The sequence below is a fragment of the Paenibacillus sp. tmac-D7 genome, from assembly GCF_006519665.1.
In the GTDB taxonomy this organism is placed as follows: Bacteria; Bacillota; Bacilli; order Paenibacillales; family NBRC-103111; genus Paenibacillus_G; species Paenibacillus_G validus.
Map to the genome: position 1 here is coordinate 1 of NZ_VIDW01000033.1, position 55,723 is coordinate 55,723.

General features: G+C 57.5%; 49 protein-coding genes. 39 read left to right on the top strand and 10 right to left on the bottom strand.

The genetic code is table 11. From position 1 onward, the window contains the following. From FKP33_RS19575 to FKP33_RS19590, 4 genes are all read left to right on the top strand, one after another. A partial coding sequence (locus FKP33_RS19575; RefSeq protein WP_306439371.1) for a polysaccharide deacetylase family protein occupies positions 1-818 on the top strand: 818 nt, incomplete at its 5' end. Positions 819-1,037: 219 nt separating this feature from the next. Then, entirely contained in the window at positions 1,038-2,735 is a 1,698-nt protein-coding gene (locus tag FKP33_RS19580) for a glycerol-3-phosphate dehydrogenase/oxidase (RefSeq protein ID WP_141336125.1), read from the top strand. Between the two features lie 130 nt (positions 2,736-2,865). Beyond that, positions 2,866-4,368, top strand: coding sequence for a glycerol kinase GlpK (glpK, locus tag FKP33_RS19585; RefSeq protein WP_141336126.1), 1,503 nt, complete (start codon positions 2,866-2,868; stop codon positions 4,366-4,368). 46 nt (positions 4,369-4,414) lie between these two features. Then, positions 4,415-4,951, top strand: a complete 537-nt coding sequence (locus FKP33_RS19590; protein WP_054798448.1) for a glycerol-3-phosphate responsive antiterminator — start codon at positions 4,415-4,417, stop codon at positions 4,949-4,951. Positions 4,952-5,017: 66 nt separating this feature from the next. Here the strand turns inward: FKP33_RS19590 and FKP33_RS19595 are convergent, their stop codons facing one another. From FKP33_RS19595 to FKP33_RS19605, 3 genes are read right to left on the bottom strand one after another with little or no spacing between them, the layout of a single operon-like run. Then, complete coding sequence (locus FKP33_RS19595; RefSeq protein WP_141336127.1) at positions 5,018-5,995, bottom strand: electron transfer flavoprotein subunit alpha/FixB family protein; 978 nt, start codon at positions 5,993-5,995, stop codon at positions 5,018-5,020. 42 nt (positions 5,996-6,037) lie between these two features. Beyond that, a complete protein-coding gene (locus FKP33_RS19600; protein ID WP_141336128.1) occupies positions 6,038-6,805 on the bottom strand; it encodes an electron transfer flavoprotein subunit beta/FixA family protein in 768 nt (255 codons plus the stop codon). Positions 6,806-6,838: 33 nt separating this feature from the next. Further along, positions 6,839-7,423, bottom strand: a complete 585-nt coding sequence (locus FKP33_RS19605) for a fatty acid metabolism transcriptional regulator FadR (protein WP_054798451.1) — start codon at positions 7,421-7,423, stop codon at positions 6,839-6,841. 163 nt (positions 7,424-7,586) lie between these two features. Here FKP33_RS19605 and FKP33_RS19610 point away from each other — a divergent pair, with 163 nt between their 5' ends. The 7 genes from FKP33_RS19610 to FKP33_RS19640 all read left to right on the top strand — a co-directional run bounded on the left by FKP33_RS19610 (position 7,587) and on the right by FKP33_RS19640 (position 18,143). Continuing rightward, on the top strand, positions 7,587-9,773 hold the full coding sequence (locus FKP33_RS19610) for a (Fe-S)-binding protein (protein WP_181410218.1): 2,187 nt from the start codon (positions 7,587-7,589) through the stop codon (positions 9,771-9,773). Between the two features lie 18 nt (positions 9,774-9,791). Then, positions 9,792-12,188, top strand: a complete 2,397-nt coding sequence (locus FKP33_RS19615; RefSeq protein ID WP_141336154.1) for a 3-hydroxyacyl-CoA dehydrogenase/enoyl-CoA hydratase family protein — start codon at positions 9,792-9,794, stop codon at positions 12,186-12,188. A 25-nt stretch (positions 12,189-12,213) separates the two neighbouring features. Further along, a complete protein-coding gene (locus FKP33_RS19620; protein ID WP_127607426.1) occupies positions 12,214-13,395 on the top strand; it encodes an acetyl-CoA C-acyltransferase in 1,182 nt (393 codons plus the stop codon). A 31-nt stretch (positions 13,396-13,426) separates the two neighbouring features. Beyond that, the gene (locus FKP33_RS19625) at positions 13,427-15,196 is read left to right on the top strand and encodes an acyl-CoA dehydrogenase family protein (protein WP_141336129.1); all 1,770 of its coding nucleotides are present in this window, start codon (positions 13,427-13,429) and stop codon (positions 15,194-15,196) included. Positions 15,197-15,227: 31 nt separating this feature from the next. After that, complete coding sequence (locus FKP33_RS19630; RefSeq protein ID WP_373423925.1) at positions 15,228-16,910, top strand: long-chain-fatty-acid--CoA ligase; 1,683 nt, start codon at positions 15,228-15,230, stop codon at positions 16,908-16,910. Positions 16,911-16,967: 57 nt separating this feature from the next. Then, the gene (locus tag FKP33_RS19635) at positions 16,968-17,381 is read left to right on the top strand and encodes a PaaI family thioesterase (protein WP_141336131.1); all 414 of its coding nucleotides are present in this window, start codon (positions 16,968-16,970) and stop codon (positions 17,379-17,381) included. 144 nt (positions 17,382-17,525) lie between these two features. Then, complete coding sequence (locus tag FKP33_RS19640; RefSeq protein ID WP_141336155.1) at positions 17,526-18,143, top strand: SLOG family protein; 618 nt, start codon at positions 17,526-17,528, stop codon at positions 18,141-18,143. Here FKP33_RS19640 and FKP33_RS27255 read toward each other — a convergent pair. Beyond that, entirely contained in the window at positions 18,138-18,296 is a 159-nt protein-coding gene (locus FKP33_RS27255) for a hypothetical protein (RefSeq protein ID WP_181410219.1), read from the bottom strand. The genes FKP33_RS19640 and FKP33_RS27255 overlap by 6 nt on opposite strands. A gap of 350 nt (positions 18,297-18,646) precedes the next feature. On the opposite strand from FKP33_RS27255, the gene FKP33_RS19645 reads away from it, so the two are divergent. The 5 genes from FKP33_RS19645 to FKP33_RS19665 all read left to right on the top strand — a co-directional run bounded on the left by FKP33_RS19645 (position 18,647) and on the right by FKP33_RS19665 (position 23,652). Then, positions 18,647-19,609 (top strand): ABC transporter permease, encoded by a 963-nt coding sequence (locus tag FKP33_RS19645; protein ID WP_127607035.1) that lies wholly within the window; start codon positions 18,647-18,649, stop codon positions 19,607-19,609. Further along, positions 19,599-20,543: an iron chelate uptake ABC transporter family permease subunit gene (locus FKP33_RS19650; RefSeq protein WP_306439372.1), complete on the top strand. Its 945-nt coding sequence runs from the start codon at positions 19,599-19,601 to the stop codon at positions 20,541-20,543. The genes FKP33_RS19645 and FKP33_RS19650 overlap by 11 nt, the downstream gene beginning before the upstream one ends. Continuing rightward, complete coding sequence (locus tag FKP33_RS19655; RefSeq protein WP_141336133.1) at positions 20,537-21,295, top strand: iron ABC transporter ATP-binding protein; 759 nt, start codon at positions 20,537-20,539, stop codon at positions 21,293-21,295. Before FKP33_RS19650 ends, FKP33_RS19655 begins: the two co-directional genes overlap by 7 nt. 73 nt (positions 21,296-21,368) lie before the next feature. Then, the gene (locus FKP33_RS19660; protein WP_127607029.1) at positions 21,369-22,334 is read left to right on the top strand and encodes a siderophore ABC transporter substrate-binding protein; all 966 of its coding nucleotides are present in this window, start codon (positions 21,369-21,371) and stop codon (positions 22,332-22,334) included. A gap of 334 nt (positions 22,335-22,668) precedes the next feature. Continuing rightward, a complete protein-coding gene (locus FKP33_RS19665; protein WP_127607028.1) occupies positions 22,669-23,652 on the top strand; it encodes an aldo/keto reductase in 984 nt (327 codons plus the stop codon). A gap of 17 nt (positions 23,653-23,669) precedes the next feature. Here FKP33_RS19665 and FKP33_RS27260 read toward each other — a convergent pair whose 3' ends face one another. After that, on the bottom strand, positions 23,670-23,822 hold the full coding sequence (locus tag FKP33_RS27260) for a hypothetical protein (protein ID WP_181410220.1): 153 nt from the start codon (positions 23,820-23,822) through the stop codon (positions 23,670-23,672). A 12-nt stretch (positions 23,823-23,834) separates the two neighbouring features. On the opposite strand from FKP33_RS27260, the gene FKP33_RS27785 reads away from it, so the two are divergent. After that, the gene (locus FKP33_RS27785) at positions 23,835-23,957 is read left to right on the top strand and encodes a hypothetical protein (protein ID WP_258313495.1); all 123 of its coding nucleotides are present in this window, start codon (positions 23,835-23,837) and stop codon (positions 23,955-23,957) included. A 62-nt stretch (positions 23,958-24,019) separates the two neighbouring features. Further along, positions 24,020-25,012 carry an aldo/keto reductase gene (locus FKP33_RS19670; protein ID WP_141336134.1) on the top strand — a complete coding sequence of 331 codons (993 nt, stop codon included), beginning with the start codon at positions 24,020-24,022 and terminating at the stop codon, positions 25,010-25,012. Between the two features lie 52 nt (positions 25,013-25,064). On the opposite strand, the gene FKP33_RS19675 is transcribed toward FKP33_RS19670, so the two are convergent. Then, positions 25,065-25,925: an aldo/keto reductase gene (locus FKP33_RS19675; RefSeq protein WP_127607026.1), complete on the bottom strand. Its 861-nt coding sequence runs from the start codon at positions 25,923-25,925 to the stop codon at positions 25,065-25,067. A gap of 247 nt (positions 25,926-26,172) precedes the next feature. On the opposite strand from FKP33_RS19675, the gene FKP33_RS19680 reads away from it, so the two are divergent. From FKP33_RS19680 to ptsP, 6 genes are read left to right on the top strand one after another with little or no spacing between them, the layout of a single operon-like run. Then, positions 26,173-26,961 carry a DeoR/GlpR family DNA-binding transcription regulator gene (locus FKP33_RS19680; RefSeq protein WP_141336135.1) on the top strand — a complete coding sequence of 263 codons (789 nt, stop codon included), beginning with the start codon at positions 26,173-26,175 and terminating at the stop codon, positions 26,959-26,961. Beyond that, positions 26,954-27,895 carry a 1-phosphofructokinase gene (pfkB, locus tag FKP33_RS19685; protein ID WP_141336136.1) on the top strand — a complete coding sequence of 314 codons (942 nt, stop codon included), beginning with the start codon at positions 26,954-26,956 and terminating at the stop codon, positions 27,893-27,895. The genes FKP33_RS19680 and pfkB overlap by 8 nt, the downstream gene beginning before the upstream one ends. 34 nt (positions 27,896-27,929) lie before the next feature. Then, a complete protein-coding gene (locus tag FKP33_RS19690) occupies positions 27,930-29,318 on the top strand; it encodes a PTS fructose transporter subunit IIC (protein WP_141336137.1) in 1,389 nt (462 codons plus the stop codon). Between the two features lie 33 nt (positions 29,319-29,351). After that, complete coding sequence (locus FKP33_RS19695) at positions 29,352-29,816, top strand: PTS sugar transporter subunit IIA (protein ID WP_141336138.1); 465 nt, start codon at positions 29,352-29,354, stop codon at positions 29,814-29,816. Between the two features lie 55 nt (positions 29,817-29,871). Beyond that, positions 29,872-30,138 (top strand): HPr family phosphocarrier protein, encoded by a 267-nt coding sequence (locus FKP33_RS19700; protein ID WP_054797513.1) that lies wholly within the window; start codon positions 29,872-29,874, stop codon positions 30,136-30,138. A 1-nt stretch (position 30,139) separates the two neighbouring features. Beyond that, positions 30,140-31,906 (top strand): phosphoenolpyruvate--protein phosphotransferase, encoded by a 1,767-nt coding sequence (gene ptsP, locus FKP33_RS19705; RefSeq protein WP_141336139.1) that lies wholly within the window; start codon positions 30,140-30,142, stop codon positions 31,904-31,906. Positions 31,907-32,282: 376 nt separating this feature from the next. Here the strand turns inward: ptsP and FKP33_RS19710 are convergent, their stop codons facing one another. Next, positions 32,283-33,461 (bottom strand): ROK family transcriptional regulator, encoded by a 1,179-nt coding sequence (locus FKP33_RS19710; protein WP_141336140.1) that lies wholly within the window; start codon positions 33,459-33,461, stop codon positions 32,283-32,285. Positions 33,462-33,622: 161 nt separating this feature from the next. On the opposite strand from FKP33_RS19710, the gene xylA reads away from it, so the two are divergent. From xylA to FKP33_RS19785, 15 genes are all read left to right on the top strand, one after another. Then, on the top strand, positions 33,623-34,936 hold the full coding sequence (gene xylA / locus FKP33_RS19715; RefSeq protein ID WP_141336141.1) for a xylose isomerase: 1,314 nt from the start codon (positions 33,623-33,625) through the stop codon (positions 34,934-34,936). Positions 34,937-35,020: 84 nt separating this feature from the next. Continuing rightward, positions 35,021-36,511 carry a xylulokinase gene (gene xylB, locus FKP33_RS19720; protein WP_127607010.1) on the top strand — a complete coding sequence of 497 codons (1,491 nt, stop codon included), beginning with the start codon at positions 35,021-35,023 and terminating at the stop codon, positions 36,509-36,511. Positions 36,512-36,583: 72 nt separating this feature from the next. Next, positions 36,584-36,940, top strand: a complete 357-nt coding sequence (locus FKP33_RS19725; RefSeq protein WP_127607008.1) for an aminoacyl-tRNA hydrolase — start codon at positions 36,584-36,586, stop codon at positions 36,938-36,940. Positions 36,941-36,979: 39 nt separating this feature from the next. Next, a complete protein-coding gene (locus FKP33_RS19730) occupies positions 36,980-37,681 on the top strand; it encodes a PIG-L deacetylase family protein (protein ID WP_141336156.1) in 702 nt (233 codons plus the stop codon). Positions 37,682-37,824: 143 nt separating this feature from the next. Then, positions 37,825-38,847 (top strand): medium chain dehydrogenase/reductase family protein, encoded by a 1,023-nt coding sequence (locus tag FKP33_RS19735; protein ID WP_141336142.1) that lies wholly within the window; start codon positions 37,825-37,827, stop codon positions 38,845-38,847. 35 nt (positions 38,848-38,882) lie between these two features. Continuing rightward, positions 38,883-39,317 (top strand): MerR family transcriptional regulator, encoded by a 435-nt coding sequence (locus tag FKP33_RS19740; protein WP_054797518.1) that lies wholly within the window; start codon positions 38,883-38,885, stop codon positions 39,315-39,317. A gap of 160 nt (positions 39,318-39,477) precedes the next feature. Next, complete coding sequence (locus tag FKP33_RS19745; protein ID WP_141336143.1) at positions 39,478-41,436, top strand: ATP-dependent DNA helicase; 1,959 nt, start codon at positions 39,478-39,480, stop codon at positions 41,434-41,436. Positions 41,437-41,548: 112 nt separating this feature from the next. Next, the gene (locus FKP33_RS19750; RefSeq protein ID WP_127607001.1) at positions 41,549-42,481 is read left to right on the top strand and encodes a manganese-dependent inorganic pyrophosphatase; all 933 of its coding nucleotides are present in this window, start codon (positions 41,549-41,551) and stop codon (positions 42,479-42,481) included. Between the two features lie 104 nt (positions 42,482-42,585). Beyond that, positions 42,586-43,995 carry a sedoheptulokinase gene (locus FKP33_RS19755; protein WP_141336144.1) on the top strand — a complete coding sequence of 470 codons (1,410 nt, stop codon included), beginning with the start codon at positions 42,586-42,588 and terminating at the stop codon, positions 43,993-43,995. Positions 43,996-44,114: 119 nt separating this feature from the next. Then, a complete protein-coding gene (locus FKP33_RS19760; RefSeq protein WP_141336145.1) occupies positions 44,115-45,602 on the top strand; it encodes an SH3 domain-containing protein in 1,488 nt (495 codons plus the stop codon). Between the two features lie 103 nt (positions 45,603-45,705). Next, positions 45,706-46,902 carry a sn-glycerol-1-phosphate dehydrogenase gene (locus FKP33_RS19765; protein ID WP_141336146.1) on the top strand — a complete coding sequence of 399 codons (1,197 nt, stop codon included), beginning with the start codon at positions 45,706-45,708 and terminating at the stop codon, positions 46,900-46,902. 372 nt (positions 46,903-47,274) lie between these two features. Continuing rightward, on the top strand, positions 47,275-48,105 hold the full coding sequence (locus tag FKP33_RS19770) for a hypothetical protein (protein ID WP_127606994.1): 831 nt from the start codon (positions 47,275-47,277) through the stop codon (positions 48,103-48,105). A 163-nt stretch (positions 48,106-48,268) separates the two neighbouring features. Beyond that, on the top strand, positions 48,269-50,707 hold the full coding sequence (locus tag FKP33_RS19775) for a WG repeat-containing protein (protein ID WP_236595845.1): 2,439 nt from the start codon (positions 48,269-48,271) through the stop codon (positions 50,705-50,707). A 325-nt stretch (positions 50,708-51,032) separates the two neighbouring features. Continuing rightward, positions 51,033-52,130, top strand: coding sequence for a CdaR family transcriptional regulator (locus tag FKP33_RS19780; RefSeq protein ID WP_141336147.1), 1,098 nt, complete (start codon positions 51,033-51,035; stop codon positions 52,128-52,130). 143 nt (positions 52,131-52,273) lie between these two features. Then, the gene (locus tag FKP33_RS19785; protein WP_141336148.1) at positions 52,274-53,461 is read left to right on the top strand and encodes a glycerate kinase family protein; all 1,188 of its coding nucleotides are present in this window, start codon (positions 52,274-52,276) and stop codon (positions 53,459-53,461) included. A gap of 28 nt (positions 53,462-53,489) precedes the next feature. On the opposite strand, the gene FKP33_RS19790 is transcribed toward FKP33_RS19785, so the two are convergent. The 3 genes from FKP33_RS19790 to FKP33_RS19800 form a co-directional block, all read right to left on the bottom strand. Beyond that, a complete protein-coding gene (locus FKP33_RS19790) occupies positions 53,490-54,197 on the bottom strand; it encodes a class I SAM-dependent methyltransferase (RefSeq protein ID WP_141336149.1) in 708 nt (235 codons plus the stop codon). A gap of 263 nt (positions 54,198-54,460) precedes the next feature. Then, positions 54,461-54,715, bottom strand: coding sequence for a MerR family transcriptional regulator (locus FKP33_RS19795; protein ID WP_141336150.1), 255 nt, complete (start codon positions 54,713-54,715; stop codon positions 54,461-54,463). Positions 54,716-54,890: 175 nt separating this feature from the next. Then, positions 54,891-55,723: energy-coupling factor transporter transmembrane component T (locus FKP33_RS19800; protein WP_141336151.1), on the bottom strand; the 833-nt coding region annotated here is incomplete at its 5' end.

Consider the following 55,723-nt stretch of genomic DNA (forward strand, 5'->3'; position numbering starts at 1 on the left):
CATCGCCCGGCGTCAACGAGACGGCTGCGTCCGCGGCGGCCTCCCAAGCCGCGGCGGAAGCGGCTGCGGAAGGCCGTGAGGCTGTAACGGCCGTCGTGTACGCCGGGTCCTCCGCGAACGCGGAGGCGGAAGCCTTCCCCGCTGCGCTAGACAAGAAGACGGTATCCATGCCCGTGCTCAACTACCACAGCATCGGTCACGATCCGGGCAATTCGCTGGTGCTTGCTACGGACAAGTTCGCCGCTCAAATGTCGTATTTGGCCGAGCACGGATTTACGCCGCTCTCCTTAACCGAATTTATCCTGATCCTTGAGAAAAAGAAGCCGGCTCCCCCGAAGCCCGTGCTGCTGACGTTCGATGACGGTTACGAAGACAACTTCGAGCACGCGATGCCTGTGCTGCAGAAGCATCAATTTCCCGCAACGCTGTTCATGTCTCCCGGCGTCGCAGGTCAGGACGGTTACCTGAACTGGGAGCAGGTGAAGCAAATGCACGAGTCGGGCTGGGATATTCAGCCGCACGGCATGACGCACCCGCATCTGCCCAAGCTTTCTCCCGAGAAGCAGAAGGAGGAAATTACGGAAGCGCGCCAGCTCATTGAGGAGAAGCTCGGGACGAAGGCCGACGTCTTCTGTTACCCGTACGGCGAATTCAACAAGACTACGTTGTCCGTGCTGGAGGAAGCCGGGTTCCGTTACGCCTTTACAATCCGGCAAGGCTGGACCACTTCGGCGCAGCCGCCTTTGGAGCTGAAGCGTATTTATGTGAACGGCAAAGAGCGCTTGTCGGAATGGGTCCGCAGGTTGAGCAAGCCGTAGCGCCCGCTTGACGAAAGGCGAATCCAGGCACGCCCCTGATCATTTCCCTTGACAGCGGCTGCATCTAATACTATGATTAGTATCAAGTAAATACAATGTGACGGAGAATGTTGAGATCCACACTTTTTGGTATCCTTAGGCATAATAAGGATACGAATGGGTGTGGATTTTTGTGTTTCCGTCAACCATGTAAATCAAACGGCGAGGGAGTTTTAGCAGATGCCATCCAAATTTTCAGGGCTCGATCGTGACGCCTTATTAGACCAAATAAACGGTATGCATGTGGATTTATTAGTGATAGGCGGCGGAATTACAGGCAGCGGTATTGCCTTAGACGCCGCTAACCGGGGGATGAAGGTCGCATTGGTAGAGATGCAGGATTACGCCGCGGGAACATCCAGCCGCTCCACGAAGCTGGTTCATGGCGGACTGCGTTATTTGAAAAACTTCGAAGTCAAAATGGTGGCGGAAGTGGGCAAGGAACGGGCCGTCGTGTACGAGAACGGCCCGCACGTGACGAAGCCGGAGTGGATGCTGCTGCCGATCTACAAAGGCGGAACGTTCGGCACTTTTTCAACCTCGATCGGTTTAATGGTATATGATTACTTAGCCGCCGTGAAGCCGAACGAGCGGCGCAAGATGCTGAATGTCAGCGAGACGCTCCAAAGGGAGCCCTTGCTCCAGAAGAAAGGCTTGAAAGGCAGCGGCTATTATGTCGAGTATCGGACGGACGATGCCAGACTGACGATCGAAGTCCTTAAACGCGCGGTAGATTTTGGCGCTTTCGCTGTGAACTATGCGAAAGTCGAGCAGTTCTTGTATGAGGACGGCAAGGCAATCGGAGCCCAGGTTGTCGATCGGTTGTCGGGAAGAACGATACAGCTGTTTGCCAAAAAGATTGTAAACGCAACAGGGCCGTGGGTAGATACGGTGCGCGAGAAGGACAATTCCAAAAAAGGGAAGCAGCTGCGCTTGACGAAGGGCGTGCATATCGTCATTGATCAAAGCCGGTTTCCGTTGAAGCAGGCCATATACTTTGACACTCCCGATAAGCGGATGGTCTTTGCCATTCCCCGGAACGGCAAAACCTATGTGGGGACGACGGATACTTTTTATGAAGGGGATATCGCACATCCGAAGATGTCCACGGAAGATCGAAGCTATTTGATCAAGGCCATCAATGACATGTTCCCTGATGTGCGCATTCGTGAGCAAGACATAGAATCGAGCTGGGCCGGCTTAAGGCCTTTAATCTATGAGGAAGGCAAGGACCCTTCTGAAATTTCACGGAAAGATGAAATTTGGGAATCGGACTCCGGGCTGATCACGATCGCCGGCGGCAAGCTGACCGGCTACCGGAAGATGTCCGAGATGGTCGTCGACCTGGTTGCGGAGCACCTTCATCACGAATATCAGCTTACCTTTCAACCCTGCAGGACCAAAACGCTGCCTATCTCCGGCGGCGATGTAGGCGGATCTTCGAATTTTGCGCATTTTGTTGAAGAAAAGGCTACACTTGCGCTTCAATATGGGCTAAGCTTGGAGAGCGGCCGGAAATTGGCGCAGCTATACGGTTCTAATATCGATAAAATTTTGGAGATCGCAAAATCGGGAAATGGCAAGGCCGAGGCGGAGAAGTATGGTTTGCCTCTCGACCTGTATCTCAGCTTGATGTATGCCGTACAGGAGGAAATGTCGGTAAAACCGGTCGATTTCCTGATTCGGCGGTCAGGGGCCGTCCTGTTTCATATGGGTCTGGCCAAGGCATATAAGGACCAGGTCGTTCATTGCATGAAGATGATGTTCGGGTGGGACGAAGAGACCGCCGCAAGGTACGCGAGCGAATTGGAACAAGAGATGCAGGATGCGGTCACGCCTCGCGATGAGACCAAGCGGAACTACTCCAAAGCCATTTAAGCCGGAATGGATAAGGGACGATTGCGCCAGCCGGTGCGGAGAATTTCTTCTGGAGTCAGGTTCCCGGATGCAACGCCGTGCAAATGACGGGTGCTTTGACAGGAGCAAGACATAAGTAGGAGGTTTTTGTGTGGACAAGAAATATGTACTCGCCCTTGACCAAGGTACGACCAGCTCCCGGGCGATTCTCTTCGATAAAGCGGGAACGATCGTAGGCATGGCTCAAAAGGAGTTCACCCAGTTGTATCCGAAAGCCGGCTGGGTCGAGCACGATGCGATGGAAATTTGGGGAACGCAAAGCGGGGTAGCACGGGAAGTTCTGGAAACCGTCGGCATACGCCCGCAGGAGGTCGCATCGATCGGGATTACGAACCAGAGGGAAACGACGGTCGTCTGGGATAAACATAACGGAAAACCCGTATACAACGCAATCGTATGGCAGGACCGGAGAACGGCGGGGATTTGCGACGAGCTGAAGGAAAGAGGTCTGGAGCCTTACATTCGGGACAACACGGGACTTGTCGTCGATGCCTATTTCTCGGGCACCAAGATCAAATGGATCCTGGACAACGTCGAGGGAGCCAAGGAAAAAGCGCAGCGGGGCGATTTGTTATTCGGCACCGTGGATACATGGCTGATCTGGAAATTAACGCGGGGGCAGGTACATGCCACGGACTATTCCAACGCCGCCCGTACGATGCTGTATAATATCAAAGAGCTGTGCTGGGATGAAAAGCTGCTCAAGGAGCTTGGGATTCCATTCTCGATGCTGCCTGAAGTCAAACCGTCCGCGGGCCTCTATGGGGTCACCGATCCGCAAACATTCGGGGGCTCCGAAATTCCGATCGCCGGGGTTGCGGGCGATCAGCAGGCGGCGCTGTTCGGGCAAGCCTGCTTCGAATCGGGCATGGCCAAAAATACGTACGGCACAGGCTGCTTTATGCTGATGAATACGGGAAACCGGGCAGTTGCCTCCAAGTCCGGGCTGTTGACGACGATCGCATGGGGCATGGAAGGCAAAGTCGAGTATGCGCTGGAAGGAAGTATATTTATTGCCGGAGCAGCGCTGCAATGGCTTCGCGACGGGTTGAAAATGATCGATTCGGCGGCGGACTCCGAGTTTTACGCAGGCAAAGTCAAAGATACCGACGGCGTGTACGTTGTACCTGCTTTTGCCGGTTTAGGCGCACCCTACTGGGATATGTACGCGAGAGGCGCCATGTTCGGCTTAACGCGGGGAACCAAAAAGGAGCATATTATAAGAGCTACGCTGAACTCGCTGGCTTACCAGACGAAGGACGTCCTGAGCGCGATGGAAAGCGACTCCGGATTGAAGCTGCAGTCCCTGCGGGTGGACGGCGGAGCTACGGCGAACAATTTGCTGATGCAGTTCCAGGCAGACCTTCTGGGGGTGAACGTACAAAGGCCTCAGGTGACGGAAACGACGGCACTCGGAGCAGCGTATATGGCTGGGATCGCTGTCGGCTTCTGGGACAAAGGAGATATTGCGAAGCGTGCGAGCGGGGATGCGACGTTCGTGCCGAATATGGAGGAAGAAGTCCGCACGAAACTGTACAAAGGCTGGAAGAAAGCCGTGAAACGAACGATGGAATGGGAGAAGGACGAAGAGTGACACCATCCATACGTCAGGAAGATAAGCTGGACGTGGAGGACGCGTTATGATCAAAAATATGGTTATACCGGCCGTAAGAAATTTTAAAGAGCTGGAAATGGCGCTCGCTGCGCCGCAAGATGTGATTTTCCTGCTTGAAGGCGAGCTCATCCAGCTGCAAGGCATCGTCGAAAGCGTCAAAAGAGCGAAAAAGAAAATTTATCTCCATCTGGATATGGTCAAAGGCATCAAGGAAGATGAGGCATCCATTCATTTTCTGTCCAAAGTGATCAAGATCGATGGCGTGATCAGTACGAGAACCTCTTCCTTGATTCATGCGAAGAAATACGGGTTGAGCGCCATTCAGCGGGGCTTTCTGATCGATTCTCATTCCATAAGAACGATTATTCATGCTGCGGCGCAAGTGAAGCCGGACTATATTGAAATCCTCCCCAGCTTCTCTTATCCGAAGCTGGAAACCGTAAAGAAAGAAACGGGTGTGGATATTATTCTTGGCGGGTTCGTTGAGAAGAAAGAGGACGTAGCCACCTTATTCCAGGCCGGCGCGATTGCCGTATCCACCAGCAGGGCGGAGTTGTGGTAACCTCATAAGAGTTGAAAGTTTCGTGGAGCACCCTGACCTCGTATGGTCAGGGTGCTCTTGTTGATGTCAGGCCAAAGCTTTCTTGAACTCCTCGGTCAGGAGCGGCACGACCTCGAACAGGTCACCGACGATACCGTAATCGGCCACTTGGAAGATCGGTGCGTCGGGATCTTTGTTAATGGCAATGATGATGCGCGATTGGCTCATGCCGGCCAAATGCTGGATGGCGCCGCTGATGCCGCAGGCGATGTAAATTTCCGGGGTCACCACTTTGCCGGTTTGGCCGATCTGCAGCGCATAGTCGCAGTATCCCGCGTCGCATGCGCCGCGGGAAGCGCCAACGGCGGCGTTCAGCACTTCAGCCAGCTGCTCGAGCGGCTTGAAGCCGTCCTGGCTTTTGACGCCGCGGCCGCCGGAGACGACGATTTTCGCTTCGGTCAAATCGACCTTGCCCGAAGCTTTATGCACCACGTCCTTCACGACGGAGCGAAGATCGGCGGCAGGGACGTAAGCGGCCTGCACGATTTCGGCCTGCGAGCCGGGCACAGCTGCGGCGGCGGAGATGTTGTTGGGCCGGATCGTGACGACGAACGGTCCTTGCGTGAACCGCTTCTTCTCGAACGCCTTGCCTGCATACAGGGGCCGTGTGAACACCAGCCCGTAGCTGTCCTTCTCCAGGGCGATCACATCTGATATTTGTCCGGCGCCGAGCCGGGCGGCGACTTGCGGAGCCAAATCCCGGCCTGTCGAGGTATGCCCGAAGAAGACGGCGCACGGCTGAACGGCGTCGATCATCTCCGATAAAGCCGCGAAATACGTGTCCGGGTTGTAGTGCGCGAGCCCGGCGTGATCCGCGGTCACGACCTGATCGACGCCGTATCCGGACAGCTCCTGCGCGAATTCGGCTAGCTGATGGCCGATCAGGACGGCTTTGATGCGGTCGCCCTCGCCTTTGGCCAGAGCGGCGGCGTGAAGCGTTTCCAATGAGACTTGACGAAGCTTGCCGCCTCGTACTTCCGCGACGATCATATACGTTTGGCTCATAGGGTGAACCCTCCTTGGTATGCGTAATGTCGGGCGCTTCGATTAAAGCGCCTTCGCCTCCGTACGAAGCAGATGCACGAGTTGGGCGGCTTGCTGCTGCGGATCGCCGGACAGCAGCTGACCCGCCTGGCGCGCCGGCGGCAGCGAGAGCGACTCGCGCACCGTCCGGGGCGCGATGTCCGCCTCGCTCAAACCGAGATCGTCCAGAGTCAGCTGCCGGAACGGCTTCTTCTTTGCCTTCATGATGCCGGGCAGGGACGGATACCGCGGTTCGTTCAAGCCTTGCTGCGCGGTAAACAGGGCGGGGAGGGTCACTTCGAGCGTCTCGGTATCGCCCTCGGCGTCGCGCAGTACGGTGGCGCGCCCGTCTGCGATGTTCAGCTTCGTGATCGAGGACGTATGCGCGAGGTTCAGCAGCCGGGCGACGCGAACCGCGACTTGACCGGCGCCCGTATCGACCGAGAAGTTGCCGCCGAGTACGAGGTCTGCGGGCTGCTGCCCGAGATAAGCGGCCAGCGCCCTGGATACGGCATACTCGTCCCCGGAGAGCCGGTCGTCCGTGATGAGCACGGCTTCGTCCGCTCCCATCGCCAAGGCGGTCCGCAGCGCTTCGGCGGTCCGCTCCGGTCCTGCGGAGACGACCGTAATGACGCCGCCGTGCCGTTCCTTCTGGCGGATCGCTTCCTCCACTGCGTACTCGTCGTAAGGGTTGATGATAAACTTCGCGCCGTCCTCGGATACGGCGCCGTTCGCGATCACGATCTTTTCCTCCGTGTCAAACGTCTGCTTCATCAGCACATAAATGTTCATGTGTACTGCCCCTCCCCATACAATATAGAGAACCTATGCTTTCAAGCCTCTGATGAAAAAATCGACGGTTTTGTCGACCTGCGACGCGAGCGTATATTTGCGGCCGGAGATGAGCCAGGACGTGACGACCTCGTCCATGGCTCCGAACACCAGCAGCCGGGTCAGCTTCACATCCAGATCGGCACGGAACAAGCCGGCGTCGATGCCCTGCCGCAGCACCTTCTCAATGAGCTCGATGTACGTCTTCACGACTTCGCCGATCGCCTTGCGCAGCTCAATCGAACTTTGCCGGAGCTCGATTTGGGTCACGTAGGCCAGGTTGACGTTCGTCTCCAGCTGGGTGAAGTGAATTTCGCATATTTTGCGAAGCGCTTCATCCGCGGAATCGGTTTCCTGAATGCTGTCGTGAAACAGCTGTACGAGGTCTCCGAGCCGGTCCCGGAACAGCGAAATAAGGATGTCCTCCTTATTTTTGAAGTACAAATAAATCGTCCCGTCTGCGACCCCGGCTTCCTTGGCGATCCGCGATACTTGTGCGTTGTGGTACCCGTTCTCGGCAATCACTTTCAAGGCGGCGTCCAAAATAAAATGATATTTTTCTTTTTTCCTACTTGTCATTTCGGGCACCCCGATGTTAAGATTCAAATAACTGAATGAATACTCATTCATTATCCTAATCTTATGAGAAACGGTACTTATTGTCAACGTATTTCACTCATAAGATTTTTATGAAATCTGTTTGTAACCGCTTCCAAATCAGTTGAAAGGAAGGTCGGGCGAGATGATGTGGCAGATCGTGAACGCGCTGTTGTTTGTGGCCGTAACCGGATACGGCGTCCTTTTGTTCGGCAAAGCCGTGTACCGCCGTTATTTGTATATGAAGCTCGGGCAGCCTGCCGATTTCAGAAGGCAGGGCCGCGAGAAGCCCGGGGCGTTCATGGCCGAGATTTTCGGGCAAACCAAGCTGCTGAAAGACAGGAAAAGCGGCGTCATGCATCTCGTCATCTTCTACGGCTTCATCATCCTGCAATTCGGGGCTTTGGAACTGATCTTTAAGGGACTGACCGGGGGAAAGAATCTGCCGATCCCGGGCTACGACGCGTTCAGCCTGCTGCAGGAGGCGACTGTCTTCTCGATCCTGATCGCGATGGGGTATGCGGCGTTCCGCCGGTATGCCGAGAAGCTGCCCCGGTTGAAAAAGGGATGGAAGCCGAGCCTCGTCCTCTTCTTCATCCTCGGCCTGATGCTCTCGGTTCTGCTGTCGCTTGCGTTCGAACGCGTATGGCTCGGGCATCCGGCAAGCGCCTACGCTCCGATTTCGTCCGCGATCGCCGCATCGTTCGTCGGCTTGTCCGCCGGTGCGGCAAAGGCCGCCTTTTACGCCGGCTGGTGGCTTCACCTGCTCATTCTGCTCGCCTTTCTGGTCTATGTGCCGCAATCGAAGCACTTTCATATCATGACGGCCCCGGTCAACATCTGGTTCCGGCGCCAGGAGCAGGTCGGCCGCTTGAAGAAGCTGGATCTCGAGAACGAGGAGGCCGAATCGTTCGGCGTCGGCAGGATCGAAGATTTCACGCAGAAGCAGATGCTTGACTTCTATGCATGCGTCGAATGCGGACGCTGTACGAACGTATGCCCGGCGTCGAACACCGGCAAGACGCTGTCGCCGATGCATCTGATCGTGAAGCTGCGGGACCATCTCGTAGAGAAGGGCGCGGCCGTGACGTCCAAGTCACCCTGGGTGCCGGAATTCGCCTTTACCGGGCCAGCTGGCTCGTCCGCGGGCGCTCATATGATGACTGCGATGGACGATCAAGGCGTCGGCTGGAGAGCGGGTGACGACGTTGTAACCGATATTCGCCCTACACTGCAGTGGCAGCAGGCTTCGTGGAAGACGCAAACCGGGAAATCGGCGACGGAAGTGGAGCTGATCGGCGATGTGATGACGGAGGACGAAATTTGGTCCTGTACGACGTGCCGCAACTGCGAGGACCAATGCCCGGTCGGCAACGAGCATGTCGACAAGATCGTCGACCTGCGCAGGCACCTGGTCCTGATGCAGGGCAGCATGCCGCATGAAGGGCAGCGCGCGATGCAAAACATTGAACGCCAAGGCAATCCGTGGGGTCTCAGCCGCAGCGACCGGAGCAAATGGACCGGCGAAATCGAAGGGCTGGCGGTGCCGACGGTGAAGGAAAACCCGGCCTTCGACTATTTGTTCTTCGTCGGGTCGATGGGTTCGTACGACCTGCGCAGCCGTAAAGTTTCCCGCGCCTTCGTCCGGCTGCTGCATGAGGCTGGCGTCAGCTTCGCGATTCTCGGCAATGAAGAGAAAAACTCCGGCGACACGCCGCGCAGACTCGGCAACGAAATGTTGTTCCAGCAGCTGTGCGCTGAAAATATCGCAGCATTCGAGAAATACGGCGTCAAGAGAATCGTCACCGCCTGTCCGCATACGTTCAACACGCTCAAGCACGAGTATCCGGACTTCGGCCTGGAGGGCGTGGAGGTGCAGCATCATTCGGAGCTGCTCGACGAACTGGTCCGCACCGGCCGGCTGAAGCCGCAGCATGAGCTGAAGGAGCGCGTCACCTACCACGATTCGTGTTACCTTGGGCGCTACAACAACGTGTACGATCAGCCGCGCAGCGTACTGCGGGCGATTCCCGGGGTGGAGCTCGTCGAGATGGAGCGCACCCGCGAGAACGGGATGTGCTGCGGCGCCGGCGGCGGGATGATGTGGATGGAAGAGACGTCCGGCAAGCGTGTCAACGCGGCCCGGACGGAGCAGGCGCTTCGCACGAACCCGACGGTCATCAGCAGCGCGTGTCCGTACTGCTTAACGATGATGGAGGACGGGACGAAGATGAAGGAGATCGAATCCCGAGTGAAAGCCAGAGATATCGCGGAGCTGCTGGAGCAAGCCGTATTCGGCTCCGGAAATGCCCAAATTCCCACTACGCATTGAGACGGAGGTAGGTCCATGATGATGAGATCGATACGTAAAGCGGCGGTAATCGGGTCCGGTGTGATGGGTTCGGGCATTGCCGCCCACTTGGCGAACGCCGGTATTCCCTGCTTGCTGCTGGACATCGTGCCGAAGCAGCCGACGGATGAGGAGACGGCCAAAGGGCTTACGCTGGAGCACGCGGCCGTGCGCAGCCGGCTTGCCGCACAGGCGGTGGAGAAGCTTCGCAAGACGAAGCCTTCGCCGCTGTATGACGACGCGTTCGCAGACCGCATTACGCCGGGCAATCTGGACGATCATCTGGCGTTAATCGCCGATGTCGATTGGGTCATTGAGGTCGTCGTTGAAAATCTGGAGGTCAAGCAGCGGCTGTTGTCCCGGGTCGAAGCCCATTGGAAGCCCGGCACGGTTGTCAGCTCGAACACGTCGGGCATCTCGATCGAGGCCATGTCGGCGGATTGCAGCGAATCTTTCAGGCGGCATTTCCTCGGCACCCACTTTTTCAACCCGCCGCGGTATATGAAGCTGCTTGAACTGATTCCGGGCAAGCTCACGGAACCTGACATCGTCAGCGGGATGCGGGAATTTTGCGAAAAGCGCCTTGGCAAAGGCGTCGTACTGGCGAAGGATACGCCGAATTTCATCGCCAACCGGATCGGCACCTACGGGCTGCTCGTGACGCTGCAGGAAATGCTGGACAAAGGCTTCGCCGTCGAAGAGGTGGATGCCGTCACCGGGCCTGCGATGGGCCGGCCGAAAAGCGCCACCTTCCGCACGCTCGATCTGGTCGGAATCGATACGTTCGTGCATGTCGCGAACAACGTATACGAATCGACGCAGGACGAAGCGGAGAAAGCTGTATTTGCCGTCCCGGCGGCGCTGCGCGGCATGGTGGAGAAGGGATGGATCGGGGAGAAGTCGGGTCAAGGCTTTTATTTGAAGCAGAAGGGTCCGAACGGCAGTGAAATTCTCTCTTTGAACGTAGCTGCGATGGAATACGAGCCGCAGAAGAAGCCGTCCTCCGCTTCGCTCGAAGCGGCGAAGCTCGCTAAAGGCGCGAAGGAGAAGACGAAGGCGCTGATCGGCGCAGGCGATCGCTACTCAGAGCTGGCGTGGAACATTCTCAAGAAGGTGCTCGTGTTTTCGGCCGAGAAGCTCGGCGAAATTGCGGATACCGTCCGGGAAATCGACGAGGCGATGAAGTGGGGCTTCAATTGGGAGCTTGGGCCGTTTGAGACGTGGGATGCCATCGGATTGCCGAAGTCGGTGCAGCGCATGGAAGCGGAAGGAACGGCGGTGCCCGCTTGGGTGAAGGACTGGGTGGCGGCAGGCCACACGTCGTTTTACCGCAAGCAGGAAGGCGCGACGTTCTATGTGAGCCGGGGCGAATATAAGCAGCTGGAAACGCCTGCGGAAGAGATTTCGTTGAAGCGGCTGAAGGAGCATAACAAAGTCGTGAAGTCGAACAGCGGCGCAAGCCTGATCGATCTTGGCGACGGGGTGGCGTGCCTGGAGTTCCATTCGCCGAACAATGCGATCGGCGCGGATATTTTGGTGATGATCCAGCAGAGTTTGGAGGAGGTTCGACGCAATTACGACGGCCTCGTCATCGCCAATCAGGGACGGAACTTTTGCGTAGGCGCGAATATTATGATTCTGCTCATGGAAGCCCAGGACGAGGAATGGGACGAAATCGACGGTATCATCCGCCTGTTCCAGAACACGATGTATAAGGTGAAACGGTTCGAAAAGCCGGTCGTCGCGGCGCCGCACCGGATGACGCTCGGCGGCGGGGTCGAAGCCTGCATGCCGGCGGACCGGATCGTGGCTGCGGCCGAGACGTATTTCGGCCTCGTGGAGGCGGGCGTGGGCCTGATTCCGGCCGGCGGCGGCTGCAAGGAGCTGGCGCTGCGCACGAGCCAGCGTGTTACGCATCCCGATGCGGATATGCAGCCGTATATTAACCAGGCGTTCGAAACGATCGGCATGGCGAAAGTATCGACGAGCGGCCATGACGCGTTGAAGCTCGGCTTGTTCAAGCCGACCGACCGTATCGTCGTGAATCAGGAGCATCTGATTTACGAAGCGAAGCGGTCCGTGCTTGGCCTCGCGCGCGGCGGCTACGAGCCGATCCGGGAGGAGAAAATCCGCGTCGTCGGCGCAGAGGGCAAAGCCGTTCTCCAGCTCGGCGCTTACGGGATGAAGCAGGGAGGCTACATCAGTGATCACGACTTGAAGATTGCGAACAAGCTCGCTCACGTGCTTGCCGGCGGCGATGTGCCGGCCGGTTCGCTCGTCACGGAGCAATACATGCTCGATCTGGAGCGCGAAGCGTTCTTGAGCTTGTGCGGCGAGCCGAAGACGCAAGCCCGGATGCAGCACATGCTGGCCAAGGGCAAAGCGCTGCGGAACTGACTATTCGACAGAGGAGGGAAGGCGAATGAAAGAAGCGGTAATCGTATCGATCGCCCGAACCGCGATCGGCAAGGCGAAGAAAGGCAGCTTCGCCCAGACGCGCGCGGAAGATATGGGCAAGGCGGTGCTGCAAGCCGTCGTGGAGCGGACCCCCGGGCTGAAGAAGGAGGACGTCGAGGACATCATCATCGGCTGCGCCATGCCGGAAGGCGAGCAGGGGCTCAACTTCGCCCGCATCATGTCGCTGTACGCCGGGTTCCCGGCGACGGTGCCGGCGTTGACGGTCAACCGGTTTTGCTCGTCCGGCTTGCAGTCGATCGCGTTCGCGGCGGAGCGCATCATGGTAGGCGCTGCGGATGTGCTGATCGCCGGAGGCGTGGAGAGCATGAGCCACGTGCCGATGACCGGGTTCAAGGTGTCGCCGAACCCTAAGATCGTGGAGCAAATGCCGCAGGTGTACATCGGCATGGGCCATACGGCCGAGCATGTCGCCGACCGCTTCGGCGTGAGCCGCGAGGATCAGGACCGCTTCGCCGCCCGTTCTCATGCGAAGGCCGCGGCTGCGCTGCGCGAAGGCAAGTTTCGCGACGAGATCGTGCCTGTGCAGGTCAAGTTCCAACAGGTCGACGACGGCGGCAGGGTGAGAAGCCGGACGTTCGTCTTCGAGGAAGACGAAGGCGTCCGCGCCGATACGACGCTTGAGACGCTCGGCAAGCTGAAGCCGGCGTTCAAGCTCGGCGGCACGGTGACGGCGGGCAACGCGTCGCAGATGAGCGACGGCGCGGCTGCGGCAGTGCTCATGAGCCGGGAGCGCGCCGAGGCGCTCGGCTTGCAGCCGCTGGCGACGTTCCGCTCGTTCGCTCTCGCCGGCGTGGAGCCGGAGATTATGGGCGTCGGCCCGGTCGAAGCGATCCCGAAGGCGCTGAAGATGGCAGGCCTGACGTTTGCCGACGTCGACTTGTTCGAGATTAACGAGGCTTTCGCTTCGCAGTGCGTGCACATCATTCGCCAGCTGGAGCTTGACGAAGCGAAGGTCAATGTCAACGGCGGCGCGATCGCGCTCGGCCACCCCCTCGGGTGTACGGGCACGAAGCTGTCCGCCACGCTCATTCACGAGCTGCGCCGCCGTGGAGGCGGCATCGGCGTCGTCTCGATGTGTATCGGCGGCGGCATGGGCGCGGCCGGTGTGTTCGAAGTTCATGCGTAATCCAAATCGCGTACAAGGGAGAGAACCCGAGATGAGCAAAACGATCGGCGGCAGCTTTATCATCGACGATATCGACTTTAACCGAGTCGTAACCCCGGAAGATTTTACGGAAGAGCAGCGCATGATCGGTCAGACGACCGAGGACTTCGTCGCCGGCGAAGTGGTCCCGCACGAGGAAGAAGTGGAGAAGCTGAACTATGCGTTGTCCGTCAGCCTGCTGCGCAAAGCGGGCGAGCTCGGACTGCTCGGCGCCGATGTGCCGGAAGCGTACGGCGGGCTCAGTCTCGATAAGATCAGCTCGACGCTGATCAACGAGAAGCTGACGAAGGCGTCTTCCTTTGCGCTGACGCTCGGCGCGCACGTTGGCATCGGCACGCTGCCGATCGTGTATTTCGGCAACGAGGAGCAGAAGCGCCGCTATTTGCCGCCGCTCGCGTCCGGCGAGAAAATCGCCGCCTACTGCTTAACGGAGCCGTCCTCGGGCTCCGACGCGCTTGGCGCCAAAACGACGGCCGTCTTGTCGGAAGACGGAACGCATTACGTGCTGAACGGGACGAAGCAGTTTATTACGAACGCCGGATTTGCGGATGTCTTCATCGTGTACGCCAAGGTGAACGGCATCGATTTCAGCACATTTATCGTCGAGCGCACGATGGAAGGCGTGAGCATCGGTCCGGAAGAGAAGAAGATGGGCATTAAAGGGTCGTCCACATGCCCGCTCATTCTCGAGGACGTGCAGGTGCCGGCGGAAAACCTGCTGTGGGAGGTCGGCAAAGGCCATTTGATCGCCTTCAATATTTTGAACATCGGCCGCTTCAAGCTGGCGGCGGGCTGCCTCGGGGCATCCAAGGATGCGATCGAATACGCTTCCAAGTATGCGAATGGGCGTTCCCAGTTCGGGCGCAAAATTTCATCCTTTCCGTTGATCGGCGCCAAGCTGGCGGATATGAACATCCGCACCTTCGTCTTGGAGAGCATGGTGTACCGGACGGCCGGTTTGTTCGATGAAGGACTCGCCGAAGTCGGTCACGGCAGCGAGAATGCCGGCTATCAATCGGCGAAAGCAATCGCGGAATATGCGCTCGAGTGCTCGATCAACAAAGTGTTCGGCTCGGAAACGCTCGATTTCGTCGCCGATGAGGGCGTGCAAATTCACGGCGGGTACGGCTTTATTCAGGAGTACCGGATTGAACGCATCTATCGGGACTCCCGGATCAACCGGATTTTCGAAGGCACGAACGAGATCAACCGTCTGCTCATCCCGGGCACGCTGATCAAACGCGCGATGAAAGGCGAGCTGCCTTTGATGCAGAAGGCGATGGCGCTGCAATCCGACCTGCTGTTCCTCGTCCCGGGGCAGCTGTTCGAAGGCGCGCTGGAGCAGGAGACGCATCTGCTGGCGATGGCCAAAAAGGTGTTCCTTATGGCCGGCGCCGGAGCTGTTCAGAAGTATCAAATGAAGCTGGAGCAAGAACAGGAAATACTAAGCGGTTTGGCCGACATCATGATCGAAGTCTTCGCCATGGAAAGCGCGCTGCTGCGCGCGAAGAAGCTGATGGCCCGCTCGGGGGAAGCGAAGTCCCGGCTTGCTGTGGAGATGACAACCGTGTTCGTCCACGAATCGTTCGATCGTATCGAAGCGCGGGCGAAACAATCGCTCGCGGCTATGGAGTCCGGCGATATGCTGCGTACCCAGTTGTCCGTGCTGAAGAAGCTGGCGCGCCGAACGGCGGTAGACAGCATCGCACTGAAACGTTCCATCGGTTCTCGCGTGATCGAAGCCGAGAAATATGTGCTCTGATCCCGACATCATGAGTCATGGGGTGGTCGACTTGTCCAGCAAACCATGGTTAAGCCATTATCCTGCCGAAGTGCCAGCGACCTACGAATACCCGAAGCAAAATTTAGCGCATTTTTTGGTGCAAAGCGCATCCGATTATCCGGATCGGGACGCCCTGCATTTTCTAGGAAAAAAGATGACCTACCGTCAGCTTCTGGATGCCGCCTATCGGTTTGCCGGCGCGCTGTCCGGGCTTGGCGTCCGCAAGGGGGATCGGGTGGCTGTGATGCTGCCCAATTGCCCGCAGGCGATGATTGCGTATTACGGAACGCTGATGATCGGCGGTATCGTCGTCATGACGAATCCGCTCTATATGCCGCGTGAGCTGGAACATCAGTTGAACGATGCCGGAGCGGCGATGATCGTCACGCTTGATCTGCTGTTCGAACGCGTCATGAAGGTCGTCCCTCAGACCGGAATTAAACAGGTGATCGTCACCTCGATCAAAGATTACCTGCCTTTTCCGAAAAACTGGCTGTACCCCTTGAAGGCCAAAAAAGACGGCCTGAAACGCGAGGTTGCGTATGGCGGCGGCGTTGTATCGTGGGTGGACCTGCTGCGTCGCGCCACGCCCGAACCCGGCGGCGTTCCGGTCGATTCGGAGAACGATTTGGCGCTGATTCAATATACCGGAGGCACGACCGGAATTGCGAAGGGCGTCATGCTGACCCATTACAATTTGATCGCGAATGCCATTCAGTGTAAGCTCTGGGCGTATCGAACGGAGGTCGCCAAGGAAAAGTATATGACGGCGCTGCCGTTCTTCCACGTGTTCGGCATGACGGTGCTCATGAATCAATCCGCCTATGTCGCGGGTTGTCTCGTGCTGATGCCGCGCTATGACGTGAATCAAGTGCTTGCGGCGATCCACAAGCTGAAGCCGACGATTTTCCCGGGTGCGCCGACGATGTACATTTCGCTGATCCATCATCCGAAAGTGAAGGAGTACGATCTGTCGTCAATCAAATTTTGCATCAGCGGGGCGGCCTCGCTGCCTCATGAGGTGCAGGTGGAGTTCGAGAGGATGACGAACGGCAAGCTGATTGAAGGGTACGGGCTGACCGAGGCGTCGCCCGTCACCCATGCGAACAATATTTGGGAGAAGCGCAAGCTGGGCTCGATCGGAATTCCGTTTCCGGACACAGACAGCCGGGTCGTCGATCTGGAAACCGGGGAAGAGCTGCCGGTCGGGGAAATCGGCGAGCTCGTCGTTCGCGGACCGCAAGTGATGAAGGGCTACTGGAACAAACCGGACGAAACGGAGAAGGTATTGAAGGACGGCTGGCTGTACACCGGTGATTTGGGGCGGATGGACGAGGACGGTTATTTTTATATTTTGGATCGGCGCAAAGATTTGATTATTGCAGGCGGTTACAACATTTATCCGCGTGAAGTGGAGGAAGTGCTGTTCGAGCACCCGGATGTCGAGGAGGCGGTTGTCGCCGGCGTCATCGATCCGTACCGCGGCGAAACGGTCAAGGCGTATATCGTGCTGAAGCCGGATGGGGAGGCGGGGGCGGAAGAGCTGAAAGCGTGGTGCAAGGAAAGGCTTGCGGCTTACAAGGTGCCGAAGCAGTTCGAGTTTCGCGATAGCTTGCCGAAGACGATCGTCGGGAAGGTGCTGCGCCGCAAATTGATCGAGGAGGAAGCGGAAAAGCTGAAACAAGACCTTTAGGAAGGCGGGCGTTCGCGGATTTGCCCGTATTTTGGCTGGAGACGGGAGGAGACGGCCATGGATCCGTCATCTGATATACAGTGGCTGGAAGAGTCGTCCCGGGGCACCTTCTGGGATCACCTCGGAGCGAAGCTGGAATCGTTATCGCCGGAAGGCGTCGTCGTTACGCTGGACATTCAGCCGCATCATCTCAATTTGATCGGGATTCTGCATGGCGGTGTGCACGCGACCTTGATCGACTCCGCGATGGGGCTCGCGGCGATGGCGAGGAAGCCCGGGGAGAGCGTCGTGACGACCAACCTGCATCTCCATTACATGGCGCCGGTGAACCTCGGTACGCTGCGGGTGACTGCCGAAGTCGTGCACAGCTCGCGCAAAATGGTGACGACGCAAGCCCGCGCGTATAACGAAAGCGGTGACCTGTGCGCATTGGGCACGGGCACGTTTCGCATTAGGGGAGGCACGAAGTAGGAGGGGGCAGCAGCCTTCGGCGTTATTTCGTTCAGGCGCGGGTGGGGGAGGGGGCGTTAAAGCCGGTGCTTTATTAACACGTTCGTCTATGCTACCCTAATACCTACGAGGAAGAGAATGAACGGACTAGGGATGTGGGAGCGGATGAAGCGGGTTCTTGTCACCGGTTATAAAGCGTCGGAGCTCGGCATTTTTTCGCTGAAGCATCCGGGCATCGGCATTATCAAGAAGGCGATCCGGAAGCAGCTGGTCGCCCTGCTGGACGATGGGCTGGAATGGGTCATCGTCAGCGGACAATGGGGCGTCGAGCTGTGGGCGGCCGAGGCGGCGGTCGAGCTGAAGTCCGAGTATCCGGGCCTTCGTTTGGCCGTCATTACGCCGTTTCTGGAGCAGGACGAGAAGTGGAGCGAAGAGAAGCGCGGTCTGTACAGCGGCGTACTGCAGCGGGCCGATTACGTCAACAGCGTGACGAAAACGAAATATGAGGGCGGGTGGCAATTTAAAGAGAGCAACAAATTTCTGCTCCGCAATACCGACGGGATGGTCATCCTCTATGACGAGGAGAAGGAGGGCTCGCCGAAATTTATGAAGGAGCTGGCCGCCCGGCAAGCGCTCGTGCGGCCTTATCCGATCGTCAGCATTACGGAATACGATCTGCAAAGCATCGTCGAGGAAGAGCGGTTGGACGATTGGGACGACGGCGCTTTGGCGTATTCCCGGGAGTACGGGGACTCTGGCTCCGATGACGAAGGCATTTCATGAACGCGCCGGTTCAGCCCGAAGCAGCGGGCGTCCGGAGCGCTGAAGGCGGGCGTATGGCCAGAAGCGGGCCAACGTGCCGCCTGCGGCTGCCGAGGCGCAAGCTTGCTGCCGCAAAAGCGTCCCGCTGCAAGCCATGCGAATGGCCCTGTCCATCCACTAGTCCCTCCTGCGAACGCGTTTGCCGCTCCAGGCAGCCCGACCCTTGCGGACGGGCTTTTTTTTTACTCTGCGTACCCAGTGGCACGCATCTTCTAACCGGTGAAAGTCCGGTCACGGGAGGGGCCAAGCCCCCGTGTAGCTTTCTGCCCTTTACTCTAGTGCCGGCAACCGGCAGCCCTTCTACAACCGCTCGGCGGCTTATCGCCTGAGCGGTTTTTGCATCCTCACCACCCCTGCCTCTAAAGAAAAGTCCATGCTGAAAAAAAGAAAAATCCATTTCAGTACCGGTAGATTCATGCAACAATATGGAACGATAATGATTATCATTTTCGAGGGAATGACACATGAGAATAAGATACCTGCTCCCAACGCTTATCGTTTTATCGTTCTGTTCCGTCTTCATCGGGGTCAAAGACATTTCGCCGCTTGATCTGTTCCGCTTAACGGAGGCGCAAGCGCAAGTGCTTGCGATCAGCCGGATTCCGCGGTTGATCAGCCTCATCATCGCCGGGGTAAGCATGAGCATTATCGGTCTCATTATGCAGCAGCTTAGCCGTAATAAATTCGTCTCGCCGACGACGGCCGGCACGGAAGATTCCGCAAGGCTCGGCATTCTGGTCGCCATGCTCCTGTTTGCCTCGGCCAGTCCGATTGTGAAGATGCTCGTCGCGTTCGTGTTCGCGCTGGCCGGCACTTTGATTTTCATGAAAATATTGGACAAAGTGAAATACAAGGATGCGATCTTCATTCCGCTCGTCGGGCTCATGTTCGGCAGCATCGTCGGTTCGCTCACCACCTTCTTCGCCTACAAGTACGATCTGATTCAGAGCATGAACGCTTGGCTGCACGGCGATTTCTCGATGGTGATGAAAGGACGCTATGAGCTGTTGTACATCAGCATCCCGCTTGTCATCGTCGCTTACCTGTTCGCGGACCGGTTCACGGTGGCCGGCATGGGCGAAGAGTTTTCCGTCAATCTGGGGCTGAATTACAAGCAGGTCGTCAATATCGGCTTGGTGCTTGTTGCGCTGGTTACTTCCGTCGTCATTCTAACCGTAGGCATGATTCCATTCCTCGGCCTGATTATCCCGAACATCGTGACGATGTTTCAAGGCGATCATCTGCGCAAAAGCTTGTTCTCGACGGCGCTGCTCGGCGCGGTGTTCGTCATGTTCTGCGACGTGCTCGGCCGCATTCTCATTTATCCGTTCGAAATTCCGATCGGCCTGACAGTCGGCGTTATCGGCAGCGGCATTTTTCTTTATTTACTTCTGAGAAGAAAGGCGCATGAACAACATGAAGGCTAAGCTAGGGATTCTCGCTGCGTTGTCCGTCGCGCTGATCGTGACGTTCATGGTCATCCAGTCCGGCGGCAACTGGGACTACGTGCTGCCCAAACGCGGCGTCAAAATCGCAGCCATCGTACTGACCGGGGGTTCGATCGCTCTCTCGACGATGGTGTTCCAGACGATTACGAACAACCGCATCCTGACGCCGAGCATCCTGGGCCTCGATTCGCTGTACTTGCTGATGCAAACGTTCGTCGTGTTTGCGTTCGGCGCATCCACCTTGACGATGATGAGCAAGCATTCGCATTTTCTGCTGTCGATCGGGCTGATGGTGCTGTTCTCCGGCGTGCTGTATAAGCTGGTGTTGAAGCGGGAAGGGCGAAACATTTACTTTTTGCTGCTGATCGGCATTATTTTCGGCACGCTGTTTACGAGCTTCACCTCCTTCATGCAAGTGCTGATCGACCCGAACGAGTTCATGATCGTGCAGGACCGCATGTTCGCCAGCTTTAACCGGATGAACACGGACTTGCTGTGGCTGGCGATCCTTCTGCTGGCGCTCACGACTGCTTATTTTACGAAATTCGCCAAATATTTGGATGTGCTGTCGCTCGGACGCGACCATGCGGTTAACCTGGGGATCGATTACGATCATGTGGTCAAAAGGCTGCTGATCGTCGTAGCCATTCTCGTCTCCGTCTCGACCGCGCTTGTCGGACCGACTACCTTCCTCGGCCTGCTTGTTGCGAACGTCGCGCATGAGTTTCTCCGCACGTACCGCCATCGGTATTTGATTCTAGGCTCCACGCTGATCAGCATCATCGCTTTGGTAGGCGGCCAGCTGCTGGTGGAGAGAGTATTCACGTTCTCTACCACGATCAGCGTCATGATTAACCTGGTCGGCGGCATTTACTTTATCTATCTTCTATTAAAGGAGAATAAAAAGTGGTAGAAGTCAAGAAGGTTTCGAAACGGTACGGAAACAAAGCCGTCGTTGATAACGTATCCGTCAAGATCGCCAAAGGAAAAATCACTTCGTTCATCGGTCCGAACGGCGCCGGCAAGAGCACCCTGCTCTCCATGGTGAGCCGTCTCCTTACGAAGGACAGCGGCGAGGTCTATATCGACGGCCGGGAAATCGGGCAGTGGCGAACCGGCGATTTGGCGAAAAAAATTTCGATTCTGAAGCAAACAAACCATATCAGCCTCCGTTTAACCGTACGGGAGCTGGTTAGCTTCGGCCGCTTTCCTTACTCGCAGGGCAAGCTGACGAAAGAAGACAATCGTCATGTCGACGAGGCGATCGCTTACATGGATCTAGCGGACATGCAGAACAAATATCTCGATCAATTGAGCGGCGGTCAGCGGCAGCGGGCCCACATCGCGATGGTGCTGGCGCAGAACACCGAGTACATCCTGCTCGACGAGCCTCTGAACAATCTCGATATGAAGCATTCCGTACAAATTATGAAGGTGCTGCGGCGTATGGTGGAGGAGCTGGGCAAGACGATCGTGCTGGTCATTCATGACATCAATTTCGCCTCCTGTTACTCGGACTATATCGTAGCGCTGAAGGACGGCCGCGTCGTGAAGGAAGGGCCGACCGAAGAGATCATCGACACCGCGGTACTGAAGCATGTGTATGAGATGGACATCCCGATCGAGCAGATCGATGGGCAGCGTATATGCGTTTATTTCGCTTAAATAATAAAATGATTCTCATCATTTTATATATAAAAAATTTATTGAGGTGAGCAAATTGAGAAGAAAGTTGTCCATGTTTGTACTTGTTGTGATGATGGCGGTATTTGCCGTCGCGTGCGGAACGAACGGTTCGTCAAACGCCGGCGAAGCGGCCAAAACGACCGGGTCGGAGCCGGCTAAGGCGCCGGCAGTCGAAGAGCTGACGATCAAACATCAGCTCGGCGAAACGAAGCTGAAGAAAAATCCGAAGAAGGTCGTGGTGTTCGACTTCGGCGTTCTGGATTCCCTCGATAAGCTCGGCGTCGAAGTGACGGGCGTGCCGCAAGCGAACATCCCGCCTTACCTGGAGAAGTATAAAGATGCGGCGAAGTATAAGAACGTCGGCAGCTTGACCGAGCCGGATTTCGAGAAAATCAACGCGATCGGCCCCGATCTGATTCTCATCTCCGGACGGCAGCAGGCCGCTTATGCCGAGCTTTCGAAGATCGCGCCAACGGTGTTTGTGGGCGTCGATAACAAGCGTTACATGGATTCGTTCACGGAGAACATGAAGACGCTCGGAAATGTGTTCGACAAGCAGGCAGCTGTGGATCAAGAGCTCGCGAAAGTGAACGAGACGGTGAAGAAAGTGAAAGACGTTGCATCGGCCAGCGGCAAGAATGCGCTGATCGTACTGGCTACCGGCGGTAAATTGAGCGCATATGGCCCAGGCTCCCGTTTCGGACTCATTCATGACGTGCTCGGCTTCAAAGCGGTGGACGACAAGATCGATTCTTCGACGCCGCACGGCCAAAGCATTTCACCGGAATTCATCGCCGAGAAAAATCCGGACTACTTGTTCGTCGTCGACCGCGATGCGGCAATTGCTTCAGGTAACGCGGCCGCCAAGCAGGTGGTTGAGAACGAGCTGGTGAAAAATACGAAAGCGTTCAAGGATGGTAATATCGTGTACCTCGATCCGAACTACTGGTACTTGTCGGGCGGCGGGTTGGTCTCCGTTGCAGGCATGGTGCAAGAGGTGGAGAAAGGCTTGAAGTAATTGGATTGGAAGGCCGAGGCCGGGACTAGCTCCCGGCCTCTTTGGCATGTGCGGAAGTGCCGGAAATGTTCGGTGCGGAGACGATTTTGTTGAACTGCGCTGCGGACGAGCGGGTGGGTGTTCGGACGGATTGTGGAGCCGGCAGGCGCGGATAATAAGAAGGTAATTTTTGGCTGGGAATGGGTGAATCATGGTACAATGAATAAGACTGGCGCTTATCGGCGCGAGCCCGCCAGGAGCAGGTTCAGCAGTACGCGAAGGCGTCGGCCATCAAGCTTTCGGCCGGCGCGTTGGAGCGCATCGAATGCCATTTGAAATAACGGAGGGGAACCGAGTGAATTATCGTCAATTGGGAGATACCGGACTGAGGGTCAGCGAAATCAGCTTTGGCACATGGGCCATCGGCGGAAGCTGGGGTCAGAAGGACGACAAAGAGTCTATACGGGGCTTGGAGCGCGCGATGGAAGCGGGCGTCAACTTCTTCGATACGGCGGATGTGTACGGCGGCGGACACGCGGAGGAACTGCTCGCGCAAGCGACTCGCGGCCGGGAAGACGACATCCACATCGCGACGAAATTTTGCCGCGCCGGCGACATCCACGATCCGGCTACTTACTCGGAGCAATCGGTTCGCGCTTACTGTGAGAACAGCTTAAAACGGCTGCGCCGCGAGCGGATCGATCTGTATCAGATTCACTGTCCGCCGCTGGCCGTGCTGCAGGACGGTCAGGTGTTCGAAGTGCTGCGCCAGCTGCAGCAGGAAGGAAAAATCCGCCATTTCGGCGTCAGCGTCGAAACGGTGGAGGAAGGCTTGTTCTGTCTGAGCGTCCCCGGCGTCAAAGCGCTGCAAGTCATCTTCAACCTGTTCCGCCAGAAGCCGGCCGAAGTGCTGTTCCCGCAAGCGAAGCAAGCGGGCGTAGGCATCCTGGCGCGACTTCCGCTTGCGAGCGGTCTGCTGACCGGCAAATTTACGGAGAGCAGCACATTCGAGGCGGACGATCACCGCAGCTTCAACGCGAACGGCGAGCAGTTCAACGTTGGTGAAACATTCGCCGGCCTGCCGTTCGACAAGGGCGTAGCGCTGTCCCGGAAGCTCGCATGGATCGCGGAAGGACGCGGGAATATGGCGCGGGCTTCCATGCGCTGGATTCTTGAGAATCCGAACGTCACTTGCGTCATTCCGGGCTTTAAGAACGTACGGCAGGTGGAGGACAATCTCGGCGCTTCGGGCGCAAGGCCTTTTTCGAAGGAGGAGCTTGCGCGCCTGCGCGCCTTCTACGAGCAGGAAGTCCATGCGTTTATTCGCGGAGCTTACTAAACCGGATACACCAAGCTTTAGCCATGACTGAAACCGGAAACCGGAGTCTTCTCCGGGTACAGCAAGCAACCGTCCGCGATCCGGGCGGTTGCTTGCTGTAGGGGGGACTGGGCTATGGTGTCCGCCGGCTGCTTGATCGCATGCTGGTCTTCGTCGGTCATGCAGTACATAGGAATGCCGCCATGCGGGATCTCGAAGCCGGGAGACCGTTCGGCATTTCGCCCGCTTGCGGACAGGAACAGTGCCCGTCTATCGCGGGAACGACCTCAGGGCTGCCGGGGGATGCAGCCGTCGTCGCCAAATAGCTTGGCTTGTCCGCGCGCTTTGGCATACAATAGAAGGATTCAATCCGAAGGGGAGTGAGCAGATGCGGTATTTGGAAAATGAACGACGGTACGAGACGATGGTTTACAATCGGAGCGGGGCTAGCGGGTTAAAGCTTCCGGCGATATCCTTGGGCCTGTGGCACAATTTCGGAGGCGGCGACAGCTACGAGAACGGACGCGCGATGGTGCGCCGGGCGTTCGATCTCGGGATTACGCATTTTGATTTGGCCAACAATTACGGGCCGCCGGCCGGTTCGGCGGAGGAAACCTTCGGGCGGATTTTGAAGCAAGATATCGGGCATCTGCGGGATGAAATGGTCATCTCGACCAAAGCCGGTTATTACATGTGGCCGGGGCCTTACGGCGACTGGGGGTCCAAGAAGTATTTGATTTCCAGCCTCGATCAAAGCTTGAAAAGGCTGAACCTGGACTACGTCGATATCTTCTACCATCACCGGCCGGATCCCGAGACACCGTTGGAAGAAACGATGGCCGCGTTGGACCTTGTTGTTCGTCAGGGGAAGGCGTTATACGTGGCGCTTTCCAATTACTCCCCGGAACAGACACGGCAAGCGTCCGCGATCTTGAAGTCGCTGGGTACGCCCTGCTTGATTCATCAAGTGCGGTATTCGATGCTGGAGCGTAAGATCGAGGAAGGTCTGCTGGACGTGCTGGAGGAAGAGCGGATCGGCTGCATCGCGTTCTCGCCGCTTGCCAAGGGGATGCTGACGGACCGCTACTTCCAAGGCATCCCCGCGGATTCCAGAGCCGCCGGGGCTAGTATCTTCTTGAAGCCGGAAGAGCTGACCGAAGCGGTGATGGCGAAGACGCGCCAGCTGAACGAGCTTGCCGGTCGGCGCGGGCAAAAGCTGTCGCAAATGGCGCTCGCTTGGGTGCTTCGCGGTGGAAAGGTAACCTCCGCCTTGATCGGCGCGAGCAGAGTCAGCCAAATCGATGACGCAGTCGGTACGCTTGCCAATATGGCTTTTACGGACGAGGAGCTTCAGCAGATAGACAATATCTTGAAAGGCTAAATTCGAAAACGCCCTCCGAACGTTCACTGAACGGTCGGAGGGCGAAGTCGTGTTATGGCCTGTGATGCCATTCACCGGACATCCACGCGCTTGCTTTCCAGCGAAGCACGTCCGGTGTGGCCAGATGCGCGATTTCCTTCAAAAATTCGAGCTGTTCGATGTCGGACATCGGCTGGAAGCTCCGGGCGACGCTTAAGTTTCGTTCCAGCTGCTCCATCGTTTCCATGCCGACAATTGCGGTCGAGATCGGCAGCGAAAGCGTATAACGAAGCGCTTGTTCGTACCAAGGCGCCAGCTTGCCGAGGGCGAACACCTTCATGCCGATGACCGCGACGCCCTTCTCCTGCGCTTTGGGGAGAAATTCGTGAGCAAAGCTGTAGATGAGATGGTCCGCCGCAGATAGCGCGACAAGCGCGCTATCGAACGGAAACCGCTCAATCGCTTCGAGCTGGACACGCGGATTCGTGTGTCCGCTGATGCTGAGCTTGCCGACGAGCCCTTGTTCTTTCGCTTCCCGAAGCGCTTCGAGTGCGCCGCCCTTGGCGAAGCATTGCTCCAGCTCTTCGAACGTCATGATGTTATGAAGGCGCCATTCGTCGACGCGGTCCGTTTGCAGCCGCTTCAAGCTAGCCTCCAGAAGCTTCCAGGAGCCGTCGCGGGTGCGGTCGTTCGTTTTGGTTGCGACCCACACCTCACTGCGGCGATGCTTCAGTACGAGGCCAAGCCGCTCTTCGGACTGCCCGTTGGAGTAGCGCGGCGCCGTATCGAAGTAGGTGATGCCCTCGTCGATGGCACGGTTAATGATGCGAACCGCTTCTTCTTCCGTGCAGCCGTGTTCGTCCACTATGCGCTGCGCGCCGAAGCTGAGGAGCGGAAACCGTCGTCCGGTCGCTCCGAAATCCCGTTGTTCCAAGCGTACTCACTCCTTCAATTATTTTGAAAAAAATGGGTGTTGTCCGTATGCTATCCTATCTTCTTCGAGAAAGCAACAGGGGAGAGGGGAAATGCTTGGATGCGCGCGCATGTTTACATGATTTCCCAAAATGACCGATTGACAGCGAAAATATGACCGTTTATAATCGTTATATATATAAAACAATCACAAACGATCGATTTTGTGATCGAATCGTCCACAAACAAGCAAATGGAGGGCGAACCCATTGTTCGGAGAAGAACGAAAAAATAATATTTTATCGTTAGTGGAAGAGAAAAAAAGCGTCGATGTGCAGGAATTATGCGAATTGTATCAAGTTTCCGAATCCACGATCCGCCGGGACTTGCGGGAGATGGAGGAGGCCGGGCTGCTGAAGCGTACGCACGGAGGCGCTATATCCGTGAAAAGCGTCATGTTCGAGCCGTCTTTCTCGGAGAAAGAAATTTCCCGCACCGCTGAGAAGAAAGCCATTGCGGCGAAGGCGGCGGCGATGATTCGCAACGGCGACACGATATTGCTTGATGCAGGCACGACGACGTACTACATGTTTCGCGAATTGGAAGCGTTTCAGAAGTTGACGGTTGTGACCAACTCGATCATTTTGCCTCAAGACGTCAACCTGCCTCTCGGCATCGAGCTCATTGTCCTGGGCGGCGCTTACCGCGCTGGCGTCATGTCGCTCGTTGGTCCGTTCGCCGAAAGATGCCTCGACATGATCAAGGTTGACAAAGCGTTCATGGCGACCAACGGCATGGATTTGAAGGAAGGACTGACGACCCCGAACTTGATGGAAGCGGATATTAAGCGCAAAATGATTCGCCGCGCGGACCGCGTCATTCTGCTTAGCGACAGCAGTAAAGCGAATCAGGTCAGCTTCTCGCGTTTCGCCGATTGGAGTGACATCGACGTCTGTATTACCGATGCCGGAATGCCCGGTGAATTCATGGAGGCATTAACGGCGCGGGGGATCGAGGTTTATGCGGTTGAGGCCGGGAAGGAGCTCGGAGATGGGTAGACAACAGGTGGTAACGGTCACATTAAATCCGTCGATGGACAAAACGGTGCTATTACCCTCCCTCCAGGTCGGAGGCTTGAACCGAGCTGAAGAAATTCGGCTTGATCCCGGCGGCAAAGGGATTAACGTGGCGCGCATTTTGCAAAGCTTTCAGGTTCGCGTGACCGCGGTCGGATTTCTGGCAGGTACGCTTGGCTCGCGCATCAGGCGGGAGCTGGAGGGAATCGGCATCCGCACGGAATTCGTTGAGGTGGCTGGGGAAACGCGCACGAACATGAAGCTGGTGGACACCTGGAAGCGGGTCACGACGGAGATTAATGAGCCGGGCTTCGACATCGCTCCTGAAGCGTTGAAAGCGCTGAATCAAAATTTGGAAGCGCTGCTCGCGGAAACGGAAGTGATGGTGCTGGGAGGCAGCCTGCCTAAAGGCGTCGATACGCAGATCTATTACGATTACATCCGGATGGCGCACCGCTTCGGCGTCAAGACGATTCTGGATGCGGACGGCGAGGCGTTGGCTGCGGGGATCGAAGCCATCCCGTATGCGGTGAAGCCCAATCAGTTCGAGCTTGAGCAGCTGGTGGGCGCAAAGCTGGAGACGGATCGCGATATCGTCGAAGCCGGACGTTCCCTGCTGAACCGGGGCATCCGGGTTGTGCTCGTCTCGATGGGCGCGCAGGGCGCGATCGTCATGAATGAAACGGAAACGTACCGCGTCCGTCCGTTCCCGATCGAGGCACTCAGCACGGTCGGAGCCGGAGATTCGATGGTGGCCGTCATGGCGCACGCGCTGCTCGTAGACCGTCCGCTCCCGGAGCTGGCGCGCTGGAGTGCGGCGGCTGGGACGTTAACCGCAAGCAAGCCGGGAACGCAGGTAAGCACCTTCGAAGAAATTGAAAGGCATGTGAATCAGGTACAGCTTCAAGCTCTGTAAGGAAACGAAGTTATATCTTGAAGGGGGATCTCCTATGAAAAAATTGTTGGCGGTTACTTCATGCCCTACCGGAATTGCCCACACGTATATGGCTGCTGAGTCTTTGCTCAAAACGGCCGCAGAGAAAGGCGTGGAGTTGAAGGTTGAGAAACGCGGCGCGCTTGGCGTGGAGGACGAAATCACCGAGCAGGAAATCGCAGCGGCGCATGCGATTATCATCGCGGCGGATACGGACGTGGAGGAATCGCGTTTCGCCGGCAAGCCGGTCGTGAAGGCGGGCGTTGCCGAAGGCATCAAAAATCCGATCGGTCTTATCGAGGAAGCACTTTCGATGCAGGCCGTATCGCCAAGCGCTGTGGCAGGCGGCGCCGACTATGCCGCAAAGGTCGAGCGGGCGAAGCAGGAGCGCAGCGCGAAGCGTACAGGCTTTTACAAGCACCTGATGACGGGCGTATCCAATATGCTGCCGCTCGTCGTTGCAGGCGGGATTATTATCGCGCTGTCGTTCATATTCGGCATCAACGCTTTTAAGGAAGAAGGAACGCTGGCTGCAGCGCTGATGAGCATCGGCGGCGGCGCGGCATTCGCTTTGATGGTACCGGTTCTGTCGGGCTTTATCGCCTTCTCTATTGCCGACCGGGTCGGCCTGGCGCCAGGCCTTGTCGGCGGCATGCTGGCCAGTCAGCTCGGCGCGGGTTTCTTGGGGGGGATTATTTCCGGTTTCCTAGCCGGATACATCGCCCAGTGGATGAAGACGGCTGTTAAACTGCCGAAGACGCTTGAAGGCGTCAAACCGATTCTGATTATTCCGGTCTTATCTACGCTTATCGTTGGCTTGCTTATGATTTACGTAATTGGAACGCCGGTTAAATCGATTATGGACGCTTTAACGCAATGGTTAACCGCGATGAACTCGACCAACGCCGTTTTCCTTGGGCTGCTGCTTGGGGCTATGATGGCCTTCGATATGGGCGGACCGGTTAACAAAGCGGCTTACACGTTTGCCGTAGGTTTGCTGGCGAGCCAAGTATACGGCCCGATGGCGGCGGTCATGGCTGCGGGTATGACACCGCCGCTCGGCTTATGGCTGGCGACGCTGATCGCGAAGAACAAGTTCACGAAGGAAGAGCGCGATGCGGGTAAAGTAGCTTCCGTCATGGGCATTTCCTTCATTACCGAAGGCGCGATCCCGTTCGCGGCAGCCGATCCGCTGCGTGTCATCCCTTCGATTATGCTTGGCTCGGCGGTAACGGGAGCGCTGTCGATGGTGTTCGGCGCGACGCTGCACGCGCCGCACGGCGGAATTTTCGTCCTTGCGATTCCGAACGCCGTAACGCATTTGGCGGCTTATACCGCAGCGATCGCCGTCGGTACGGTGATCACCGCAGTTTCGGTCATGATGTTGAAGAAGAAAGTCGCTTAACTTTAACTTTTAATTACCAGGAGGAACCTAAAAATGAGTGCAAACGCAAACGAGTTGATTCAAACCCAGACGATCGTCCTTGACATGAACGCGACAAGCCGCCAAGACTGCCTGGAACAGCTGGCCGCCCGCATGGAAGCCGGGCAATACGTGACCGACCGGGCGCTGTTTCTTGCCGATGTGGAGGCGCGGGAGCAGCATGCGTCGACGGCAATCGGCTTCGGCGTAGCGATTCCGCACGGCAAATCGGCGGGTGTCGTGAAGCCGGGGCTGGCATTCGCCCGGCTATCCCGGCCGCTCGATTGGAACGCGCTTGACGGGCAGCCGGTGTCACTGATCATCCTGCTGGCGATTCCGCAGGCCGAAGCGGGCAAAGAGCATCTGCGCGTTCTGGCGTCGATCTCACGGAAGCTGATTCACGAAAGCTTCCGCAACGAACTGAGCGAAGCGAAGACCGAGGAAGACGTGCTGCGTACTTTGGAAAGCGCGCTCTCTTAAGAAAGCGATAAAGATCACACCGTAAGAAGAACTAGGTGGAGAGGAGTTTCACCCTATGCAATCAAGAATACTTACGATTATCAATGAAGAGGGCATGCATTTGCGTCCGGCGCAAACGCTGGCCGATGCGGCCATACAATTTGAATCGGATATTTTTCTGGAGACGGAAGGCGGCATGGAAGCGAACTTGAAGAGCGTGCTCGGCATTATTGCGCTCGGGCTGGAGAAAGGCGCTGAAGTCAAGCTGTCGGCCGACGGGCCGGACGAGGAGAAGGCGGCGGACGAAATCGCCCGCTTGTTCGAGTCGGGGTTCGGTGAGTAGGATGGGCGAATTACGCATTCAAGGTATTGGCGTTTCGGAAGGTATCCGCTTCGGCCGTGCATTCGTTTATGCGCTGGCCGGAGAGGGGCGGGCCGCTTACGCGGAGCGGATCGAGCCGGACCAGGTGCCCGCGGAGCTTGAGCGGTTGGAGCAGGCGAAGCGGCAATCGGTTGCCGAGCTGGAAGCGATCATCGCGAAGTCGGAGCTGACGCTGGGCAAAGAGAAGAGCGCGATCATTCAAGGGCAGAAGAGCTTTTTGAACGATCCGGCGTTTTATGGTGAAATCGTCAGTCAGGTTAAGCGCAAGCAGGCATCGCCGGAGAAAGCCGTCGAGACGGTTGTCGCCCAGCTTAGCGCGGTGTTTGAGAAAATGAACAATGCGTACGTGAAAGAACGCATTCACGATATTAAAGACGTGGCGGAACGGCTGATGTCGCATCTTCAGCAAGTGTCGTACCCGGATTTGTCGTTTATTCAAGAACCGGTGATCCTGGTCGCCGAAGATTTGACGCCTTCGGTTACGGTGCAGCTCGACAAACGAACCGTGCTCGGATTTGTCACCCGTATCGGGGGCCAAACGACCCATACGGCAATCTTGTCCCGCTCGCTCGGCATTCCGGCGGTTGTCGGCACAGGAGAGGCGTTCGCCGCCTTGAAGCATGGCGACGAGCTGATCCTGGACGGCACGGAAGGCGTCTGCATCGTGTGTCCCGATGCCGCGACGACCGCAAACTACCGTGAGAAGTTCGAGCAAGAGCAGGCTGCAGCCGAGAAGCTGTCCGCATATCGCGGGCTTCCGGCCCGCACGGCGGACGGCACCACAGTGGAGCTGGCGGTTAATGTAGGCATGCCGGAAGAGATGCGCGAAGGGATCGCGGAAGAAGCGGACGGCGTCGGCTTGTTCCGGACCGAATTTCTGTTCATGCACGCGGACGGCTTTCCGGACGAAGAGGATCAGTTTCGTGTCTACCGGGGGATGGTGGAGCAGTGGAATGGCAAGCCGGTCGTCATTCGGACGCTGGACATCGGCGGAGATAAGGAGCTGTCCTACTGGGACCTGCCGCACGAGGACAATCCGTTCCTCGGTATGCGGGCGATCCGGCTGTGCCTGCACGAACGCGAGCTGTTTAAGACGCAGCTGCGGGCGATTATCCGTGCCAGCGCGTTCGGCTGCGTGAAGATCATGTTCCCGATGGTGTCCTCGATGCAGGAGTTTCGGGAGGCAAAGGCGCTGGCCTTGCAGGCGATGCAGGAGCTGAAGGCGGCTGGAATCGCCTATGACGAGAAGCTTGAGCTTGGCATCATGGCTGAAATTCCTTCCGTCATTCAACTTGCGGACCGGTTCGCCAAGGAAGTCGATTTCTTCAGCATCGGCACGAATGATCTGGTGCAGTATACGTTGGCCGTCGACCGGATGAACGAGAAAGTCGCGCACTTGTACGATTATTTCCATCCGGCGGTGCTGCGCTCCATCCGCAGCTTGATCGACGCTGCGCACCGCGAAGGCAAGCGGGTCGGCATGTGCGGCTCGATGGCCGGGGATCCGCTTGCCGCCCCGCTGCTTCTGGCCATGGGCTTGGACGAGTGGAGCATGGACGCGGCGTCCGTCGCCAAGCAAAAGTTCGCATTGTCCCGGCTTCACGCCGAGGAGTGCCGCGCCCTGCTGGAGCGGGCTATCGACAGCGACACGGCTGCGGAAGTACGCGGGCAGGCGAAGGATTTCTACGAGACGAAGTTCGGGGCCGAGGAGCAGCGCCAGCCGGGTTAGGCGGAGTCGGAAGGGCTGGGCGGCGCATGCAGGGTGGGCGTCGCAAAGCTTGAAGGAGCTGCAGATTGGCCCGCCCGATGCGGTATTTTGCGGTAAAAAACAGCAAACGTCTGCCGGTGAGAATAGGAATGCGTGTACATCATGATTTGTAATTCGATTCCAGAGCGGTGTCCGGCGAGCATGCAGCGTGCGAGCGGCATGCTGTTTGCCGGAAGCGAGGCACCGCTTGCAGGACCTGAACAGCTGGTCCACGTCAAAAACGCCGTTCCTTCGCCAATTTGGCGGAGGGGCGGCGTTTTTGGCATGGCGGCATACGTTACCCGATCTTCAGTGCGAATAGAGCATCCTCGTTCAGCTATTTGGTGCGGAGGCGCTGCTACTCCCAAGTCGCCTTCATCTTCGAGAAAAAGTGGCCGATCGCCATCGATGCGGCGCCGAGCGCGGACGATGCCATGCCGAGCTGCGAGTAGGCGACGGAGGTGTGCTTGCGGTGGAACGCGAGACTGCGCGTGTCCAGCGACTCGTGGATGCTATCGGCGATCCATTCGCTCGCCAGCGACATCCGGTTGCCGATCACGATCAGCGCTGGATTGAACACGTTGACGAGGTTGGCGATCCCGATGCCGAGCCAATGTCCCGTGTCCGCGAACAGCTCGCGCACCCCGGTCACGTCCTGTTTGGCCGCCGCCAGCAGCGCGTGCAAGCGGGGCGTTGGCTCGTCGCCCAGCCGGAGCTTATTCGCTTGAAGCAGCAGCGCCTTCTCCGAGGCGAACGTCTCCCAGCAGCCGCGGTTGCCGCAGCCGCAGCGGGGCCCGTCCTGCGCGAGCATCATATGCCCGACTTCGCCGGAGAACCCGGATACACCGCGGTACAACGCGTCGTTCAGTATGATGCCGGCGCCGATCCCGATGCCGACGCTGATATAGAGCAGGTTCGAGACGGCGCGACCGGCGCCGAATTCTTTTTCCCCGAGCGCCCCGGCGTTAGCTTCGTTATCGATGGACACCTCCAGGCCGAATTCCGCCTGCAGCATGTCGCGCAGCGGCACGTTCTCCCAGCCGAGGTTCGGGGCGGACAGCACCCGCCCTTGATCGTCGACAAGTCCGGGCACGCCGACGCCGATGCCGACGATGCCGTAAGGCGAGGGAGGCGCCTTTCTGATCAGACCGTGGATCGTCCTCTTCAGCTTGTCCGTCACGGCTTCCACCTCGAGATCGGCGATCTCGATCTTCTTCTCCTTGACGATCGCGCCGCTCAGATCCGTGATCATCGCGAGGATGTAGTTGACCCCGAGATCGACGCCGATCGCATAACCGGCTTGTTGGTTGAACAGCAGCATCATGGGCTTGCGGCCGCCGCTCGATTCGCCGAGACCGGTTTCGGTAACGAAGTGCGCTTCGATCAATTCGCTCACAAGCCCCGAGACCGTCGCTTTGTTCAAACCGGTTTTGGCCGAAATGTCGGCGCGCGAAATCGGAAACTCGCGCCGGATCGTATCGAGCACGATATAGGTGTTTATTTTTTTGATAAGCTGATGATCGCCGGTAATTTTCATACGAACTCCTTACGAACTTGTTGTCGATTTTCTCCATCATACCACGTTTTCACAAAAAGAAAACATCAACTTACTTTGTTTACTAGACAAACTAAGTTGAGCATGTTAGGATAAAGGAAAGCGTTGCCAATTCATCTCCAACCGATAAGGAGGACTTATCCATGGCTTATTTTAATACGGTGAATCGCATTCAGTTTGAAGGCAAACAGTCCCGGAATCCGCTCGCATTCAAGCACTATAACAAGTCGGAAGTCGTGCTCGGGAAGACGCAGGAGGAGCATCTTCGCTTCGCAGTGGCCTATTGGCACACGATGACCGGCGGCGGCAGCGATCCGTTCGGCGCGGATACGGCGATTCGGCCGTGGAACGGGTACAGCGGGCTTGACCTCGCGAAAGTCCGCGTTGAAGCGGCATTCGAATTTTTCACGAAAATCGATGCCCCGTACTTCTGCTTCCATGATCGCGATATTGCGCCGGAAGGCCATTCGTTGAAGGAAACGAACGAGAACCTCGACGTCATTGTAGCGCAAATCAAAGAACACATGAAAACGAGCGGCGTGAAGCTGCTGTGGAACACGGCGAACATGTTCTCGAACCCGCGTTTCGTTCACGGGGCGGCGACGACGTCCAATGCGGAAGTGTATGCCTATGCGGCTGCTCAAGTGAAAAAAGGTCTGGAAACCGCCGTGGAGCTCGGCGCTGAAAACTACGTGTTCTGGGGCGGACGCGAAGGGTACGAGTCGCTGCTCAATACGAACCTGGAGCTGGAGCTCGACAACCTGGCGAGGTTCTACCATATGGCGATTGCGTATGCGAAGGAAATCGGCTTTACCGGCCAATTCCTGATCGAGCCGAAGCCGAAGGAGCCTTCCAAGCACCAGTACGATTACGATGCGGCGACGTCCATCGCGTTCCTGCAGAAGTACGGCCTGGATCGACACTTCAAGCTGAACCTCGAAGCGAACCACGCCACACTGGCCGGCCACACCTTCGAGCATGAGCTGCGCGTCGCGCGCATCAACGGTATGCTCGGTTCGATCGATGCCAACCAGGGCGACCTGCTGCTCGGCTGGGATACCGACGAGTTCCCGACAGACTTGTACGCCGTAACGTTAGCGATGTACGAAATTCTCAAGAACGGCGGACTCGGCTCCGGCGGCGTCAATTTCGACGCGAAGGTGAGAAGATCGTCGTTCGAGCCGGAGGATTTGTTCCACGCGCATATTGCGGGCATGGATACGTTCGCCAAAGGGTTGAAGGTGGCGGCGAAATTGATCGAGGACGGCTTCTTCGAGAACATCGTCAGCGAACGTTACAGCTCGTTCCAAAGCGGTATCGGCCTCGACATCGTGAACGGTACGACGGACTTCCGCAAGCTGGAGCAATACGCGCTCGCCCAAGACGGCATCCGCAACAAATCCGGCAAGCTGGAGCTCATCAAAGCGCAGCTGAATGAGTACTTGTTCTCGGTGTAAGCAGCGGTATACTAGAATGAAGAATAACGAAAGCAAGGGACTGCTGCAGTCCCTTTTTTCTCAAATGACGGGGAGGATTCCAGCATGAGCTATGTAATCGGCATCGATTTGGGTACCGGTTCGGTCAAATCGCTGCTTGTCGATCAGAAGGGCATGATTTGCGGCGAAGCGTCGAGAACCTATCCGCTGCAGCATGAGCAGCCGGGGTACAGCGAGCAGCACCCGGAAGATTGGGTGACGCAAACGCTGGGCACGCTGCGCGAGCTGCTCCAGACGAGCGGCGTTCAGCCGGAGCAGGTGGAGGGAATCAGCTTCTCCGGGCAAATGCACGGGCTGGTGCTGCTCGACGGACAAGGTCAAGTGCTGCGTCCGGCGATCTTGTGGAACGATACGCGCACGACCCCGCAATGCCGGGCGATTGAAGCAAAACTGGGGTCCAGGCTGCTCGATATTACGAAAAATGCGGCGCTTGAAGGCTTTACGCTGCCCAAATTGTTATGGGTGCAGGAGCACGAGCCGGAGCTGTTCGCCAAGGCTGCGGTTTTCCTGCTGCCGAAAGATTATTTGCGTTACCGGCTGACCGGCAAGCTGCACATGGATATAACCGACGCGGCGGGCACGCTGCTGCTCGATGTGATCGGCAAACGGTGGAGTACCGACATTTGCGAAGCGTTCGGCCTTGATCCGAAGCTGTGTCCGCCGCTTGCCGAAGCGATGGAGCATGTCGGCGGCCTGCTGCCGGAAATAGCCGGTCAAACCGGGCTTGCGGCGTCGACGAAGGTGTTCGCCGGCGGCGCGGACAATGCATGCGGCGCGGTAGGCGCAGGCATTGTCGGCAAAGGCGCGACGCTGTGCAGCATCGGGACGTCCGGCGTGATCCTCGCCTATGAGGAGCGGGAGCAGGACTTTGCGGGCGCTTTGCACTTCTTTAACCATGCGCAGCCGGAAGGCTTCTATGCGATGGGCGTGACGCTGGCGGCCGGTTACAGTCTGGATTGGTTCAAGAAGACGATAGCGCCGGACGAAAGCTTTGATTCCTTCTTGTCGCTTGTCGCGGAGGTGCCGGCCGGTGCGGGCGGCTTGCTGTTTACCCCTTATCTGGTCGGCGAGCGCACGCCGCATGCCGACGCGGTCATCCGCGGCAGCTTCGTCGGGCTGGACGGCTCGCATCGCCGGGAGCACCTGACCCGCGCGGTGATGGAAGGAATAACGTTCTCGCTGAATGAGTCGCTCGAACGGTTCCGGGCGGCGGGCATGGCGGTGGAGACGATCGTTTCGATTGGCGGCGGCGCGAAGAACGACGTGTGGCTGCAGATGCAGGCGGACATCTTCGGCGCGCCGGTTGTGAAGCTGAAGAACGAGCAGGGTCCGGCGCTGGGCGCGGCAATGCTGGCCGCCGTCGGCTGCGGCTGGTTCGCATCCTTAAGCGAATGCGCGGCATCGTTCGTTGCGTATGATCGCCGCTTCGAGCCGATTCCGGCGAACGTGGAGACGTATCGCGGGTTGTTCGAGATTTACAAAAGCGTGTATGCGCACACTCGGGAAATGAACGAGCGCCTCCGGGCATACCGGTAAACGTTTATTTTGAGTTCCTCCCCGAACCGTCTATAATGGAATGGAAATGACTAATGGGGAGGAGTCCTTGATATGCAGTCTCCGAATCGCGATTTGGTGCAATATTACGTCGTCAATGAAGAACTGTCGATGTCTGCGGGGAAGATTGCCGCACAGGTCGCGCATGCGGCGACCACGATGACCCTGCACGTGCTGCTTCAAGATCAAGGCTCTCACGAAACGTACCAGGCATGGCTGAATCAAGGGCAGAAAAAAATCGTGTTAAAAGGAAGCGAGCGGGAGCTGCTGCGCCTAACGGACGAAGGTTATTTGTCCATTCGGGACGCGGGTCATACGGAAGTGCCTTCCGGCTCGTTAACCGTCGTTGTTCTGCCCCCGATGGAGAAAAGCATTGCCGGGCAGAGCGTATCCGGACTCAAGTTGTTATAACGGGCGCTTATGGCCGTTGAGAAAGGAGAAACGAAAGAGATGACCGAGCCGATTGCATTGGTATTTGCCCATCCCGACGATGAAACGTTCCTAAGCGCCGCCTTGATCCGGCGACTGGCTGATGAAGGGAACGCCCCGGTGCTGCTGCTTGCTACGAAGGGAGACGCCGGGAAAAAGAACGGCGCGTTCGCTCACTTGAGCAACGAGGAGCTTGCCGAGCTGCGCGAGGCGGAGATGAGCCGGGCAGCCGATATTCTGGGGCTGTCCACGGTGGAGCATCTCGCGTATCCCGACGGCAAGCTGCAGGAGGCGGACGAAGCGGAGTTCGTTCGGCGCGTCGCCGGGTTTCTGAACCGGCACCGTTCGCCGGTCGTCGTGACGTTCCCCGAAGACGGAGGCAACTACCACCCCGATCATATGGCGATCTCGCGCATTGCGACGAAGGCGGTGCTGGACGGATGGTGCCCGCACGTAGAGAAGCTGTATTATATTTTGTCGGCTCCGCTTGCCGAGAAAGGCGTTCAGCCCGCGTTTCGTCTCGATACGGAGCCGTATTGGCCGGTGAAGGCGGCAGCCTTGCGCGCACACGATTCGCAAGCTCTGGCGATCGAGCGGTATTTCGGGCCGCTGGACGCATTCCCCGAGCAGCGCCGCTACGAGGCGTTCGTGTTGGCGTGGGAGCGGGGCGAAGCATGGCCGAAGCGGACGGAGACATGGATCACGGATCGTCTGAACTCATAATCTCAGATTCAAGGAGAAATCCCCCCATGACGCTTAGGGATGAGCGAATTCGGGGGATTTTGTGCGTTGCATTCAGGTATTGACTTCGAGTTGACTCTAACTTGTATGATCGGTTCATCCAATCAGGAAGGGAAGGATGAACGATGAATCAAAGAGTGATCGTGACGGCTTACGGAGAAGCCGACGTCTTGCGGTTGATGGATGAACCCTTGCAGGCTCCGGCATCCGGCGAGGTGCTGATTCGAGTGGAAGCCGCAGGCGTGGCGCTTGGCGATGTGATGCGGCGAAAAGGCGTTTATCCCGGAGGGCCAAAGCCTCCTTTTACCCCAGGCTACGACGGCGTCGGCCGAATTGAAGCTGTAGGGGAGGGGGTGTCCGGTTTACGTGCGGGAGAGCGGGTGGCCTTTTGCTTGGACGGTACCGGCGCCTATTCCAGGTATGTAAGGGTTCGCGAGCAGGATGCGATTCCTGTCCCGGCATCCATAGACCCTTGTGAAGCCGTTTGCCTCGTGCTGAATTATGTGACGGCTTATCAGCTGCTGCATCGCGCCGTGAAGAAGGAGGGTATGCGCCGCATCCTTGTTCATGGCGCTGCCGGCGGGGTCGGGACGGCGCTGCTGGAGCTGGGACGAGTGCTTGGACTCACGATGATCGGGACGGCCTCCGAGCCGAAATTAGCGTCGGTCCGCGGTTACGGCGCCATGGGAATCGATTACCGGTCGGAAGATTTCGTACAAGCCGTGCTTGAACGGTACCCGGACGGGGTGGATGCTGTTTTCGACCCGATCGGGGGGGACAATTGGCGGCGATCCGCTCAAACGTTAAGACCGGGCGGTGCTTTAGTTGGTTTTGGCTTCACCTCCGTCTTAACGGCCGGACCGGATGCCGAAGCTGCGTCCCGGCTCCGGGGGGACTGGTCCCGGCTTTCCCAGGGGCAATGGCACAGTGAGAAGCCGGTGCTGGCCTCCGCTTACAGCGTCACGCAATGGAAAAGAGAGCATCCGTCGTGGTTCCGGCTGGACCTGCAAGCGCTGCTGCAGCTGTTGTCCGAGGGCCGGATCAAGCCGGTCGTCCATGCTGTGATCCCGCTGCAGGAGGCGGCCGAGGCCCACCGTCTTATTGAATCCTCCCGCACAATCGGTAAAATAATAGTAGACTGCTTGTGAGGATAGATAGGGCAGCCGTGGAAGGAGGCTACAAGATGCTCACGGTGGGGGAAGCTGCGGAGCGCTTAGGCATTACCGCTTATACGCTTCGTTATTATGAGAAAATCCGGCTGCTGCCTGAGCCGGCCCGGCGCGGACCGGGCAAAGCCCGGCTATATTCGGAAGAGGATTTGCGCTTTATCCGCTTTCTGTTGAGCTTGAAGGACACCGGCATGTCTTTGGCGCATATCGCCATTTTCGTCAAGGACGGCTGCTTGCTGGATCGGGCTCCATCGGGGAACGAGGATCTCACGGACGCCGTAACGAATCGCCTGGACATTCTGCAGCAGCATTACACCGAGCTGGAGGCGCAGCAGGCTAAGCTATCCGAGATCATGGCCCTGACCAGAGAGAAGATTGAATTTTATTCAGATGTGCTTATTTCACGAGGCGAAAAGTTTAGAGGATCAGGAGAGCAACATCTGAACTGAGCCTTTGTATGGAGAAGCCTATGTATTCGTGAGCAATAACAGGCATTCAGGCAATGGGCTGCCAGGGGCGGCCGGTTGCTTTTTTCTTTGCTTTTATACGCGGATCGTGTGATAATATGGTTTTCTTCCTTGAATTTACTTGGATGGAGGCCAAATCAAAGTGGAGCGGTATCCTTTTGCTTACGACCGTTCGCAGCCGTTCATTCAGCAGGTTGCGGAATGGATCGCGGATGTGTTTTACGATATATTGCCGGAAGCGGGCTTCGAGGTTCGCGACGAGCAAATTTATATGGCGTTTCAGCTGGAACGGGCGTTTGCCGAGAAACAGGCCATTTTCGCGGAAGCGGGCGTAGGGACGGGGAAAACGCTAGTTTACTTATTGTATGCGATCTGTTACGCGCGTTATATGCAGAAGCCGGCGGTTATCGCCTGTGCCGACGAATCGTTGATCGAGCAGCTGGTCAAGCCCGAGGGGGATATCGCCAAGCTGGCCCGGCATCTGGGTATGGCCATAGACGCCAGACTCGGCAAATCGCCGGATCAGTACGTGTGTCTGGTCAAGCTCGACGAGGCGAGATTCGGATACGAGGATGTCGAGATGTACAAGGACCTGTACGAGAGCTTGCCGGAGTTTGTGCATACGCACGAAGCGCTGCAATCGTTCTACGCTTACGGCGACCGGAAGTTTTACCCGCACCTGAACGATGAGCAATGGAACAAAATCGGCTGGGACGCCTTTCAGGACTGCTTCGTCTGCGACAAAAGGCACCGCTGCGGGCAGACGCTTTCCCGCGATCACTACCGGCGGTCCGGCGATTTGATCATTTGCTCGCACGACTTCTACATGGAGCATGTGTGGACGTATGAGGGAAGAAAGCGGGAAGGCCAGCTGCCGCTGCTGCCGGACCACTGCGCCGTCGTATTCGATGAAGGACATTTGCTGGAGTCGGCCGCCCAGAAGGCGCTGACCTACAAGCTGAAGCATGTCGTATTTGAAGAACTGATTACGCGTTTGTTAAAAGGAGAAATCCGCGAATCGCTCGCGGTGCTGATCGACGAGGCGATTGAGCAGAGCGAAGCGATGTTCGGCGTCCTGGAGCGGCAAAGCCGGGAAATCCCCGGCTCCGACCGGAAGCAGATCGTCTTGAGCGATCAGCTGCTTGAGGAGGTGGACCGGTTCCGCAGCATTCTCACGGCGATTGAGGAAGAGCTTGTATTTGAGAGCGAGCTGTACACCCTGAACGCCTACCATCTGCGTATCGTCGAGGAGCATCTGGAGATGATGCAGAAGGCTTTAAGCTTGTTCAGGCAGCCGGAATCGCTCATTTGCTGGGCGACGGAAAGCGTGAACGGACTTACTCTCGTCATGATGCCGAGAACCGTGAAGGAAGTGCTGCGCGAACGGGTTTTTTCGGCAAATATGCCGATCGTGTTCTCTTCCGCTACGTTATCCGTGGACGGTTCCTTCGATTTTGTGACGGACAGCCTCGGGGTGGAGCGTTACTTGTCTTTCTCCGTCGCTTCGCCGTATGAGTACGAGCATCAAATGGAAGTTATCGCTCCCAAATGGTCTTACCGGGGGACGTTCTCGGAGAAGATGAAAACCGCCGTCAAATTGCTGGAGCATACGGAAGGCAGGGCGCTTATTTTATTCCCGTCCAAAGACGAGCTGGTGCGGTTTAAACGCGAAGTCGCTTATTATCCGGAATGCGCGGCGATGCGCTTTTGGTTCGAGGGCGACCAAGAGATCAGCCATTTGATCTCGTCGTTTCAACAGGACGAACTGAGCGTGCTGTGCGCGGTCAGCTTATGGGAGGGGCTCGACGTGCCCGGACCGTCGCTGTCGAACGTCATCGTATGGTCGCTGCCTTGGCCGCCTCAAGATCCGGTGTTTATGGCGAAGCGTCAGTCGGCGGCATCTCCGTATGAAGAGGTCGATTTGCCTTATATGCTGCTGCGTCTCAAGCAGGGAATCGGGCGGCTGATCCGCTCCCGTGACGACCGCGGCCTCGTGGCCATTCTAAGCGAAGAGCTGCACGAGAGTCCGGAACTGCGGGCGAAAGTGATGGGATTGCTGCCGGAAGCTGTCCGGTTGAAGGAATCGCTCGAAATGGTGTAAACAAATCTGTGTAAAGGCATTGGAATGAGGAGCATTTCACGTTATAATCGAGTATGGGCATTACTTAGTACGAGATGCCGTTCTCGCCAATACACGCATAAGGAGCCGTATCATGGAAAAAACACTTATTTTCGGGCACAAAAACCCCGACACCGACACCATTTGCTCGGCGCTTGCTTACGCCGACTTGAAAACCAAATTAGGCCAAAACGTCGAAGCAGTCCGTCTGGGCAGCGTAAACGGGGAGACGCAATACGCATTGAACCAATTTGGCGTAGAAGCGCCGCGTTTGGTTGAAGCGGTAGCCGGCGAAGCGAAGAATGTGATCCTGGTCGACCACAACGAGCGTCAACAAAGCGCTAACGACATCGATCAAGTGCGCGTTGTCGAAGTTATCGACCACCACCGGATCGCAAATTTCGAGACAAGCCATCCGCTTTACTACCGCGCTGAGCCGGTAGGCTGCACGGCAACAATCCTGAATAAAATGTACAAGGAAAACGGCATAGCCATCGATAAAAACATCGCAGGTCTGATGTTGTCCGCGATTATCTCGGATTCCTTGTTGTTCAAATCCCCGACTTGCACGGCAGAAGACGTAGCCGCCGCTCGCGAATTGGCCGAGATCGCCGGTGTGAACGCCGAGAGCTACGGTTTGGAAATGCTGAAAGCGGGAGCCGATCTGAGCGACAAAACGATCGCCCAGCTGATCTCGCTGGACGCGAAAGAATTCCAAATGGGCGCTTACAAGGTTGAGATTGCGCAAGTCAACGCCGTCGACACGAACGATGTGCTTGCGCGTCAAGCGGAATTGGAAGCGGCACTGAACGGCATTATCGCCGAGAAGGGTCTGGATCTGTTCTTATTCGTCGTGACGGATATCCTGAACAACGATTCCGTCGGACTTGCACTCGGTCGCGCGGCTCATGCGGTCGAGCAGGCGTACAACGTCAAGCTGGACGACAACAAGGCGCTGCTGAAAGGCGTCGTCTCGCGTAAATCGCAAATCGTTCCGGTATTGACCGAAGCGTTCAACAAGCTGTAAGTTTCATCATGAAGGCTGCCTGGCGAATATGCTCGGCAGCCTTTTGGCGTTGAACAAGGGTGGCAGCGTATGCAGGTGATTTCAAGGAAGGGAGCGCAAGCGGGATGCAAACTGCGGGAATCGATATCGGTACGACGTCGCTGTGCCTGATCATTGCGGATGTGCTTAGCGGAAAAGCGCTTCGGACGATCACGCGTCCGAACGATGCGGGGCTTGCGTCCTCCCGCAGTTGGGAGGCGCTGCAGCAGCCGGATCGGATTGTCCGGCTCGTGCAATCCATGATTGCCGAATGCGGCGACGAATGGCGGCATGTAGGCGCCATCGGCATTTCGTGCCAGATGCACGGCATCGTCTATGTCGACGGCAGCGGACAAGCGGTCGGACCGCTCGTCACCTGGCAGGACCGGCGCGGCGAGGAGCTTATCGATGCGGGGGGAAGCACGTACGCAGCCCGACTCGAAGCTTTGACCGGCTATCGCCTGGCGACCGGCTACGGGCTGGTCACGCATGCCTACAATGCCGCGCATGGCGAAGTGCCTGCTGAGGCCGTGGCGCTGTGCGCGATCGGCGACTACGTGGCGATGAAGCTTTGCGGCGCGGCCGCCCCCGTGACGGATGCTTCGAATGCGGCCGGCTTCGGGCTGTTCTCGCTCGGAGCGCAGCGATTCGATCTATCGGCGATGGCGAGGGCGGGGCTCGACGCCGCCATTCTGCCGAGGGTGGCCGGTGCCGGCGACACGGCGGGCCGGACGCCGGACGGCAAGCTGGTTGCCTGCGCGATCGGCGACAACCAGGCGAGTTTCCTCGGCGCGGTGAAGACGCTGAAGGGGAGCTTGCTCTTCAATATCGGCACCGGTGCGCAGGTATCCGCCTTCTCGCCGGAAGCGATGGAAGGTGAAGGCATCGAAGCGCGACCTTGCCCGGGCGGAGGTTATCTGCTGGTCGGCGCATCGCTCAACGGCGGCAAGTCGTACGCCCTGCTGGAGCGGTTTTTCCGGGAGACGTGCCGTGCGTTTATGCCGGAGTTTGGCGACGGGCGAAGTTTGTACGCGCGTATGAACGAGCTGGCGCTGGAGGCGATGGCGGAAGCGGGGCCGGACTTCCCGGCGGGGCTTGCGAATGGGCCGCAGGTCGGGACTTTGTTGTACGGGACGCGGCAGTCGCCGGGAGCGACGGGTTACATCACCGGCTTGCGGCCGTCGAACTTGACGCCGAAGCATCTGATCGTCGGATGGATGAACGGGATCATCGAGGAGCTGCTCGGGTTCGTGGAGGCGATCCCGCAGCAGCTGCGTGCCGGCGTGACGTCCGTCAGCGCTTCGGGCAACGGCATACGCCGCAATCCGGCGATGCGGCGGCTGCTGCAAGCGAGGCTGGGGCAGCAGCTATTCGTCGCGGACGTGGAGGAGGAGGCGGCGTTTGGCGCAGCCCTTCATGCGGCGGTGGCTGCGGGCTATTACGACGACCATGAAGCGGCTCTGCTCGGGATGCATAGAGGCTTCGATCAGACCTGACTCGAATAAGCGCACGGGCGTGTCAGGACAGTATCGGCTGGAAACATAGGGGTGGAACTTTTTCGCTGCCAGCCGCGTTTACGAAAGTGGAAGTGATCCGAATATAAAGGAGAGTTACGATGCATCTGCTTTGCAAACTCGGACTGATTTCAGCTTTGCTGCTGCTGGGGGCGGGCGTCCGGCAGCAGGAAGCGGAAGCGAGCTTCCCCTACCCGTCTGAAGTGGCGTTGAAGACGGAGACGCAGGTCTATGAGGCTCCGAACGAAAGGGCCGTATCCGACCTGCGTTTATCGCCCCAAACGGTGTACATCCGGGGGGTCGAGGACTCCCGTGGAACGGACGGTGTATCGTGGTACCTCGTGAACACTTGGCGCGGGGATAAATGGATACGGCTGCGCGACGAAGACTTCGCCGGTCAGGAGCAGCTCGCCGCGACCCATATCGCGCTGTTGGCGGAGACACCCCTGTACGATCGGCCCGACAGCGGCAGTCGAACCAGGATTACGCTATCGCCGCAGACCGTGCCGGCCCTTGCGATTGCCGGTTCGTTTTACAAGATCGACACGTGGCTGGGAGAAAAATGGATTCGCATCACCGGCGACCTGCTGCTCGATGTCCGGACGGAGGAGGAATCGCTCGCGCTAACCGGCGTTACCCCGGTGTTCGACCGCCCCGACGCCGACTCCCGGGTCGTCGCGGAGCTGACGCCGCAAGAGGTCGCCGCCTACGAAAGCGCGGGCGGCTGGTACCACATTCCGACCTGGCTCGGACCGAAGTGGGTGAATCCCCGCATCGCGCTGCCTGCGAAGGCGGATGACGTCAGCCGGACGATCGGTCTCACGCAGGAAACGAAGCTGTACCGATATCCGTCGTTCGAATCGAAGCCGCTCGGGACTGTGGCCCCGCAGCAGGTGAAAGTGGTCGGGCAAGCCGGCAATTGGGTGCGTATCCAGAGCGATTGGCTGGGCGACGTCTGGTTGTATCCGGTTCCCGACCCAAGCGCCTATCGCGCTCCCGTCGAAGGGCAGCCGCAGCGGGTGGCCGCCGAATGGAAGTTCAGGCAGCTGGAGATCGGTTCCTTGGGCGGACATACATACCCGTTATCGCCCTCCTTACAGCTGGAAGGGCTGACGCTGCCCGGCGCCGACGGCACGATTGAAATCGGGGCCATGCCTGTAGGGGAGGCTCTTAAGCTCGGCGTCTCGTTGACGAATACGAGTAAGCAAGCGGTCACCTTGACCGGCCCCGCCGAATTTGAACTGCAGCTGTACCGGATGGCGGGCGAGCGCAAGGAGCTTGTATGGAAGGGGCTGCTTCCGCCGCTGCCCGCGACGTCGATTCCCGGCAACGGCTCTTATTTCCTCGCAGACATTCCGTGGAACCAAAACGACTTGGATGGAAACCAAGTCCCGCAGGGCAGCTACTTGCTGCAGCTGCATGCGGTGAAACCGGTCGATTTCGTCGAGGCAAGCCGCGATGAAGAAGTGCGCCGGTTGGAGATGAGCGGCCGATTTGTTTGGCAGACCTTTGGCATTGTGATAGCTCCGGGAGGCTACCTTGGCACAGGCGGACTGCAAAGCGATCAAGGAAGAAGCCTGACCCGGTAACGGGGCATCCCGAATCCGACGAGAAGGACAGACGTATGCGACGCGTACGGCTGTCCTTTCGTCGGTTAGAGTAAACAGACTACCCTGTTGAGGAGGACTATGCATGCAGGAACTGGAACCGTCACAGGTCCGATCTATATCTTCGCTTGCCGCAGGCTGCCCCTGCTGCAAGCATCATCCGCTAACGCTGGACCGGATCGTTGTGGAAAGAGGTGCGCTGCTCGAAGCGGCGCCTTATCTGAAAGAACGCGGCTACCGCCAGGTCGCTCTCGTGTCCGATGAGAACACCTATCGCGCAGCGGGCGGCAGGCTCGCCTCAGAGCTTGCCGCAGCCGGTATTCGCACCGTACTCGCCGGGGCGAAGCCGGATGCGCAAGGAGACGTCGTGGCCGACGAAGCGGGCTTAATTCGGCTCATGCTCGACATCCCGCAAGAGGGGACCGATGCGCTGCTGGCCGTCGGGTCCGGCACCTTGCACGATATGGTTCGGTTTATCGCCTTCAAGATGGGCAAGCCGTTCATCTCTGTGCCGACCGCCCCGTCTGTCGACGGCTTTACTTCCGTTGGCGCGCCGCTCATCATCGGCGGAGAGAAAATAACGATTCCTGCGATCGCGCCGGATGCTATCTTCGCCGACCTCGACGTGTTGATCGAGGCGCCGCAGCCTCTGGTGGCGGCGGGCTTCGGCGACATGCTCGGCAAGTACACGTCGCTGTTCGACTGGCGCTTCGGCCATCTCGTTCGGGACGAGCCGTATTGTCCGGCCGCCGCGCAAATTACGAAGCAAGCGCTCCTCGCTTGCGTCCGGAACGCGGAAGCGATCGCGGAGCGAAGCACGGAGGGCCTACGCATTCTGATGAACGCGCTGATCGAGTCGGGGCTTGCGATGCAACTGTTCGGGCAGTCGCATCCGGCGTCGGGGGCAGAGCACCATTTATCCCACTATTGGGAGATGGAGTATTTGCGTCTCGGCCGAAAGCAGCTGCTGCATGGCGCCAAGGTGGGCGTTGCCTGCGCGGTCATCGCGCAGACCTATCACCGGCTCGCCGCGGACGAGTCGTTCGACAAGCTTGCCGCGGGCCACGGCGAAGAGCTGCGGCGCGGTGTGCGCGAGATTCCAACCGCCGATGAACTGAAGCGGCTGCTGCTGCAAGCAGGCGGTCCGGAAACGGCGGATCAGCTTGGCATCGACGACGAATTGCTGTCCAGAAGCTTGCGCGAAGCGCCCCGGGTAAGGCCGAATCGATTCACGCTGCTGCATGCGGTTCATGCATCGGAGCAATCGTCATGTCGTTTATAAACTTAGAGAATCCGTAATCTCATCCGTAATCTTATACTTTATAGTAAGCTTAGTCCGATTACCGCCGGCATTTTACTATTGCAACATGATAGAACTAGCAGGAGATAGCGGAACAATGGTGTCTTCTTTAAGGGGTCTACGCTGCATGCAGTGCTGGAAATGCTACCCATACCGCAGCAGAGAAACGGCAAGACTCGTTACCGTGGCTGCCTTTCAAGCACGATGAATAAACCAAGAATCCTGACGTTTTCAGCCAATTTTCAGCCAACGTTCAAGCAGCGATCAGCTATCCTTCATGTTCGTTTAAGATTGGGCGCCTATACTTCAAAGTGTAGAACAAAAACTAAACGAAAACACAAAGGAGAAATGAACATGAATACGATTGGCAAAAAAATCGCAGCAGGTACGGTAGCAGCAGCTTTCTTACTCGGAGGCGCAGGGTTGTACTACACGCAGGCTTACGCGGCGGACACGGCGGCGGACACGAGCGTGACGGACGGCAGCAGCCAGGCGCAGAAGCCGAATGGCCAGCACGGCTTCGGCAAACGCGGTAATCGCGAAGGAGGCGAGCAAGGCTTCGAGCGCGGCGGGCGCGGAGGCTTCGGCATGAAGGGCGGCATCATCGAGGAAACGGCGACTGTGCTCGGAGTTGAGGCATCCGTGATCCAAAGCGAGCTTCAGCAGCAAAAAACGCTCGCCCAAATCGCGCAGGAGAAGGCGGGTTTAAGCGAAGAGGCGTTCGTGCAAAAGCTGGTCGAAGCGGAGACCCAAAAATTGGACGACGCCGTCAGCGCCGGTACGATCACGCAAGAGCAAGCCGATAAGCACAAAACGGACTTGGCGGATCGTCTGAAGCAGGCGGTTAACGGCACGGGGAAAGGCCCGGGCGGGTTCCTCGGAGGCAAGGGCGGACACGGCGGGCATGGCGGATTCGGAATGTTCGGCAATCCGGAGTCGTTGTCGACCCTGCTCGGCATCACCCAGCAAGAGCTGACTTCGGCCTTGCAGCAAGGCAAGTCGCTTTCTGAAATCGCGCAGGAAAAAGGAATTTCTCAAGATCAATTGATCGCCAAGCTGAAAGAAAACATGGACGAGGCCCTCAAGCAATTCGTCGAACGCAAGCATGACGGCCAAACGCCGCCGGCATCGTCTGCGGCGCCTGCGCCAGCCGAGTCTGCGCCAGCCGCAGCGTCGGGAGCGTAAGCGCGGCCTGACTGCGAATCCAACCTCATGAAAGCTCAAGCGGTCTGCCCAAGGGGCAGGCCGTTTTGTCATGGTCCAGACTTCAGCAGAGTATCCGGCAGCACAGGCGTGAATCGCCGCAGCGGAACCATGCACGTACTCACCAATCGGGGAGATCGCCCATATGTTAGTAGCAGCAGGCATATTGAGAGGGGAGCGTGTGAAGATGGCGTATGACGAGCGTAAAGCGACCGCTTGGGCGCAAGCCTTCCTGCCGGAGGGGGCGGAGTTGATCCGGTACGGGCAGACAGGACATCCCATGTGGGTTGCAGCGGATTTTGACGGGGACGGACGGTCCGAGATTGCGGCTGCGTATCGTAAGGGCAGCGATGCCCATGTTCTTGTTCTAAAAGCGGTCGGAGCGGACTGGCGGCCGGCAGCGGATTTGAAGGGGAACGGTTATTCGGTCAGTACGCTGCAGGCCGCTCCGGTCACCGGCCGAAACCGGATGGATCTTGTCGTCGGCTGGCAGGTCGGGGCTATAGGATCCGAGCTTTCCGTTTACGATTGGCAGGACGGTACGGCGAAGGACGTCGCTCCGGCGGGGGTATCGTTCACGTATGTGGAAGCGGCGGATTTGCCTGGCGCGCACGAACGTGACGGTATTGCAGAGCTTGCGTTATGGGCGCACGACACGGGAGAAGCTTACCATGTTGACGTGTACCGGCTTCAGGAAGGAGAACTCGTTCCCGCCTACGACGTATATCCGTATTATTTTCCGAAGGTCGCCCAGTACTATGAACGGTTGGCGTGGATGTATCCGGGTTATTCGTTCTACGGAGAACATCTGCAAGAGGCCCGGAACAAAGCCCGACAGTCCGAAGCCGGGGATTCCGCACAATCCGGGGAACTCATGCGGGCGGGCGAGCTCTATCCCGCAGCCGAGAAAACAAAGAACGGTACGAAGTGGGGATATATCAATCTCAACGGAAAAATGATCATCTCGCCGCAATACGATGAAGCGAATCCGTTTCAGGACAACGGACTGGCGATCGTCAGTGTGGACGGACGCAGCGGGGCGATCGACCGCCGAAACCAGTACCGCGTAAAGCCGAAGTTTGATTCGATATCCCCGTTCACCGAAGGCCGGGCGATCGCGATCGACCGCGACGGCTTTAAAGTGATCGACGAGCAAGGCTCCGTGCTGACGGCGAAGGCGTACAGCTTCATCAGTCCTTACCGTGACGGGCTGGCAATGGCTTCCGCGCCCGGTTCGGCCGCCGGCCCATACGGTTATTTGAACCTGCAGGGCGGCGAAGCGATTCCTTTCGTCTATGAAAGTGCCGGAGATTTCAAGGACGGCAAAGCCGTCGTCAAGGTGAAAGACGGGGAGTATGCGCTAATCGGGCGTGACGGCAATCGTCTGCATACGTACAACCTTGAATATGCCGGCGGCCTTGGGGAAGGCTTGCTCACATTCAAGCGGGAGAAGGGCGGCAAGTACGGGTATATGAACGAGCAGGGCGAGGTTGTCATCGCTCCGCAGTATGTGTTTGCGCAGCCCTTCCGGGACGGGCGCGCGGTAGTAAATATGGAATGGGATCTGGGCGATCGGTACGGATTGATCGACCCGAAGGGCGAATACGTGCTGAAGCCTCAATACAACCGACTGGATCAGCTTGGCGAGCATCGGCTTGCCGTCGGTTACCCGATCGATGCCAGTCAGCCTTTTATCGGATCGAAATATGCGATTGCGGACGACCGCGGGCGTTTTTTGACGAAACCGGTTTTTTACGGGGTTCAGGAGTATGCCCAAGGACTAGCTTCGGTTTACGACGATCGAAACACCTATTTCATCGACACCGGCGGACGTCCGGCGCCGGGACTGCCTTCCGTCCCCGGCAGCGGGACGTTGACGTTGATGGGCCCGCTGATCCAGGCGAACGTCGACCGGCGAACGTCGTATTTGGACGCTGCGGGGCGCGTCGTCTGGGAACCGAGCCAAACGCTGAAGCTGCGCGGGTCGTACGAGCTGCATGAGCTCAAGTATAAGCCGAACCGCGACTATCTCGTTTATTACCCGCAGATCAAGGGCATGCAAAATTCATTGGCGCAGCGAAAAGCGAATCAAAAGCTGGCAGAGCTCTCGCAAGTGAAGCCGATCGGCGAAGAGCAGTTGATCTACAGCTATACGGGCGAATATGAAGTCGCGTTCTTCCGTAAACGGCTGCTCGTGCTGGAGCTTACGGGATACAACTACCCGTATGGCGCGGCACACGGCATGCCCAGCCGGATTTACCCCCATGTCGACCTGCAGAGCGGGCGGTTTTACGAGCTGAAAGATTTATTCAAAACCGGCGCCGACTATGTGAAGACGCTCAGCGCGATCATCGGCGAGCAAATCCGGACCGATCCGAAGTATGACTACGTCTTTCCGGACAGTTACAAAGGCATAGCGCCGAATCAGCCGTTTTACGTCAAAGGGGATGCGCTGTACATCTATTTCAATCCGTATGATATCGCGCCATATGCAGCCGGTTTTCCGACTTTCCGCATTCCTTACTCGAAGATCCGCAGCATTCTCGGCACCGATAAGCCATTCTGGAAGGCGTTTCATCGATAATGCGTGAAGAACGATCGCCGAGACCATTCGGCTGACGCCTGGAGCAGCCGAACGAACCTCCTCGGCGGTATTTTTATGAAGAACATGCTCAACCGGCAGCCGGGATTCGTCCGGATGTATAGCGAATGAGGTATACTGTTTAAGCGGCAGCTTGCAAGAAATCGTCCCGGACAGGTTGACCGTATCTTTCTTATTATTTACGATATACTCAATCACTGAATGGCACGAACCCGGCAGCCCGTTATTAGCAAGCATTCGGCTGAAAGACGGGGAATGACCACATGGAAGTTCCGGAGGTTTACCATACACTTGGGGGAATAGAAACATGTATTCTTCGTTTCGAATGAGCGAAGCTTTGGCCGGAGCCATTGTGGAAGCTGCCAAAGAAGTCATCGGGCATGACGTTAATTTCATTAATCCGGACGGCAAAATTATCGCCAGTACCGACAAGCAGCGGATCGGCACGTTTCATCAGGCGGGGATGCAGGTGCACGGGGAAGGGCGGCCGATTGAGGTAACCGCATCCGAAGCTTATTTAGGCTCGCGTCAAGGTATCAATTATCCCGTTATCATTGACGGTCAGCGTATAGGCGTTATCGGCATTTCGGGGGACCCCGACGAATGCCGTTCCCTGGGCTTCCTGCTTACGAAAATTACGGAAGTTCTGATTAAGGAACAAATGCTGGCACGGGAAACGCAGTCGCAGGATGAGCTGCGCTCGGCGGTGACCCGGCTGCTGGTGTTTGGCGAGGCCGCGGAGGAAACGCATGGCTGGCGGGGAAGGCTGAGTCAGCTTGGCGTCGACATGGAAGAGGGCGCGTTTGTCCTTGTCGTTGAAGACCGCAGACCGGGACGAGAACGTTCGGGCAGCGCATATTCCATGCATGATGTCGTCCAGCAATGGCATTTAAAGCTGTATACGTATCTGTTCCCGAATCAATACATTGCGATAGCCGGGCAATCCCGTTATAAAGCCATCGTGCAGGACATATCGGCGCATCCGGCGCACGGGCCGGACAAGCTGACGGTCGGGATCGGCAGTATAGCGGCTTGGGAACAACTTTCTTTATCGTATCGGCACGCAAGGTTGGCTTTGCAGTATGCGGTATCCATCGGCGAGCGGATTTGCGAATACGAATCGCTGGAATTAGGGCTGCTGCTGGCAGGCCTGGATCCGGGGGTGAAGCGGGACTTCGCCGGCAAACAGCTGGGCGGGCTTACTTCGGAAGAGCGGATGCTGCTGAGGACGTATTTTTTGCATAATTTATCGCTTAAAGAAACCGCTGCCGCCTTGTATATGCACAAGAATACGCTGCAGTACAGGCTGGATAAAATCGCGGAAAAAACCGGGCTGGATCCAAGACAGTTCCGCGACTCGGTCAGCATGTACCTGGCGCTGCTGGTTCAAGATGAAGATGTGTAAGCGAGGGGAACATTCAGTACTTGTAACAAAAAGGAGGAGCAAGCTTTGGTACGCGGAACGTTCCGCTTCGGAACCTGTTCTCTTATAATGGGACTATTCATATATAATGGGTCTATTCATCAGGGATAAAGGGGCGGGATCATATGAAAGTCGTGATTGCGATCGATTCGTTCAAGGGCAGTGTTTCCTCCATGGCAGCCAGTACAGAAATCGCTGCAGGCATTAACAAGGTGTACCCGGAGGCGGACAATGTTATCCTGCCGCTTGCCGACGGCGGGGAAGGCACAGTTGAAGCGCTTGTGTCCGCTACGGGAGGCCAGATCCGCTCCGTTCAGGTGACAGGACCGCTTCAGCAGCCTGTACAGGCATCCTACGGTATTCTGGGGAATGGACTTACGGCAGTCATCGAAGTGGCGGCCGCCTGCGGGCTGCCGCTTGTGCCCGTAGAGCACAGGAATCCGCTGCGTACCACCACATACGGCGTGGGCGAGCTCATTCTCGACGCGATCGGTCAAGGCTGCCGCGAGTTTGTGATCGGGCTGGGCGGAAGCGCCACGAACGATGCGGGAATCGGCATGCTTCAAGCCTTAGGCTACCGGTTCACGGATGAAGCGGGGAACGATGCAGGCCATGGCGGGGAAGCCTTGCTGCGCATCCGCAGCATAGATGCGGCCCATGCCTGCCCGGAGCTAGGACAATGCGTATTCAAGATTGCTTGCGATGTAGACAATCCGCTGTACGGACCGGACGGTGCCGCTTATGTGTTTGGGCCGCAAAAGGGTGCGAGTCCAGAGATGGTAGAGGTGCTGGACGAAGGATTAGCCGGATTCGCCGGCGTCGTGCAGAGGGCGTTCGGCGTCAATGTTCAGAACATTCCGGGAGCGGGAGCGGCGGGCGGACTCGGTGCGGCTTTTGCCGTCTTTTTGCAAGGCAAGCTTCAGTCGGGAGTCGGGCTGGTGCTGGACATCATCGGCATGGAGGAGAAGCTGCACGGCGCCCATATCGTGATCACCGGGGAAGGAAGGCTGGATGGACAAACGTCCATGGGGAAAGCCCCTTCAGGTGTCGCCCGGCTTGCGCAAAAGCACGGCATACCGGTCATTGCGCTGGCAGGCGGGGTAACGAAAGAGGCTTCCGGCCTGAACGACTTGGGGATTACCTCGTTTTTTTCCATTGTCAACGGTCCCGTATCGCTCGAACAAGCCATGGAACCTGACGAAGCGCGTTATAATCTGAGGCGCACCGCCGAGCAATTGTTCAGATTGATCCAGGCGGTGAGTCCTGGGTGCAACAATGACAACAACGCAGGTGATAAGGGAAATCGTGCGTGAATCAGGAAGCGAAGCCGCTGGTTGTCATTCATACCCTCTTCCACCATACACCCGTGCATTCCGGGACGGTTTGCAGATTGGCGGCGCTTACTTTGTCCGCGATATCAGGGCCAAAGAAGAACCTCGATAACCGCTCCGCTTCGTCGACGGATGTGAATCGGTAATCCGTTCGAATCCAGGCATGTGAAAATCCGTATTCCGTCTCCAGCGCATGAAAATAACTTGTAAGGAAATCCGGTGGATTCGGTTGTTCGTCGCCGGTTCCGAAGTTTTCCATAATGATTGCCGTTCCCGACGGGTGTAAAATTCGTTGAATTTGCGCAAGGATCGTTTCCAAATGAACGTTCCATCGATCGACCTTGGAATTCGCCGAATAGCAAATCGTCCATCCGGCTGTCACGACATCAACGGAATGATCGGGCAGCGGCAAGCGCCGGTTATCGGCCACACAGGTTTCCCAATTCGTTAGTCCCGTACGCTTCAGTTTGTCTGCGGCGATGTCCAGCATCGCTTGCGAGGCATCTATGGCGACGACCGATTGGACATACGGAGCGAGCAAACAGGATAGTCTTCCCGTTCCCGCGCCTATATCCGCGACGTCCAGATGCTCGAGATTCGGGAGGAGCCTGCGGAAAGTTTCCATGATGTTGTGCCGGCAGTCCTCCCGCGATATGAGTAAATCGTACTGTGCCGCTTCGTTCGTGTAAATGTGGTCATGATCCGGCATCCCTGTCATCCTCCCAGTGCTTAGTCCTGCATCCAGAATGGGGGTTGACCTTGGGTGAAGGTCAAGGCTTTAATTTTTCCGGACGGCGTAGATCACATGGACCCATGGATTCATCTGATGTTGAACGGTAATGAATTCGTGGTTGTGGAACCACTCCAATAGTTTGGAGCGATCCGAGGGGTGTTTATCGGACCTTGCTTGGAAAGGGTTATGGTTATGATCGAACATGAGACCGGATATGCAAATTCGCCCGTTCGGTTTAAGAACCCTGTTCATTTCCTCCAATGCAAGCATTTGCTGCGCCTCGTTCCCTGATCGTATTTATCCAGCAGCTTGCGGATTTGATTCAAGCCCAATCCGATTTCACGGAGTGAAGCGATCATTTGCAGCCGCCAAGCATCATGCTCCGTGTAAGTCCGGTAACCGTTGCCGGTGCTTCTCTGCGGTTTAAGCAATCCTTTCTGTTCATATAAACGGATCGCTCGCGGCGTTACGTTAACACGCCTGGCAAGATCATTAATTCTCATAGAGCCGCCTCCCCCAACTAGTATAAACGATGACCCAAGGTGAAGGTACAGCTGATCCGGTGCGGAAACGAATGGGGGGTGGGCGTCGGCCGGAAAAAAAGGGCCGCTTTCGATGGTTGAATGTCGAAAGCGGCCTTCGTTATACAGGCCGGCCCAACGCGTACTCAGCGTTCCGTTATTTGCGCAAAGCGATCAATACAGCCAGCCATACGAGGCCGAAGATGACGGCGAGCCTATCGGCGCGGGTCCAGACAAGCAGCCGGCTGCGGCTCGAGACGAGCGGACGCCGTCCGATTTTTTTCATTTCCATGGCGATCGTCATATTCTCGGCGCGATGAAACAAAGACAGCAGCAGCGGCACGATCAGCGCCGGGATATCCCGGGGCCGGACGGTGCCCGGCTGCAGCGGAGCTTTGCCTCTGGCGCGCACGATGTCCGAGAAGCGCTGCCATTCGTTCAGGATCATCGGAATGAAACGAAAAATAAGCGATACGGCGAGGGCGAACGAATCGACGGGCAGCTTGGCTTTTTTGCCATAGGCAAGCGCCCAGTTTAAGCCTTCGACCATGCGGCCGTACGGCGTCGTGACGGCGAACCATAAGCTGGCGAGGGTGACGACGAACAAGCGGAACACGTTGAAGCCGGTTGTCATCGCCTGCGCCTGGGAGAAACCGATCCGGGGAAATCCGTCTCCCGTCGTTAACGTCACCCCCGCAAGCGTGACCGAGATCGCAAAAAATAATAGCAGCAGGCGGGCGAACTTCAGCAGGCCGGCCCATACCGGCCGAGGCAAGCCTGCGAAGCCGAGCAGCACGGGGATGAGCGCGACCGTCAGGCCGGTCCAGTGCTGCTGCATCATCGTGCCGATGACGAGCAGCACGTACAGCAGCCATTTCGACCGGGGGTCGAGCCGGTACCCGATCGAAGAAGGCGCGCTTTCTGCGGAAATGCGCGTCTGCGCGAGCTTCTTGCCGGCTGTGCCCGCAGGCGGAGCTTGCGCTGCCGGGC

Coding starts and splice junctions, on each gene's coding strand:
- FKP33_RS19755 (WP_141336144.1), top strand. CDS start 42,586: ATGCAAACTGCGGGAATCGATATCGGTACGACGTCGCTGTGCCTGATC.
- FKP33_RS19710 (WP_141336140.1), bottom strand. CDS start 33,461: ATGAAAATTACCGGCGATCATCAGCTTATCAAAAAAATAAACACCTAT.
- FKP33_RS19640 (WP_141336155.1), top strand. CDS start 17,526: ATGAAGCGGGTTCTTGTCACCGGTTATAAAGCGTCGGAGCTCGGCATT.
- FKP33_RS19730 (WP_141336156.1), top strand. CDS start 36,980: ATGACCGAGCCGATTGCATTGGTATTTGCCCATCCCGACGATGAAACG.
- FKP33_RS19750 (WP_127607001.1), top strand. CDS start 41,549: ATGGAAAAAACACTTATTTTCGGGCACAAAAACCCCGACACCGACACC.
- FKP33_RS19635 (WP_141336131.1), top strand. CDS start 16,968: ATGGATCCGTCATCTGATATACAGTGGCTGGAAGAGTCGTCCCGGGGC.
- FKP33_RS19765 (WP_141336146.1), top strand. CDS start 45,706: ATGCAGGAACTGGAACCGTCACAGGTCCGATCTATATCTTCGCTTGCC.
- FKP33_RS19790 (WP_141336149.1), bottom strand. CDS start 54,197: ATGACAGGGATGCCGGATCATGACCACATTTACACGAACGAAGCGGCA.
- FKP33_RS19660 (WP_127607029.1), top strand. CDS start 21,369: ATGTTTGTACTTGTTGTGATGATGGCGGTATTTGCCGTCGCGTGCGGA.
- FKP33_RS19740 (WP_054797518.1), top strand. CDS start 38,883: ATGCTCACGGTGGGGGAAGCTGCGGAGCGCTTAGGCATTACCGCTTAT.
- FKP33_RS19605 (WP_054798451.1), bottom strand. CDS start 7,423: ATGACAAGTAGGAAAAAAGAAAAATATCATTTTATTTTGGACGCCGCC.
- FKP33_RS19785 (WP_141336148.1), top strand. CDS start 52,274: ATGAAAGTCGTGATTGCGATCGATTCGTTCAAGGGCAGTGTTTCCTCC.
- FKP33_RS27255 (WP_181410219.1), bottom strand. CDS start 18,296: ATGGACAGGGCCATTCGCATGGCTTGCAGCGGGACGCTTTTGCGGCAG.
- FKP33_RS19600 (WP_141336128.1), bottom strand. CDS start 6,805: ATGAACATTTATGTGCTGATGAAGCAGACGTTTGACACGGAGGAAAAG.
- FKP33_RS19615 (WP_141336154.1), top strand. CDS start 9,792: ATGATGAGATCGATACGTAAAGCGGCGGTAATCGGGTCCGGTGTGATG.
- xylB (WP_127607010.1), top strand. CDS start 35,021: ATGAGCTATGTAATCGGCATCGATTTGGGTACCGGTTCGGTCAAATCG.
- FKP33_RS19620 (WP_127607426.1), top strand. CDS start 12,214: ATGAAAGAAGCGGTAATCGTATCGATCGCCCGAACCGCGATCGGCAAG.
- FKP33_RS19770 (WP_127606994.1), top strand. CDS start 47,275: ATGAATACGATTGGCAAAAAAATCGCAGCAGGTACGGTAGCAGCAGCT.
- ptsP (WP_141336139.1), top strand. CDS start 30,140: ATGGGCGAATTACGCATTCAAGGTATTGGCGTTTCGGAAGGTATCCGC.
- FKP33_RS19650 (WP_306439372.1), top strand. CDS start 19,599: ATGAAGGCTAAGCTAGGGATTCTCGCTGCGTTGTCCGTCGCGCTGATC.
- FKP33_RS19595 (WP_141336127.1), bottom strand. CDS start 5,995: ATGAGCCAAACGTATATGATCGTCGCGGAAGTACGAGGCGGCAAGCTT.
- FKP33_RS19580 (WP_141336125.1), top strand. CDS start 1,038: ATGCCATCCAAATTTTCAGGGCTCGATCGTGACGCCTTATTAGACCAA.
- FKP33_RS27785 (WP_258313495.1), top strand. CDS start 23,835: ATGCGGGATCTCGAAGCCGGGAGACCGTTCGGCATTTCGCCCGCTTGC.
- FKP33_RS19775 (WP_236595845.1), top strand. CDS start 48,269: ATGTTAGTAGCAGCAGGCATATTGAGAGGGGAGCGTGTGAAGATGGCG.
- FKP33_RS19795 (WP_141336150.1), bottom strand. CDS start 54,715: ATGAGAATTAATGATCTTGCCAGGCGTGTTAACGTAACGCCGCGAGCG.
- FKP33_RS27260 (WP_181410220.1), bottom strand. CDS start 23,822: ATGTACTGCATGACCGACGAAGACCAGCATGCGATCAAGCAGCCGGCG.
- FKP33_RS19645 (WP_127607035.1), top strand. CDS start 18,647: ATGAGAATAAGATACCTGCTCCCAACGCTTATCGTTTTATCGTTCTGT.
- FKP33_RS19725 (WP_127607008.1), top strand. CDS start 36,584: ATGCAGTCTCCGAATCGCGATTTGGTGCAATATTACGTCGTCAATGAA.
- xylA (WP_141336141.1), top strand. CDS start 33,623: ATGGCTTATTTTAATACGGTGAATCGCATTCAGTTTGAAGGCAAACAG.
- FKP33_RS19735 (WP_141336142.1), top strand. CDS start 37,825: ATGAATCAAAGAGTGATCGTGACGGCTTACGGAGAAGCCGACGTCTTG.
- FKP33_RS19700 (WP_054797513.1), top strand. CDS start 29,872: ATGCAATCAAGAATACTTACGATTATCAATGAAGAGGGCATGCATTTG.
- FKP33_RS19625 (WP_141336129.1), top strand. CDS start 13,427: ATGAGCAAAACGATCGGCGGCAGCTTTATCATCGACGATATCGACTTT.
- FKP33_RS19670 (WP_141336134.1), top strand. CDS start 24,020: ATGCGGTATTTGGAAAATGAACGACGGTACGAGACGATGGTTTACAAT.
- FKP33_RS19690 (WP_141336137.1), top strand. CDS start 27,930: ATGAAAAAATTGTTGGCGGTTACTTCATGCCCTACCGGAATTGCCCAC.
- FKP33_RS19590 (WP_054798448.1), top strand. CDS start 4,415: ATGATCAAAAATATGGTTATACCGGCCGTAAGAAATTTTAAAGAGCTG.
- FKP33_RS19760 (WP_141336145.1), top strand. CDS start 44,115: ATGCATCTGCTTTGCAAACTCGGACTGATTTCAGCTTTGCTGCTGCTG.
- FKP33_RS19610 (WP_181410218.1), top strand. CDS start 7,587: ATGATGTGGCAGATCGTGAACGCGCTGTTGTTTGTGGCCGTAACCGGA.
- pfkB (WP_141336136.1), top strand. CDS start 26,954: ATGGGTAGACAACAGGTGGTAACGGTCACATTAAATCCGTCGATGGAC.
- FKP33_RS19780 (WP_141336147.1), top strand. CDS start 51,033: ATGTATTCTTCGTTTCGAATGAGCGAAGCTTTGGCCGGAGCCATTGTG.
- FKP33_RS19695 (WP_141336138.1), top strand. CDS start 29,352: ATGAGTGCAAACGCAAACGAGTTGATTCAAACCCAGACGATCGTCCTT.